Here is a 57,671-nt window from a genome sequence, read left to right as displayed (position 1 = left end):
CTTCGTCCAGCAGGGTGCTCAGTTGCGCGCCCAGGGAGACGACAGTCTTGTAGTCGTTGCTGCCGAAGAAGTCGCGGTTGAAGGTGACGTAGTTCGACAGGCCGTGGGAGATCAGTTCGACCTCTGGCAGCCAGACGTTACGTTCACGGTCTTCACGCAGGCTGGCTTTGTACACCAGGCCAGACTTCTCTACGGTGCGCAGACGAACTTCGTACTGGGCCAGCCAATCCTGCATTGCAGCGTGATCGGAGAGCTGTTCCATGCTGACAGCCGGCAGGTAGATGAAGTGCTCGGTCAGCTCCTGTGGGTACAGGCGCGACAGGCGCTTGAGAGTCTTCATCACCAGGCGGAAGTCGTTGACCAGGCGCTCAAGGGCTTCGCCGGAAATGCCTGGGGCCTCTTCGTTCAGGTGCAGGCTCGCATCTTCCAGGGCCGACTGCGTCATGTACTCTTCCATGGCGTCGTCGTCTTTGATGTATTGCTCTTGCTTGCCTTTCTTGACCTTGTACAGCGGAGGCTGGGCGATATAGATGTAGCCGCGCTCGATCAGCTCCGGCAACTGACGGAAGAAGAACGTCAGCAACAGGGTGCGGATGTGCGAACCGTCGACGTCGGCGTCGGTCATGATGATGATGTTGTGATAACGCAGCTTGTCGATGTTGTACTCATCGCGGCCGATGCCACAGCCCAGCGCAGTGATGAGCGTGCCGACTTCCTGGGAGGAGATCATCTTGTCGAAGCGCGCCTTCTCGACGTTCAGGATCTTGCCCTTGAGCGGCAGGATGGCCTGGGTGCGGCGGTTGCGGCCTTGCTTGGCGGAACCGCCAGCAGAGTCACCTTCCACGAGGTACAGTTCGGACAAGGCAGGGTCTTTTTCCTGGCAGTCGGCCAGCTTGCCCGGCAAACCGGCGATGTCCAGCGCGCCTTTGCGGCGGGTCATCTCACGAGCCTTGCGCGCTGCTTCACGGGCACGGGCGGCGTCGATCATCTTGCCGACCACCAGCTTGGCTTCGTTGGGGTTTTCCAGCAGGAAGTCGGAGAAGTATTTGCCCATTTCCTGTTCGACCGCAGTCTTCACTTCGGAAGAAACCAGCTTGTCCTTGGTCTGGGAACTGAACTTCGGATCCGGCACTTTCACCGAAATGATCGCCGTCAGGCCTTCACGGGCATCGTCACCGGTGGTGGCGACTTTATGCTTCTTCGCCAGACCTTCCTGTTCGATGTAGTTGTTCAGGTTACGGGTCAGCGCCGAACGGAAACCCACCAGGTGAGTACCGCCATCGCGCTGTGGAATGTTGTTGGTGAAGCACAACAGGTTCTCGTTGAAGCTGTCGTTCCACTGCAGGGCGATTTCCACGCCGATGCCATCTTCGCGCTGGACGTTGAAGTGGAACACCTGGTTGACCGCAGTCTTGTTGGTGTTCAGGTATTCAACGAATGCACGCAGGCCCCCTTCGTACTTGAACAGCTCTTCCTTGCCGCTGCGCTCGTCCTTGAGGACGATACCGACACCGGAGTTGAGAAAGGACAGTTCACGAATCCGCTTGGCCAGGATGTCCCAGCTGAAGTGGATGTTCTTGAAGGTTTCGCTGGAAGCCTTGAAGTGAATCTGGGTGCCGGTGGTTTCGCTGTCACCCACGATCGCCATTGGCGCCTGAGGCACACCGTGGACGTAGGTTTGTTCCCAGATCTTGCCACTGCGGCGAACGGTAAGAACAAGCTCTTCGGACAGTGCGTTCACGACCGATACACCTACGCCGTGCAGACCGCCGGAAACCTTGTAGGAGTTGTCATCGAACTTACCGCCGGCGTGCAGCACGGTCATGATGACCTCGGCTGCGGAAACGCCTTCTTCCTTGTGTACGTCTACCGGGATGCCACGACCGTTGTCACGAACAGTGATGGACTCATCCGGGTGGATGATGATGCTGATGTCATCGCAATGACCGGCGAGGGCTTCGTCGATGGAGTTGTCGACCACCTCGAACACCATGTGGTGCAGACCGCTGCCATCGTCGGTGTCACCAATGTACATACCGGGACGTTTGCGTACGGCATCCAGGCCTTTCAGCACTTTAATGCTCGTTGAGTCGTACGTATTTTCTTCGCTCAATGCCTTCACTCCCGATGGTCGTGGGTCTGGGTGATACGGCCCTGTTCCACGTGGAACAGAGCGACTGGCGTTTCCGTCTGCCAGCCTTCCCTCAATAATTCGTGATCTACACAGGTGATAAAAACCTGGCAGCGTAAGTCTTCCAGCAAGCGGCAAAGTGCGCGGCGGTGGGCTTCGTCCAATTCGGACGGCAAGTCATCCACCAGATAAATACACTGACCGCGTCGAGCCTGGCTGACCAAATGGCCCTGGGCAATACGCAAGGCACACACCACCAACTTCTGCTGCCCCCGGGACAAGATGTCCGCGGCATTATGTGCGCCCAATCTAAGGCGCAAGTCAGCGCGTTGCGGTCCAGCCTGGGTATGGCCCATCTGCTGGTCCCGCTGCAGCGAGCCAGCCAGTACGGTGCTCAGTTCCCGGTCCTTGTCCCAGCCTCGGTAATAGCTGAGCGTCAGGCCCTCAAGCTCAACCAGTTCGCTCAAGGTCTGCTCGAAGACCGGTTTCAAGGCTTTGATGTAAGCGCGGCGGTATTCATCTATTTCAGCGCTGGCCTGGCACAGTTCCCTGTCCCAAACCGCTTGCGAAACGGCGTCAAGTGTACCATGCCGCAGCCAGGAATTTCGCTGGCGCAGCGCCTTCTGCAAGCGCTGCCAAGTGGCCATGAACCGCGGTTCCACGTGGAACACGCCCCAGTCGAGAAACTGTCGACGAATCTTCGGCGCGCCTTCCAGCAAACGGAAACTGTCCGGGTTGATCAACTGCAACGGCAGGATCTCCGCCAGTTGCGCGGCGCTGCGGGCATTCTGCCCATCGATGCGGATCTGGAATTCGCCTTGCCGGTCCCGTGATATCCCCAAGGCACTGTGACCGCCTTGCGCCAACTCCACCTGTCCGAACACGGTGCAGGCCAACTGATCGTATTGGATAACCGGTAACAGACGGGTGCTACGAAACGAACGAGCAAGCCCCAGCAGGTGAACAGCTTCCAGAACGCTGGTTTTGCCGCTGCCGTTAGCGCCGTAAAGGATATTGATGCGGGGGGAAGGGGAGAAGGTCACCGGGTGCAGATTGCGCACCGCGGTGACCGAGACGCGACTTAAGGACATCTAGCTGATTACAGACGCATCGGCATGACAACGTAGGCCGAGTCGTCGTTATCGGATTCCTGCACCAGCGCACTGCTGTTGGAGTCCGACAGGATCAGACGCACTTGCTCAGTGGTCATCACGCCCAGTACGTCGAGCAGGTAGCTGACGTTGAAGCCGATTTCCAGAGAGCCGCCGTTGTATTCAACGCCCACTTCTTCTTCCGCCTCTTCCTGCTCCGGGTTGTTCGCCTGGATTTTCAGCTGACCGTTGGCCAATTGCAGACGAATGCCGCGGTACTTCTCATTGGACAGGATCGCGGTACGGCTGAACGCCTCGCGCAGCGCCTGGCGGTCACCCAAGACCAGTTTGTCGCCGCCTTTGGGCAGCACGCGCTCGTAGTCAGGGAACTTGCCATCGACCAGCTTCGAGGTGAAGGTGAACTCACCCGTGGTGGCGCGGATATGGTGCTGGCCCAACACGATACTGACATTGCCGTCCGGCTCGGTCAGCAGGCGCGCGAGCTCCAGGATACCTTTGCGCGGAACGATGACTTGGTGGCGGTCTGGCTGACCGATATCGGCCTGCATCGAGCACATGGCCAGACGGTGACCGTCGGTGGCGACGGCGCGGATGATACCGGCGGACACTTCCAGGAGCATGCCGTTGAGGTAGTAACGCACGTCCTGCTGCGCCATGGCGAAGCTGGTGCGTTCGATCAAACGGCGCAATTTGCTTTGCTCGAGGCTGCAGGTCAGCGAGCCTGGGCCTTCTTCCACCGTCGGGAAGTCGTTGGCCGGCAGCGTCGACAAGGTGAAACGGCTGCGACCGGCCTTGACCACGAGCTTCTGCTCATCGACCTTGATGTCGATCAGCGCATCGTTGGGCAGGCTTTTGCAGATGTCCATCAGCTTGCGCGCCGGCACGGTGATGGAACCTGGATCGGCCGGTTCCTCAAGCTGTACACGACCGACCAGCTCGACTTCCAGGTCGGTACCGGTCAGCGACAATTGCTGGCCTTCGACAACCAGCAGCACGTTGGAAAGTACCGGCAAGGTCTGGCGGCGTTCGACGACGCCTGCGACCAGTTGCAGGGGTTTCAACAGGGCTTCGCGTTGAATGGTGAAATGCATGGTCTAGTCCCTTGCCTTAATAAGCTGCGCTGGTGGTCATCAAGTGGTCAGTGTTCGCAGCAGGTTCTTGTAGTCCTCGCGGATGTCCGCGTCGGATTCCTTAAGTTCGTTGATCTTACGACAGGCGTGCAACACCGTGGTGTGGTCGCGTCCGCCAAACACATCGCCAATTTCCGGCAGACTGTGGTTGGTCAGCTCCTTGGACAAGGCCATCGCCACCTGACGCGGGCGAGCCACCGAACGCGATCGGCGTTTGGACAGCAGGTCGGATATCTTGATTTTGTAGTATTCAGCGACAGTGCGCTGAATGTTATCCACAGAAACCAGCTTGTCCTGGAGCGCTAACAAATCCTTCAAGGACTCGCGAATCAACTCGATGGTGATGTCGCGGCCCATGAAGTGGGAATGAGCGATGACCCGCTTAAGGGCGCCTTCGAGCTCACGGACGTTCGAGCGGATACGCTGGGCAATGAAGAATGCGGCATCGTGAGGCAGTTCGACCTTGGCCTGATCAGCCTTCTTCATCAGGATCGCCACCCGGGTTTCCAGCTCCGGCGGCTCGACGGCAACCGTCAGGCCCCAGCCAAAACGCGACTTGAGACGTTCTTCCAGACCTTCGATTTCTTTCGGGTAGCGGTCACTGGTAAGAATGACCTGCTGCCCGCCTTCAAGCAATGCGTTGAAGGTGTGGAAAAACTCTTCCTGGGAACGCTCCTTGCGGGCGAAGAACTGAATATCGTCGATCAGCAAGGCGTCCACCGAACGGTAGAAGCGCTTGAACTCATTGATCGCGTTCAGCTGCAGCGCCTTGACCATGTCGGCCACGAAACGCTCGGAATGCAGGTACACGACCTTGGCATTCGGGTTCTTCTTTAATAGGTGGTTACCCACCGCGTGCATCAAGTGGGTTTTACCCAAGCCTACGCCACCATAAAGGAAGAGCGGGTTGTAGCCATGCTTGGGGTTGTCCGCGACCTGCCAGGCTGCCGCTCGCGCCAGTTGGTTGGACTTGCCCTCAACGAAGTTCTCGAAGGTAAAGGTGCGGTTCAGGTAACTGGTGTGCTTGAGCGCGCCTTCGACCTGGACGGTGCGCTGTTCGGCGCGTACCGGAGCTTGTTGGGAGCTGGCGCCGGCCATTGGGTCGAAGCTGTCCCGCGAGGGCTCTTCGCTGACCTCGGCCACTTTTTGTGCATTACGCTTGCTCGGTGCCGGCGTGGGGGCCGGTGCGGCATGGTTAACCGGCGCCGCGACAGCCTGGGCCTGGGAGGCCGCAGCGGCCAACGGGGCGTTGGGGGCGGCGCGCGGCGCAGAGCTGCGTTTGCTGCCTATTAATAAGGACAGCGCAGGCGCCATGCCATTGCCATGCTCATCGAGCAGTTCCATGACCCGTCCCAGGTACTTTTCGTTGACCCAGTCAAGAACGAAACGGTTCGGTGCATAGACGCGCAACTCGTCGCCTTCGGCTTCGACCTGTAGCGGACGGATCCAAGTGTTGAATTGTTGGGCAGGCAGCTCATCGCGCAAAAGCTCCACGCACTGCTGCCAAAGTTCCACTGACACGGATATCCCCTAAGTTGAAAGCCGGTGAGGCAAAAACAAGCGGCCATTGTAGCGAGCGGACGCCCACTTATCCACATGCAGGTTGCTCATCCACCATGATTTATCAATGCCTTAACAACGAGCAAGACGACAGGCGGTCGGTGGATAAGCTCTGTGGATAACCGCCCGTGAGGTCGTTGCACAAGTGGGGGTTGAAGTCGGTGGATAACCTCCCTGTGGATAAGTAGCCATTCCACACACAGCTTATCCGACAGCGCAGCACAGGCTGAACACCGCTTTCCCCTGTAGTTGTCATTCTCTGTACATGGCGGACTACAAGGCCTAGGGATGGTTATCCACAGATAGGTGCCAGCCTTGCTTTTATAAGCTTTACAGAAAAGCTTTAAATAATTCCCTTCTTTTTATTTCTATATCTGGAGTCCTGCGATGAAGCCGCTATCCAGGCGCGATATCTATTTGAAGTAAACGCTGGTTGGAAATTGACCTAGAGGCTTGCTTTCTCTAGAATCCCCGGTCTCTTAAAACGGGGGCCATTCCGGCCCGTTGTGGACGAACCCAGGTAACACGACATGAAACGTACTTTCCAACCAAGCACTATCAAACGCGCTCGTACCCACGGTTTCCGTGCTCGCATGGCTACCAAGAACGGTCGTGCCGTCCTGTCGCGTCGTCGCGCCAAAGGTCGTGCGCGTCTGGCAGTTTGATAATCCGGCACTGGAGGTGAGTCAGGACTTCAGTCGGGAAAAGCGTCTGCTTACACCCCGGCATTTCAAGGCAGTCTTTGACTCCCCTACCGGCAAGGTTCCGGGGAAAAATCTCCTGCTCCTTGCGCGCAGCAACGATCTTGATCACCCCCGACTAGGGCTGGTTATCGGGAAAAAGAGCGTCAAGCTCTCCGTTCAGCGCAATCGCCTCAAACGTCTGATGCGCGAATCGTTTCGCCTGAACCAGGATTCTCTGGTCGGTTGGGACATTGTTATCGTCGCGCGCAAAGGTTTGGGTGACGTAGAAAACCCCGAATTGATTCAGCATTTCGGCAAACTCTGGAAGCGCTTGGCTCGTAACAAGCCAGCACCGCCAGCAGTCAACACCGAAACTGTAGGGGTAGACAGTCCCGATGCGTAAACTGGCACTCGTTCCGATCCAGTTTTATCGCTACGCCATTAGTCCCCTGATGGCCAGTCACTGTCGTTTCTACCCCAGTTGTTCTTGCTACGCGTATGAAGCCATAGAAAATCATGGCCTTCTGCGCGGTGGCTGGCTGACCTTTCGTCGTTTAGGTCGCTGTCATCCGTGGAATCCCGGCGGTTATGACCCGGTTCCGCCTATCCCTACCTCCCGTTCTTCTTCGATGGCCGAGTAATCATGGATATCAAACGCACGATCCTGATCGTCGCCCTGGCAATCGTGTCCTACGTAATGGTTCTTAAATGGAACCAGGACTATGGCCAGGCTGCCCTGCCGACTCAGAATGTTGCAGCCAGCAATACCGCACCGAGCTTGCCGGACACCACGACTGGCAATAGCACCGCCAGCAATGACGACATCCCCCGCGCGGCAAACGATACCACTGCTCCTGCCGAAGCCCCTGTGGCTGCAAGCAAGGATCTGATCCAGATCAAGACTGACGTGCTTGAGCTGGCAATCGATCCACAAGGTGGTGACGTCGCTCAGTTGAAGCTGCCGTTGTATCCGCGCCGCCAGGACCATCCGGAAATTCCATTCCAGTTGTTCGATAACGGCAATGAGCGGACCTATCTGGCCCAAAGTGGTCTGATCGGCACCAACGGCCCGGATGCAAACCCGGCCGGCCGGCCGGTTTACTCCTCCGAGAAGAAGACTTATCAACTGGCTGACGGTCAGGACCAGTTGGTCGTGGACCTGAAGTTCAGCAAGGACGGCGTCAATTACATCAAGCGTTTCACTTTGAAACGTGGCCTGTATGACGTGACTGTTTCCTATCTGATCGACAACCAGAGCGCACAGCCCTGGTCTGGTGCGATGTTCGCGCAGCTCAAGCGTGACGCCAGCGATGATCCTTCCTCCAGCACCGCCACCGGTACCGCGACTTACCTGGGCGCTGCCCTGTGGACAAGTTCGGAGCCGTACAAGAAAGTGTCCATGAAAGACATGGACAAGGCGCAGCTCAAGGAAACCGTACAAGGTGGCTGGGTTGCCTGGTTGCAGCACTATTTTGTAACCGCCTGGATCCCGCAGAAAGGCGAGAACAACGTCGTCCAGACGCGTAAAGACAGCAAAGGCAACTACATCGTCGGTTATACCGGCCCGGCATTGACCGCTGCACCAGGTGCAAAAGTCGAGACCAGCGCGATTCTGTATGCCGGTCCAAAAAGCCAAGCGGTGTTGAAAGAGTTGTCCCCAGGTCTGGAACTGACCGTGGACTACGGGTTCCTGTGGTTCATTGCCCAGCCAATCTTCTGGCTGCTGCAACATATCCACAGCATCGTCGGTAACTGGGGCTGGTCGATCATCTTCCTGACCATGCTGATCAAGGGGATCTTCTTCCCATTGTCGGCAGCCAGCTACAAATCCATGGCTCGCATGCGCGCAGTGGCACCGAAACTGGCCGCCCTGAAAGAACAACATGGCGATGACCGGCAGAAAATGTCCCAGGCCATGATGGAGCTGTACAAGAAAGAGAAGATCAACCCGTTGGGTGGTTGCTTGCCGATTCTTGTCCAAATGCCTGTGTTCCTGGCGCTGTACTGGGTGCTGCTGGAAAGCGTCGAGATGCGCCAGGCACCGTTCATGCTGTGGATTACCGACCTGTCGATCAAGGATCCGTTCTTCATCCTGCCGATCATCATGGGCGCGACCATGTTCATTCAGCAGCAGCTGAACCCAACGCCTCCGGACCCTATGCAGGCGAAGGTCATGAAGATGATGCCGATCATCTTCACCTTCTTCTTCCTGTGGTTCCCTGCGGGCCTGGTGCTGTACTGGGTTGTGAACAACGTGTTGTCGATTACCCAGCAGTGGTACATCACGCGTAAGATCGAAGCGGCTACGAAAAAAGCCGAGGCGTAACTTGCTCTGTGGATAACCACACAAAACGCCCCCTAGTGGGGCGTTTTGCTATCTGCCACTTTTGTCTGGATACCGGTTTATGAGCGCACCTCGTGAAACCATCGCCGCCGTTGCCACTGCCCAAGGTCGCGGCGGAGTCGGCATCGTCCGTATTTCGGGACCGTTGGCCAGCGTCGCGGCAAAGGCCATCAGCGGTCGAGAACTCAAACCGCGGTTTGCTCACTACGGCCCTTTTTTCAGTGATGACCAGCAGGTGCTCGATGAAGGCCTGGCTTTGTATTTTCCTGGTCCCAACTCGTTCACCGGCGAAGATGTGCTGGAACTGCAAGGCCATGGTGGTCCGATCGTCCTGGACATGTTGCTCAAGCGTTGCCTCGAACTGGGGTGTCGTCTTGCGCGACCAGGCGAGTTCAGCGAACGCGCATTCCTCAATGACAAGCTCGACCTGGCCCAGGCCGAAGCCATTGCTGATCTGATCGAAGCCAGTTCCGCACAGGCCGCGCGCAATGCCTTGCGATCCCTGCAGGGCGCTTTTTCCCAGCGTGTGCATAACCTCACCGAGCAACTGATCGGCCTGCGGATCTACGTCGAGGCCGCGATCGACTTTCCCGAGGAAGAGATCGACTTTCTCGCCGATGGTCACGTGCTCAGCATGCTCGACAAGGTCCGCGATGAGTTATCCACAGTACTGCGCGAAGCCGGGCAGGGTGCTTTGTTGCGCGATGGGATGACGGTGGTGATCGCCGGAAGGCCAAATGCCGGCAAATCCAGCCTCCTCAACGCCTTGGCAGGCCGTGAGGCCGCGATTGTTACCGAGATCGCCGGCACCACCCGGGATATTCTGCGCGAACATATCCACATCGATGGTATGCCCCTGCATGTGGTCGACACGGCCGGCCTGCGGGATACCGACGACCATGTGGAAAAAATCGGCGTGGAGCGTGCGCTCAAAGCCATCGGCGAGGCTGACCGCGTGTTGTTGGTGGTCGATGCCACGGCCCCGGAAGCGGATGATCCTTTCGCTTTGTGGCCAGAGTTTCTGGAAACCCGGCCTGACCCTTCGAAAGTCACGCTGATTCGAAACAAGGCCGACCTGACCGGGGAACCCGTGACCCTGGAGGTCAGCGCTGATGGCCACGTCACCATTAGCCTCAGTGCGAAATCCGCGGATATGGGACTGGAGTTGCTGCGCGAACATTTAAAGGCCTGCATGGGTTACGAGCAGACTTCGGAAAGCAGCTTCAGCGCCCGTCGTCGGCACCTTGAGGCGCTGCGCCATGCCAGCGCGGCGCTTGAGCACGGTCGCGCGCAACTGACCCTTGCCGGAGCCGGTGAGCTACTGGCCGAAGATTTACGTCAGGCCCAGCAAGCTCTCGGGGAAATTACCGGGGCCTTCAGCTCTGATGACCTGCTTGGTCGAATCTTCTCCAGCTTCTGCATCGGTAAATAACCCATTCCTTAAGAACCCGGCTGCTATCGACCCTACAACGAGTCCATGCAGCCGGTTTTTTCCCTTTTCTGGAACGATTGCCCTGCATGGCGGCTTGCCTGTGGGCGGTGTCTGGATCAAAAGCCAGTTTTCCTGTGGATTAAGCCCTGTGAATAACTGGCCCTGAGCTCGGTTGATAAACCCCCTTCAAAACTGAAGATAACCCCCTCTGTGGATAACCACCCCATTCATCCACAGGCTTACACCGGTTATCCAAGCCCCTCAGCCGCACCTGACCACAGGGTTTTGAATCTCTGTACATATTGAATATAAAGGCCTTCAGAGCTTTATCCACAGAAGTGAGGCTCAGTAAGAATAAACATAAAAACAAAGGTTTTATAAATTTCTTTCTTTTTAATTTCTTTTACCTCGACTTCTCCACAGCTGGTTAAATTTTGTGCAAAGGGTTCTTTAGGAAAGGGGAAGTCCCTATACTTGCCGACCTGGCTCGAAAAACGCCCAAAGCCAGGCTCAAACCTATTTTCCGAATTACCTGAATTAAGCAGGCACGAGGTGCGTGGTGGATTTCCCTTCCCGTTTTGAAGTGATCGTCATCGGCGGCGGTCATGCCGGTACCGAGGCAGCACTTGCATCAGCACGCATGGGGGCTAAAACCCTGTTGCTGACGCATAACGTGGAAACCCTCGGCGCCATGAGCTGTAACCCCGCCATTGGTGGGATTGGCAAAAGCCATCTGGTCAAGGAAATCGATGCCCTCGGTGGCGCGATGGCCATGGCCACGGATAAAGGTGGCATTCAGTTTCGTGTATTGAACAGCCGTAAAGGCCCGGCCGTGCGGGCTACTCGTGCCCAGGCCGACCGTGTCCTGTACAAGGCCGCTGTCCGCGAAATCCTGGAAAACCAGCCGAACCTGTGGATATTTCAACAGGCAGCCGATGACCTGATCGTCGAGCAGGACCAGGCGCGTGGTGTTGTGACCCAGATGGGCCTGCGCTTCTTCGCTGATTCCGTGGTGCTGACCACCGGGACCTTCCTCGGTGGACTTATCCACATCGGCATGCAGAACTATTCCGGCGGTCGCGCAGGTGATCCACCCTCAATCGCACTGGCCCAGCGCCTGCGTGAGTTGCCGTTGCGTGTCGGTCGCCTGAAAACCGGTACGCCACCGCGCATCGATGGCCGCTCTGTGGATTTCTCGGTGATGACCGAGCAGCCGGGCGATACGCCGATTCCGGTCATGTCGTTCATGGGCTCCAAAGCGCAGCACCCGAAACAGGTGAGCTGCTGGATCACCCATACCAATGCCCGCACTCACGAAATCATTGCCGCCAACCTGGATCGCTCGCCCATGTATTCCGGCGTGATCGAAGGTATCGGCCCGCGTTATTGCCCATCGATCGAAGACAAGATCCATCGGTTTGCCGACAAGGAAAGCCATCAGGTCTTCATCGAACCCGAAGGCCTGACGACGCACGAGCTGTACCCGAACGGGATTTCCACTTCCCTGCCGTTCGACGTGCAACTGCAGATCGTCCAATCGATTCGCGGCATGGAAAACGCCCACATCGTTCGTCCGGGCTATGCCATCGAATACGATTACTTCGACCCGCGGGACCTGAAGTACAGCCTGGAAACCAAAGTCATCGGCGGCCTGTTCTTTGCCGGACAAATCAACGGCACCACCGGTTACGAAGAGGCCGGTGCCCAAGGCCTGCTGGCTGGTGCCAACGCAGCGCTGCGCGCCCAGGGCAAAGACGCCTGGTGCCCGCGCCGCGATGAGGCGTATATCGGTGTGCTTGTGGATGATTTGATTACGCTGGGTACCCAGGAACCGTATCGGATGTTCACCTCCCGTGCCGAATATCGTCTGATCCTGCGTGAAGACAACGCTGACCTGCGCCTGACCGAGAAAGGTCGCGAGCTGGGGCTGGTCGATGACGTTCGCTGGGCCGCGTTCTGCAAGAAACGCGAGAGTATCGAGCTGGAAGAACAGCGCCTGAAAAGCACTTGGGTTCGTCCTGGTACCGAGCAGGGCGATGCCATCGCGACCAAATTCGGCACACCGCTGACCCACGAATACAACTTGCTCAACTTGTTGAGCCGCCCGGAAATCGATTATGCCGGGCTGGTGGAAGTGACCGGTCAGGGTGCGGAAGATCCGCAGGTGGCCGAGCAGGTCGAGATCAAGACCAAATACGCCGGTTACATCGACCGTCAGCAAGACGAGATCGCCCGTCTGCGCGCCAGTGAAGACACCAAACTGCCTGTGGATATCGATTACACCGGCATTTCCGGGTTGTCGAAGGAAATCCAGAGCAAGCTCGGTGCAACTCGTCCCGAGACCCTGGGCCAGGCTTCGCGCATTCCCGGTGTGACCCCGGCGGCCATTTCCCTGTTGATGATTCATTTGAAAAAACGCGGCGCGGGCCGTCAGTTGGAGCAAAGCGCTTGAGTTCGATGGTCACCTCGCAACACGCCGAAGAGTTATCCACAGGTGCCCGTCAGCTCGGCGTCAGCCTGACCGAAGCCCAGCACGCGCAGTTGCTGGGCTATCTGGCCCTGTTGATCAAATGGAACAAGGCCTACAACCTGACTGCGGTGCGCGATCCGGATGAAATGGTCTCGCGGCATCTGCTCGACAGCCTCAGCGTCATGTCCTTCATCGAAGACGGCCGCTGGCTCGATGTCGGCAGTGGCGGGGGCATGCCGGGTATCCCGCTGGCGATCCTGTTTCCTGGCTCGCAAGTGACCTGCCTGGACAGCAACGGCAAGAAAACCCGCTTCCTGACCCAGGTCAAACTCGAACTCAAACTGGATAACCTGCAAGTTATCCACAGCCGCGTCGAAGCGTTCCAGCCTGTCCAGCCTTTCAACGGGATCATCTCCCGGGCGTTCAGCAGCATGGAAAACTTCAGCAACTGGACTCGCCACCTGGGCGATGCCGATACGCGCTGGCTGGCAATGAAGGGCGTTCATCCGGCCGATGAGCTGGTAGCATTGCCGGCAGACTTCCACCTCGATAGCGAACACGCCCTGGCCGTACCCGGTTGCCAAGGCCAACGCCATCTGCTGATACTGCGCCGCACGGCATGATTGGGAATACAAGCAACAATGGCTAAGGTATTCGCGATAGCGAACCAGAAGGGTGGTGTGGGTAAAACCACCACCTGCATCAACCTCGCAGCATCCCTGGTCGCGACCAAGCGCCGGGTGTTGCTGATCGATCTCGATCCACAGGGCAACGCCACCATGGGTAGCGGTGTGGATAAACATGGCCTGGAAAACTCCATTTACGATGTCCTGATCGGCGAATGCGATCTGGGCCAGGCCATGCATTTCTCCGAACACGGCGGTTATCAACTGCTGCCGGCCAACCGTGACCTGACGGCGGCCGAAGTGGTTCTGCTGGAAATGCAGATGAAGGAAAGCCGCCTGCGCAGCGCCTTGGCGCCGATTCGGGAAAATTACGATTACATCCTGATCGACTGCCCACCGTCGCTTTCGATGCTGACTCTCAACGCCCTGGTGGCCGCTGATGGGGTGATTATCCCCATGCAGTGCGAGTACTTCGCCCTCGAAGGGTTGAGCGACCTTGTGGATAACATCAAGCGCATTGCCGAACTGCTGAACCCGGAGCTGAAAGTCGAGGGCCTGCTGCGGACCATGTATGACCCGCGCCTGAGCCTGATGAACGACGTATCGGCCCAGCTCAAGGAACACTTCGGCGAGCAGCTCTACGATACGGTCATTCCGCGTAACATCCGTTTGGCCGAAGCGCCGAGCTACGGCATGCCGGCCCTGGCCTACGACAAACAATCCCGAGGCGCGCTGGCCTACCTTGCCCTGGCGGGCGAGATGGTTCGCCGCCAGCGCCGAAACCCACGCACCGCTGCTGCCCAGCCAACTTAAGGAAACCCCATGGCCGTCAAGAAACGAGGTCTCGGACGTGGACTGGATGCACTGCTCAGTGGCCCCACTGTCAGTTCGCTGGAAGAGCAGGCCGTACAAGTCGATCAGCGCGAGCTGCAACACTTGCCCCTGGACCTGATCCAGCGCGGCAAGTATCAGCCGCGTCGGGACATGGATCCGCAGGCACTGGAAGAGCTGGCCCAGTCGATCAAGAGCCAGGGCGTGATGCAGCCGATCGTGGTTCGGCCGATCGCCAACGGGCGCTTCGAGATCATCGCCGGCGAACGCCGCTGGCGTGCCAGCCAGCAGGCGGGTCAGGAAACCATTCCGGCGATGGTCCGCGATGTACCGGATGAAACCGCCATCGCCATGGCGCTGATCGAGAATATCCAGCGCGAAGACCTCAACCCGATCGAAGAGGCTGTGGCCCTGCAGCGTTTGCAGCAGGAGTTCCAGTTGACTCAACAGCAGGTCGCCGAAGCGGTGGGCAAGTCCCGCGTGACCGTGGCCAACCTGTTGCGCCTGATTGCGTTGCCGGAAGTCATCAAGACCATGCTGTCCCATGGTGATCTGGAAATGGGGCATGCCCGGGCGTTGCTCGGTTTGCCGGAAAATCAACAGGTTGAAGGGGCGCGACATGTTGTCGCACGAGGCCTGACTGTGCGCCAAACCGAGGCACTGGTTCGTCAGTGGCTCAGTGGTAAACCGGCACCTGTCGAAGCACCGAAAACCGATCCGGATATCGCACGCCTGGAACAGCGCCTGGCCGAGCGCCTAGGCTCTGCGGTGCAGATTCGCCACGGCAAGAAGGGCAAAGGGCAATTGGTGATCGGTTATAACTCCCTCGATGAGCTGCAAGGTGTCCTTGCGCACATTCGCTGAAACAATTGCTCTTGTAGCGCGCAGTCGGAAATCACTACCTGGCAGTTGAATAGGGGCAGAACCGCCCCTATACTCTGCGCGCATTTTGTCGGCACAAATTATGCCAAGTTATTGAATTATGGCGGCCGATCATTGGAGAGCAAAAGCGATGGAAACACGCACGCCAAACCGCTTGCCGTTCCATCGTCTGGCTGTTTTCCCGGTGTTGATGACCCAATTCGTCGTTGTACTGATCGCTGCTTTGGCGCTCTGGCAATGGAAGGGAGTCGTCGCCGGATACTCAGGGCTTTGCGGAGGCCTGATAGCCTTGCTTCCCAATATTTATTTCGCTCACAGGGCATTTCGGTTTTCCGGCGCCCGAGCAGCCCAAGCCATCGTCCGGTCTTTTTATGCCGGTGAGGCGGGGAAACTGATTTTGACGGCAGTGCTGTTTGCATTGACGTTCGCAGGTGTGAAGCCACTGGCGCCGCTGGCTGTATTCAGCGTCTTCGTGCTGACCCAACTGGTTAGCTGGTTCGCTCCCCTGCTAATGAGAACAAGACTTTCGAGACCTTAGGGCGTTTGAGGCAACCATGGCAGAGACAACCGCTTCGGGCTATATCCAGCACCACTTGCAGAACCTGACCTTCGGGCAGCTACCCAATGGCGGCTGGGGCTTTGCTCACACCGCAGCAGAAGCCAAGGAAATGGGCTTCTGGGCCTTCCACGTCGATACGCTCGGCTGGTCGGTCGCACTGGGTCTGATCTTCGTGCTTCTTTTCCGCATGGCGGCGAAGAAGGCGACTTCCGGTCAGCCTGGTGCACTGCAGAACTTCGTTGAAGTATTGGTCGAATTCGTCGATGGCAGCGTGAAAGACAGCTTCCATGGCCGTAGCCCGGTGATCGCACCGCTGGCACTGACCATCTTCGTCTGGGTGTTCCTGATGAACGCCATCGACCTGGTACCGGTCGACTGGATTCCTCAGCTGGCCATCCTGATCTCCGGCGATTCGCACATCCCGTTCCGCGCCGTGTCGACTACCGACCCGAACGCGACCCTGGGCATGGCGTTCTCGGTTTTCGCACTGATCATTTTCTATAGCATCAAGGTCAAGGGCATCGGCGGCTTCATCGGCGAACTGACCCTGCACCCGTTCGGCAGCAAGAACATTCTCGTTCAGGCCCTGCTGATCCCGGTGAACTTCCTTCTGGAGTTCGTGACCCTGATCGCCAAACCGATCTCCCTGGCCCTGCGTCTGTTCGGCAACATGTATGCCGGCGAGCTGGTGTTCATCCTGATCGCCGTGATGTTCGGCAGCGGTCTGCTCTGGCTCAGCGGCCTGGGTGTAGTTCTGCAGTGGGCGTGGGCTGTGTTCCACATCCTGATCATCACCCTGCAGGCGTTCATCTTCATGATGCTGACCATCGTCTACCTGTCGATGGCGCACGAAGAAAACCATTAAGGCCAGTCTCGACTAGTCTGATGTCCTTCCCGGTCACACGGGAAGGGGCCCGAACGGGCTTGATGAAACGATTTGTTTTACCGCTTTAATCTAAAAAACCTAAACCATACGACGTAAAAGTCGGGAGGAAAGATGGAAACTGTAGTTGGTCTAACCGCTATCGCTGTTGCACTGTTGATCGGCCTGGGCGCACTGGGTACCGCAATTGGTTTCGGCCTGCTGGGCGGCAAGTTCCTGGAAGGCGCCGCGCGTCAGCCAGAAATGGTTCCAATGCTGCAAGTTAAAATGTTCATCGTGGCTGGTCTGCTCGACGCCGTGACCATGATCGGTGTTGGTATCGCTCTGTTCTTCACCTTTGCGAACCCGTTCGTTGGTCAAATCGCTGGCTAATTACTCGGATGTCTCGAGTAGATTGGTGTGATGGACAACGTAACTGCGAGGTGTTGGCGTGAACATTAATGCGACCCTGATTGGCCAGTCCGTTGCGTTCCTGATTTTTGTACTGTTCTGCATGAAGTTCGTATGGCCTCCGGTCATTGCGGCATTGCACGAACGTCAAAAGAAGATCGCGGATGGTCTGGACGCTGCCAGCCGTGCAGCTCGCGACCTGGAGTTGGCCCATGAGAAAGTGGGTCAGCAACTGCGCGAAGCGAAAGCTCAGGCAGCTGAAATCATCGAGCAAGCCAAGAAACGCGGTACCCAGATTGTCGACGAAGCCCGTGAACAGGCTCGCGTCGAAGCTGACCGTGTGAAGGCTCAGGCTCAAGCCGAGATCGAACAGGAACTGAACAGTGTCAAAGACGCCCTGCGTGCCCAAGTGGGTGCCCTGGCTGTTGGCGGTGCTTCGAAGATCCTGGGTGCCACAATCGATCAAAACGCGCACGCAGAGCTGGTAAACAAACTGGCTGCTGAAATTTAAGCGAGGGCGATCATGGCAGAACTGACCACGTTGGCCCGACCTTACGCTAAGGCGGCCTTCGAGCACGCTCAGGCCCACCAGCAACTGGCCAATTGGTCAGCCATGCTCGGCCTGGCAGCAGCGGTGTCGCAAGACGACACCATGCAGCGCGTGCTCAAGGCCCCGCGACTGACGAGCGCAGAAAAGGCCGCCACGTTCATTGACGTGTGCGGCGACAAGTTCGATGCCAAGGCACAGAATTTCATTCACGTCGTTGCCGAAAACGACCGTCTCCCGCTTCTGCCGGAGATCGCCGCATTGTTCGACCTGTACAAGGCTGAGCAAGAGAAGTCGGTAGACGTGGAAGTGACCAGTGCTTTTGCATTGAACCAAGAACAGCAAGACAAACTCGCCAAGGTTCTCAGTGCACGACTCAACCGGGAAGTGCGTCTGGACGTTACGGAAGACCCTGCCTTGATTGGTGGTGTCGTTATCCGCGCCGGTGACCTGGTTATCGATGGCTCGATTCGCGGCAAAATCGCGAAACTTGCCGAAGCATTGAAATCTTGAGTTTGAAGGGGCAGCAGAGCAATGCAGCAACTCAATCCTTCCGAAATAAGTGAAATTATCAAGGGCCGCATCGACAAGCTCGATGTGACCTCCCAAGCCCGTAACGAAGGCACTGTCGTCAGCGTATCTGACGGCATCGTGCGGATTCACGGTCTGGCCGACGTCATGTACGGCGAGATGATCGAGTTTCCGGGCGGCGTCTACGGTATGGCCCTCAACCTGGAGCAAGACTCTGTAGGTGCCGTGGTATTGGGCGCGTACACGTCTCTGGCTGAAGGCATGAGCGCCAAGTGCACCGGCCGCATCCTCGAAGTTCCGGTTGGTAAGGAACTGCTGGGTCGCGTAGTCGACGCACTGGGTAACCCAGTTGACGGCAAAGGTCCGCTGAACAACACCGAGACCGATGCGGTCGAGAAAGTTGCTCCAGGCGTGATCTGGCGTAAGTCGGTAGACCAGCCTGTACAGACTGGCTACAAGGCTGTCGATGCCATGATCCCTGTCGGCCGTGGCCAGCGTGAGCTGATCATCGGTGACCGTCAGATCGGTAAAACCGCTCTGGCGATTGACGCGATCATCAACCAGAAGAACAGCGGCATTTTCTGCGTCTACGTGGCAATTGGTCAGAAGCAATCGACCATCGCCAACGTGGTTCGCAAGCTGGAAGAAAACGGCGCCCTGGCCAACACGATCATCGTGGCTGCCAGTGCTTCGGAATCTCCTGCGCTGCAGTTCCTGGCACCGTACTCCGGTTGCACCATGGGCGAATACTTCCGCGACCGCGGTGAAGACGCGCTGATCGTTTATGACGATCTGTCCAAGCAGGCAGTGGCTTACCGCCAGATTTCCCTGCTGCTGCGCCGTCCACCAGGCCGTGAAGCTTACCCAGGCGACGTGTTCTATCTCCACTCCCGTCTGCTGGAGCGCGCATCCCGCGTTTCGGAAGAGTACGTAGAGAAGTTCACCAACGGCGCAGTGACCGGCAAAACCGGTTCCCTGACCGCACTGCCGATCATCGAAACCCAGGCTGGCGACGTTTCCGCGTTCGTTCCGACTAACGTGATTTCCATCACCGACGGTCAGATCTTCCTGGAATCGGCCATGTTCAACTCCGGGATCCGTCCTGCTGTGAACGCCGGTGTTTCGGTATCCCGTGTGGGTGGTGCCGCTCAGACCAAGATCATCAAGAAGCTCTCCGGTGGTATCCGTACCGCTCTGGCTCAGTACCGTGAACTGGCGGCATTCGCCCAATTCGCGTCTGACCTGGACGAAGCGACCCGTAAGCAACTTGAGCATGGTCAGCGCGTTACCGAGCTGATGAAGCAGAAGCAATACGCTCCGATGTCGATCGCTGACATGGCGTTGTCGCTGTATGCCGCTGAACGTGGGTTCCTGACTGACGTCGAAATCGCCAAGGTCGGCAGCTTTGAACAAGCGCTGATTGCTTACTTCAACCGCGATCACGCCGATTTGATGGCGAAGATCAACGTGAAGGGTGACTTCAATGACGAAATCGACGCTGGCATGAAAGCCGGTATCGAGAAGTTCAAGGCCACCCAAACCTGGTAAGCCGCAGCGGGAGTCGCAAGGCTCCCGCTTGCTAACCTGATAGGTGTTACATGGCAGGCGCAAAAGAGATTCGCAGTAAGATTGCGAGCATCAAAAGCACGCAAAAGATTACCAGCGCCATGGAAAAAGTGGCGGTCAGCAAAATGCGCAAGGCACAAATGCGCATGGCTGCTAGCCGTCCCTATGCGGAGCGCATCCGCCAGGTAATTGGTCATCTGGCCAACGCCAACCCGGAATATCGCCACCCGTTCATGATCGACCGCGCCATCAAGCGCGTCGGTTACGTTGTGGTGAGCAGTGACCGTGGTCTGTGCGGTGGCTTGAACACCAACCTGTTCAAGGCCCTGGTCAAGGACATGGCTGTAAACCGTGAACAAGGCGTCGAGATCGATCTGTGCGTGATTGGTAGCAAAGGTGCGGCTTTTTTCCGCAACTTCGGCGGTAACGTCGTCGCTGCTATCAGCCACCTGGGTGAAGAGCCGTCGATCAATGATCTGATCGGCAGCGTCAAGGTGATGCTGGATGCTTACCTGGAAGGCCGTATTGACCGCCTGTCCGTGGTATCCAACAAATTCATCAACACCATGACGCAACAGCCTACCGTGGAGCAGTTGATTCCACTGGTGGCGACCCCGGAACAGGAACTCAAGCACCACTGGGACTACCTCTACGAACCGGATGCCAAAGAGCTGCTTGACGGCTTGATGGTCCGCTACGTGGAATCGCAGGTTTACCAGGCGGTGGTCGAGAACAACGCAGCTGAACAAGCGGCGCGGATGATCGCGATGAAGAACGCTACCGACAACGCCGGTGATCTGATCAGTGATTTGCAACTGATCTACAACAAGGCGCGTCAGGCTGCGATCACCCAAGAGATCTCGGAAATCGTCGGCGGCGCTGCCGCGGTTTAACGGTTCAAATATTCAGAGGATCCAGCTATGAGTAGCGGACGTATCGTTCAAATCATCGGCGCCGTTATCGACGTGGAATTTCCACGCGACAGCGTACCGAGCATCTACAACGCGCTGAAAGTACAAGGCGCGGAAACCACTCTGGAAGTTCAGCAGCAGCTGGGCGACGGCGTGGTACGTACCATTGCGATGGGCTCCACCGAAGGCTTGAAGCGCGGTCTGGATGTTGTCGACTCTGGCGCAGCCATCTCCGTACCGGTCGGTAAAGCGACCCTGGGCCGGATCATGGACGTACTGGGCAACCCGATCGACGAAGCAGGTCCGATCGCCACCGAAGAGCGCTGGGGCATTCACCGTCCTGCGCCATCCTTCGCTGAACAGGCAGGCGGCAACGACCTGCTGGAAACCGGCATCAAGGTTATCGACCTGGTTTGCCCGTTCGCCAAGGGCGGTAAAGTCGGTCTGTTCGGTGGTGCCGGTGTGGGCAAGACCGTAAACATGATGGAACTGATCCGTAACATCGCCATCGAGCACAGCGGTTATTCCGTGTTCGCCGGTGTGGGTGAGCGTACTCGTGAGGGTAACGACTTCTACCACGAGATGAAGGACTCCAACGTTCTGGACAAAGTGGCACTGGTTTACGGTCAGATGAACGAGCCGCCGGGAAACCGTCTGCGCGTAGCCCTGACCGGCCTGACCATGGCCGAGAAGTTCCGTGACGAAGGTAACGACGTACTGTTGTTCGTCGACAACATCTACCGTTACACCCTGGCCGGTACTGAAGTATCCGCACTGCTGGGCCGTATGCCTTCGGCAGTAGGTTACCAGCCGACCCTGGCTGAAGAGATGGGCGTGCTGCAAGAGCGCATCACTTCGACCAAGGAAGGTTCGATCACCTCGATCCAGGCGGTATACGTACCGGCGGACGACTTGACCGACCCGTCGCCAGCGACCACCTTCGCCCACTTGGACGCGACCGTCGTTCTGTCCCGTGACATCGCTTCCCTGGGTATCTACCCAGCGGTAGACCCACTGGACTCGACTTCGCGTCAGCTGGACCCGAACGTGATCGGCCAGGAGCACTACGACACCGCTCGCGGCGTTCAGTACGTGCTGCAGCGTTACAAAGAGCTGAAGGACATCATTGCGATCCTGGGTATGGACGAGCTGTCGGAAACCGACAAGCAGTTGGTATCCCGCGCTCGTAAGATCCAGCGCTTCTTGTCGCAGCCGTTCTTCGTGGCTGAAGTCTTCACCGGTGCCTCGGGTAAATACGTTTCCCTGAAAGACACCATTGCTGGCTTCAAAGGCATCCTCAACGGTGACTACGACCACCTGCCAGAACAAGCGTTCTACATGGTCGGCGGCATCGAAGAAGCGATCGAGAAAGCCAAGAAACTGTAATCCCGGCGCCCGGCAACGGGCGCTAATTTAGGTTGAGGCAATCAGATGGCTATGACAGTCCATTGCGATATCGTCAGTGCGGAAGGGGAAATTTTCTCCGGTCTGGTCGAGATGGTGGTTGCGCATGGTGAGCTGGGCGATCTTGGTATCGCTCTGGGTCACGCACCGCTGATCACTAATCTGAAACCAGGTCCGATCCGCTTGATCAAGCAGGGCGGGGAATCCGAGGTGTATTACATCTCCGGTGGTTTCCTCGAGGTTCAGCCGAACATGGTCAAGGTCCTTGCCGACACCGTGCAACGTGCTGCCGACCTGGACGAAGCCTCCGCTCAGGAAGCCGTCAAGGCTGCTGAGAAGGCCTTGCATGAGCGCGGCGCCGAGTTCGATTACGGCTCTGCTGCTGCACGTCTGGCCGAGGCCGCAGCCCAGCTGCGCACCGTCCAGCAGATCCGCAAGAAGTTCGGCGGCTAAGCCGTCTGCTTTCTGTGTGATTGATTAAAAAGGGTAGCCTCGGCTACCCTTTTTTCTTTTTCCGACACTCATCATCTGGTCGCAGCCGCTGACCACCCAGGATTGGTAGCCAGTCATGTCTCTCGAAATCGTTATCCTCGCGGCGGGTCAAGGCACTCGCATGCGTTCGGCGCTGCCCAAGGTATTGCACCCGGTGGCCGGCAACTCCATGCTCGGTCATGTTATCCACAGCGCCCGGCAACTTGATCCACAGCGCATTCACGTGGTGATCGGCCACGGGGCGGATGCTGTGCGTGAGCGTTTGGCGGCGGATGACCTTAATTTTGTCCTGCAGGATAAACAACTGGGGACCGGCCACGCGGTGGCCCAGGCGGTGCCATTTATTACTGCCGATACGGTACTGATTCTCTACGGCGACGTGCCGCTGATCGAAGTCGATACCTTGCAGCGCCTGCTCAAGCATGCTGCTCCACAGCAATTGGGCCTGCTGACCGTCGAGCTGGATGACCCCACTGGTTACGGCCGCATTGTGCGCAACGCCGACGGCCAGGTGACAGCGATTGTCGAGCAAAAGGACGCCAACGAAGCCCAGCGCGCGATCACCGAAGGCAACACCGGCATTCTTGCCGTACCGGCTGAACGCCTGGGCGACTGGATGAGTCGTTTGTCGAACAACAATGCCCAGGGCGAGTACTACCTGACCGATGTGATTGCCATGGCTGTCAACGACGGGCTGGTGGTCGCCACTGAGCAGCCGCTGGATGCCATGGAAGTGCAGGGCGCCAACGATCGCCGGCAACTGGCCGAACTGGAGCGTCACTATCAATTGCGCGCCGCCCGCCGCCTGATGGCTCAGGGCGTGACCCTGCGCGACCCGGCCCGTTTCGATGTGCGCGGTGAAGTCAGCGTCGGCCGCGATGTGGTCATCGACATCAACGTTATCCTTGAAGGCAAGGTCATCATCGAAGACGACGTGGTTATCGGCCCGAACTGTGTGATCAAGGACAGCACCCTGCGAAAAGGCGTGGTGATCAAAGCCAACAGTCACCTCGATGGCGCCGTCATGGGCGAAGGCAGCGACGCGGGCCCATTTGCTCGCCTGCGTCCGGGTACTGTGCTGGAAGCCCGCGCCCATGTGGGTAACTTCGTCGAGCTCAAGAATGCCCACATGGGCGAAGGCGCCAAGGCCGGTCACCTGACCTATCTGGGTGACGCTGAAATCGGTGCACGCACCAACATTGGCGCCGGTACCATCACCTGCAATTACGACGGCGCCAATAAGTATCAGACGACTATTGGTGAGGACGTGTTCATCGGCTCCAATAATTCGCTGGTTGCACCGGTGACCATCGGTGATGGATCAAACACCGCAGCAGGTTCAACCATCAATCAGGATGTGGATAAGTCTCAACTGGCTGTGGCCCGTGCGCGGCAGCGCAACATCGATGGCTGGAAGCGTCCGGTAAAAATCAAGAAAACCTGAGTTATCCACAATCCGGTCGCGGCCATCGCGAGCAGGCTCGCTCCCACACTGAATTCTCGGCTGACACGGGCCCCGTGGACGCTGCAATCAATGTGGGAGCGAGCCTGTTCGCGATGGCGTTCATGTTCACCCAGTTTCTGAATTTTTCTGCTCTTGTCTTGACGACATGCTTCCAATAGGTTTTGATTACTTACGTTATCTTTCGAATCGAAACTTATCCTTATGTCCAAGCGCAACACACCACAGCGCCGCCACAACATCCTTGCCTTGCTTCAAGAGCAGGGCGAAGTCAGTGTTGATGAGTTGGCCAAGCGCTTCGAAACCTCGGAAGTTACGATTCGCAAGGATCTCGCCGCGTTGGAAACCAATGGTTTGCTGCTGCGTCGTTACGGTGGTGCGGTCCCCATGCCGCAGGAACTGGTGGCCGATAACGGGCAAGCCGTCTCCAAATACAAACAAGCCATTGCCCGGGCCGCGGTGAAGCGGGTCCGCGAACATGCGCGGATTATCATCGACAGCGGCAGCACCACCGCGGCAATGATTCCTCAGCTCGGACTGCAGCCGGGGTTGGTGGTGATGACCAATTCCCTGCATGTCGCCAGTGCCCTGAGCGAGCTGGAGCATGAACCGGTGCTGTTGATGACCGGCGGTACCTGGGATCCTCATTCCGAGTCGTTCCAGGGCCAAGTCGCGGAGCAGGTCCTGCGCTCCTACGATTTCGACCAGTTGTTTATCGGCGCCGACGGCATCGATCTGGTCCGAGGCACCACCACCTTTAACGAACTGCTGGGCCTGAGCCGTGTAATGGCTGAGGTAGCCCGCGAAGTGATCGTGATGGTGGAGGCCGACAAGATCGGCCGAAAAATCCCCAACCTGGAACTGCCGTGGAGCAGCGTCCATACCCTCATTACCGATGATCGCCTGCCCGTGGAGGCCCGCGATCAGATTCAGGCCCGTGGGATCAATGTGATCTGCGCGTCTGTCAGCCAGGAGAAATAGCATGTGTGGAATTGTCGGCGCCGTTGCTGAACGCAACATCACTGCAATCTTGCTCGAAGGCCTCAAGCGCCTTGAATACCGTGGTTATGACAGCGCCGGTGTGGCGGTGTTTACCAACGACGAGAAGCTTGAGCGCATGCGACGCCCAGGTAAGGTCAGTGAGCTGGAGCAAGCGTTGGACGCCGAGCCGCTGGTGGGGCGCCTGGGCATCGCGCACACCCGCTGGGCCACTCACGGCGCGCCGTGCGAGCGTAACGCCCACCCGCATTTCTCCGACAACCTGGCGGTTGTGCACAACGGCATTATCGAGAATCACGAAGCGCTACGTGAGCAACTCAAGGCACTCGGCTATGTGTTCACCTCCGACACTGACACCGAAGTCATTGCCCACCTGCTCAATCACAAGCTCAAGGAACTGATGGACTTGACTGCGGCGCTCAAGGCCACCGTCAAGGAATTGCATGGCGCCTATGGCTTGGCGGTGATCAGTGCCGAGCAGCCGGATCGACTGGTTGCTGCCCGCAGCGGCAGCCCGTTGGTGATCGGTCTGGGCCTTGGGGAAAACTTCCTGGCTTCCGATCAGCTGGCGCTGCGTCAGGTCACTGACCGCTTCATGTACCTGGAAGAGGGCGATATCGCCGAAATTCGCCGCGACAGCGTGCAGATCTGGGACATCGACGGCAAAGCCGTTGAGCGCGAGACCGTTCAATACCGTGACGGCGCCGAAGCCGCCGACAAGGGCGAGTTCCGGCACTTCATGCTCAAGGAGATCCACGAACAACCGGCTGTGGTGCAACGCACCCTGGAAGGCCGCATGAGCCAGAGTCAGGTGCTGGTCCAGGCGTTCGGGCCACAGGCCGCCGAGCTGTTCGCCAAGGTTCGCAACGTGCAGATCGTTGCCTGTGGCACCAGCTACCACGCTGGTATGGTTGCTCGTTACTGGTTGGAAGAGTTGGCCGGTATTCCGTGCCAGGTCGAAGTCGCCAGCGAATTCCGTTACCGCAAAGTGGTGGTGCAACCCGACACCCTGTTCGTCACCATTTCCCAGTCCGGTGAAACCGCCGACACCTTGGCCGCCCTGCGTAACGCCAAGGAGATGGGTTTCCTTGCCAGCCTGGCGATTTGCAACGTGGGCATCAGCTCGTTGGTGCGCGAATCCGACCTGACCCTGCTGACCCAGGCTGGCCGTGAAATCGGTGTGGCGTCGACCAAGGCGTTCACCACGCAGCTGGTGGGCCTGCTGTTGCTGACCCTGTCCTTGGGACAGGTGCGCGGGACCTTGGGCGAGGGTGTTGAGGCAACATTGGTGGAAGAACTGCGCCGCCTGCCGACCCGTCTGGGCGAAGCCCTGGCGATGGACAGCACCGTGGAAAAAATCGCCGAGTTGTTCGCCGAGAAGAACCACACCCTGTTCCTGGGACGTGGCGCGCAATTCCCGGTGGCGATGGAAGGCGCCCTGAAGCTCAAGGAAATTTCCTATATCCACGCTGAAGCCTATCCGGCCGGTGAACTCAAGCACGGCCCGCTGGCCCTGGTGGACAACGATATGCCCGTGGTCACCGTGGCGCCGAACAACGAGCTGCTGGAAAAGCTCAAGTCCAACCTGCAGGAAGTGCGCGCCCGTGGCGGCCAGCTGGTTGTCTTTGCTGATGAGAAGGCCGGCATGACCAATGGTGAAGGTACTCACGTGGTGCACATGCCGCACATCCACGACATCCTGTCGCCGATCCTCTACACGATCCCGCTGCAGTTGTTGTCGTACTATGTTGCCGTACTCAAGGGCACTGACGTCGACCAACCACGAAACCTGGCCAAGTCTGTGACAGTGGAGTAAGCCCGGGCAGCCGGGGTCGCGGAGGTGGTTTCGTCTCCTCTGCACCCTGGCGTCACCGGTTGCTGCCCTCCACCCCCCGGCTCCTGAGCGGCACCGCTGATCGCCGCTCGTCTGATCGTCACCCCCGCCTTGCTCCTCATGAGCGTAAACATGAGGCCACGTCTTCCCGCTCTCACCGATTCAACAAATATCCGCGTTGACAAAAATTATTTTAGGTGACGATAATCGGTCAAGTCGTACGACAACGTATGACATAAAATAATAAAATCGACGCAGGCCCTGCTATGCCATTCGCTCCTACGGCTCATCAGCATCGCTCTCTGCCCTTTCTGCATAACCGTAGAAGGGCGCATCTCTTCTCGCTTATGCATCCCAGCCAAGCGGGCCATGGCTTTCCAGACAGCCATACTTGTTCGACTCAACCAGATTCCTTGCATCGTTCGCTTCCTGCTGCGCCCCAGTACGGCATTGCCACTGCGCGCGGGTTGGCAATACGCCCGATTCATCCTCGCGACACCCATACCCAACTCCCTACCAACACCTTCTACGGCAGCATCTCTGGAGAACAATAATGAGAAAAACACTATGCGCCTCTCTCGTCGCTTCCTTCTTGAGCCTCACCGCCGGAGCGGCCGTTGCCGCTGATGCGAGCGACTGGCCGACACGTCCGGTGCAGGTGGTGGTCATTGCCAACGCCGGCGGCGATACCGACTTCAACGCACGGATGATGGCCAAGTACTTCACCAAGCTGACCGGCAAGTCCATGGTCGTCACCAACATGGCCGGCGGGGGCGGCACCATCGCTGCCGACGCGGTCAAGAGCGCGGCGCCAGATGGCAACACCATTCTGTTCACCCACACCGGTCAGATGATCGTTAACGAAGTGGCAGGGTTGTCCGAAGATCGCTTCGATGCGTTCGATGTCTCCTGCATCGCGGGCGTCGATAAAGGCGCTGTGTTCGTCTCTGCCAAAAGCTCGGGCATCGACACCCTCGATCAGTTGATTTCACAGGCCAAGGCCAAGCCAGGCACCATCACCTACGGCACCGAGATGGGTAACTTCTCGCACCTGCAAGGCTTGATGTTCGAGAAGCTCGCCGGCGTCAAACTGAAGATGGTCGACAGCGGCACCGTTTCGGAAAAAGTGGTGGCCTTGCTGGGCAAGCGCATTGACCTGGGTGCTATCAGCTATGGTTCGGTTCAGGACTACATTGCCAGCGGCAAGATGACCGCTCTGGGGCAGCCTAACGCAGAGCGCAACCCGCTGCTGGGTGACGTCAAGACGTTCAAGGAGCAAGGCGTGGACCTGGTCCTGGACAAGCCTTACATCGTCGCTTTCCCGAAAGGCACAGACCCGGCCATCGTCAAGAAAATGGCTGACACCATGAAGAAAATCACCGAAGAACCTGAATACGCTGAAGAGCTCAAGAAGTCCTTCAAGCAGCCTGTCAGCTTCCAGGGCACCGAAGAAGCCATTGCTACGCTGACCAAGACCCGTGACGACTTCATGCAGTTCAAGGACGAAATGCGTAAAGCCAAGTAAATCCTGGGAAACAGGATGGGGCGCTTACCGAATTGGCCAGCGCCCCTTTGCTCGGCCCTTCAAGTGAAAGAGGATCCTGTATGGATACCTACAAAAGAAATGAATTGTTCGCCGGCCTGGCGATGCTCGGTGCTGGTGTGGCGTACATGTTGTTGACCGCGAATCTGCCGCGTCGCGGTTTTGTCGACGCCGCTTTTGTGCCCTGGATTCTTTCCGGCGCGCTGTGCCTGTTGGGCGTGTTGCAGTTGCTGGCCTGGAGAAAACTGCCCCAGCAACGTGCCGAGCCTGTCGAGCCGGCCGAAGCCGCTGAATCGATCGATTACCCGACGGTTATCAAATCCATCGCCCTGGTGACGCTCTTCACCGCGCTGCTGGAAGTTGTCGGTTTCGTGATCATGACCACGCTTTACCTCTACGCCCAATTCATCGTGTTGACCCCCGCGGATCAGAAGGTCAAGCACGGGCTGTATGCCGTGATCGCGGTCGTTTCAGCAGCGTTGATTTTTGTGATCTTCCGTGAGGGCTTCGATTTGATGCTGCCCACCGGTCTATTGGATTTCTAGGGGACGGTGATGATTGAGCTCCTGCAACAAGGCTTCGGTGCCGTATTCTCGCCCTACGTATTTGTCCTGATCACCCTCGGCGTTGCAGTGGGGATCGTCTTTGGTGCGGTGCCCGGCCTTTCGGCCACCATGGCCATCGCCCTGTGCTTGCCGCTGACCTATTCGATGGGCCCGGCCACGGGTCTGTCACTGCTGGTTGCTCTGTTTGTCGGCGCCACCTCGGGGGGGCTGATTTCAGCGATATTGCTCAACATACCGGGCACGCCGGCCTCCATCGCCACGACGTTCGATGGTTCGCCGATGATGAAAAAGGGCCTGGGCGTCAAAGCCCTGGGCATTGGCGTGGTGTTCTCGTTCCTGGGCACGATTTTCAGCATTGCGGCGTTGATGTTTATCGCCCCGATCCTGGCGGACGTGGCCCTGAGTTTCGGTCCCCATGAATATTTCTCCATTGCCGTTTTTTCGCTGACTCTGATTGCCACACTGTCTACCGGTTCGCTGGTCAAAGGGCTGTTCGCCGGCGCCTTGGGCTTTGCCTTTTCAACCGTCGGGATCGCCCCGGTCGACGCCATTCGGCGTTTCACGTTCGACCTGCCGAGTCTTAACGGTGGCTTCGCCATGCTGACCGTCATGATCGGCATGTTTGCGGTCTCCGAAGTGCTGAAATTCGCCGAGAGCGCCCGCTCAAGCCACCGTGCCAAGCCACAGAACATCAGCATGAAGGGCGTGAAAGGGTTTGGTTTTTCCATCAAGGAGTTCATAAGCCAATTGCCGAACGCGACCCGCTCGGCGTTCATCGGCCTGGGCATCGGGATCCTGCCGGGCATCGGCGCTGGTACCTCGAACATTGTTTCCTACATCGCGGCAAAAAAGCGCTCAAAGCACCCGGAAGAATTCGGTAAAGGCTCCATCGAGGGCGTGGTTGCCAGCGAAACCGCGAACAACGCCGGTATTGGCGGTGCGATGATCCCGCTGCTGACCCTGGGTATTCCCGGAGACACCACCACGGCGGTGATGCTTGGCGGCTTCATGATTCACGGCATCCAGCCTGGCCCGCTGTTGTTCATCAGTCAGGGATCGCTGGTCTACACCATCTTTGCCGCGCTGATTCTGGCTTCGTTGCTGATGTTGGTGCTGGAGTTCTACGGACTGCGCATCTTCATCAAGTTGCTGGCGGTGCCCAAGCACATTCTGTTACCGATCATCCTGGTGCTCTGCGTAGTCGGTGCGTTCGGCCTCAACAGCCGCATCTTCGACGTCTGGGCGGTGCTGCTGTTCGGCCTGATGGGCTATGGCTTCGTCAAAGGTGGACTGCCGATTGCGCCGTTCATCATTGGCTTCATCCTCGGCCCTATGGCTGAAACCAACCTGCGGCGCGGTCTGATGCTCTCGGATGGCAACTTCAGTGGTTTCCTCACCACGCCGATCTCAGCGGTCTTCCTGGCCCTCGCAGCGGCGTCTGTCTCCTGGCACCTGGTGACGGTGATCCGTCACAAGAAAAGTGCCGCCATTGAGCTGATGCGCAGCTAGTTCATCTCAATCGGTCGCTTCCACTGCTGCAACGCACGATGTGCGCTGCAGCAGCCGAATTCAAACGCCGGAGACAGTCATGCAAAACCCCAATTCTCTCTCTTCGGCCGATCTCGACCCGATGGCCTGGGAGACGTTGATCCAAAGCGTCGAGCAAGTGGTCGGCGCGGCGGGGCTGGTGCGTGATCCTGAACTTATGCACAGCTACCTGACTGACTGGCGTAACGCTTACCAAGGCCGGGCCGCACTGGTGGTGCGCCCGGCCACAACCGAAGAAGTGGCGGCGGTGGTGCGGCTTTGCCATGACGCCGGGGTTGCCTTGGTGCCGCAGGGCGGAAATACCGGGTTGTGTGGCGGCTCGATCCCGGATTCGTCTGGTCGTCAGGTGGTGCTGTCGTTGACCCGGATGAAGCGCATCCGCGAAATCGACCTGGCCAATGAAACCATAACGGTCGAGGCCGGGGTGATTCTGCAGCAGTTGCAAGAAGCCGCCAGCCAGGCCGGTCGCTTGTTCCCGCTGTCACTGGGGGCCGAAGGCAGTTGCACGGTGGGCGGCAATCTGGCCACCAATGCCGGCGGCACGGCCGTGCTGCGTTACGGCAACATGCGCGAGCTGACCCTGGGACTTGAGGTGGTATTGCCGGATGGACGTGTCTGGCACGGCTTGCGAGGTTTGCGCAAAGACAACACCGGCTACGACCTCAAGCATCTATTCATTGGCTCGGAAGGTACGCTTGGGATTATCACGGCGGCGGTACTCAAGTTGTTTCCGGCCACCCATAGCACGGCCACCGCTTGGGTCGCACTGCCCACGCCGCAGGCCGCGGTGGACCTGATCGGGCATGTTCGCAGCCTGTGCGCCGACCGTCTGACGGGCTTTGAGATGATGTCGCGCCAGAGCCTGGAGTTCGTCCTGGATCATGTGGCCGGTTGCAGTGACCCCTTGCAAGGGCCGCACCCGTGGTACGCCCTGATCGAATTGCGCGACACGGTGCCCGACGCACCTTTGGACCTGTTGCTTGAAAGTGGCCTGGGCCATGCATTTGAGACCGGGTGGGTGATCGATGCCGTGATCGCCAGCAACCAGACTCAGGCTGCGGCATTGTGGGCTCTGCGCGAAGGTATTTCCGAGGCGCAGAATCATGAAGGTCCAAGCCTCAAGCATGACATCAGCGTGCCCGTCAGCCAGATTCCGGCGTTCATCGAGCGTACCGATAGCGCCTTGCAACAGGCGTTTCCCGGCGTTCGCATTGTTTCTTACGGTCACATGGGTGATGGCAACCTGCACTACAACATCAGCAAGCCGCTGGGGCATGCCGATGCCCCGTTCAAGGCCCAGGAACAAGCGATCATGCAGGTCATCTACCAGATGACGAGTGCTTTCAATGGCAGCATCAGTGCCGAACATGGCCTGGGGCAAGCCAAGCCGGACGCGGCGGCCCATTTCAAGGATCCGCTGGAGATCGAGTTGATGCGTGCCATCAAGCACACGCTGGATCCGACCGGGTTGATGAACCCCGGCAAGGTGTTTGCCACCGGGCTGGAGTGATCGATCCTGCCTCTGCTAGCCTGCCTCAACCATGGCAGGCCGTCGGCCTTTAGGGCCACTCTGCCGCTTTCAGACACTGGACATGGAACGGCTGAATGACACAGGCAAACACCAAAGATCGCGTGCGCATCAAGAAAGTCGAAGTGCTCTCGGACAACTGGTACGTGCTGCGCAAAACCACCTACGACTACCTCGGCCGCGATGGCCAGTGGCGCGAACTGGCCCGCGAGACCTACGATCGGGGTAACGGCGCGACCATCCTGCTGTACAGCAAGGCCAAGCAAACCGTGGTGCTGACCCGACAGTTCCGCTTCCCGGCCTTCGTCAATGACCACGATGGTCTGTTGATCGAAACCTGTGCCGGCCTGCTGGATAACGACGACCCGCTCACCTGCATCCGCAAGGAAACCCAAGAGGAAACCGGCTATATCGTCCAGGATATACGCAAGGTGTTCGAGGCATTCATGAGCCCGGGGTCGGTGACAGAACGCCTGCATTTTTTCGTCGGCGAATACTTTGACGAAGATAAACAGCATGAGGGTGGCGGGCTGGAAGCCGAGGGCGAGGAGATCGAAGTGTTGGAGATGTCTCTCGACAAGGCGCTGGGCATGATCGAAACCGGGGATATCTGCGACGGCAAGACCATCATGCTGTTGCAGTACGCCAAGCTGCATCGGTTGCTGGATTAGCCTGCTTCATTGATCAATTCAGCCCAGGACGATGTAAGGCGCAGCGTTGGTCATTGGCTGCGCGATTTCATTCAACTGGACTGGGCGTCACTGTCTTCCTGGACGAGGTTCAGGTAATCCGAGGGTTCTGTCTGCTCCGGCAGTTCGGTCACGACACTGAAGTCACTGATTTCGATGGCGCCCACCCCGTGCCCCAGCAGATGGAAAGAGAAAGCCTTGCGGGGTTGCGGGTTATCGAAACGGATGTTCATCACCAGCGGCTGTTCGGGCGTCACCGCCACTTCCGTCGGCAGGTCGATCGCTACATCCTGCTCGAACTCTTTGGCCTTGAGGGAAATATAGGCCGCATTGTCCGGACCCAGGGCGCGGATGGTCAGGCTGACGCGGGTCTGTGAGCCCTTGGGCATCTCCAGGTATTGGGCACCGATCAGGTTGTCGGTCCAGTCGTTGGTGATTTGGGCCGGAAGCGGGATTTGATCGGCGCTGCCAAACTGATAATGCTGGTTGAGCGGTGTATGGAGCAGGGTGCGGTCCAGGGCCGTGGCCCGCGCGCTGATCAACCTGGCCCGTTGACCGCTGTATTGCCCGCCGTAAGTGGCGCGCTCCGTGATGAAACCTTCGCTGGTGTAATAGCGGCAGCGCTGCAGGAAATCGCATTCGGTGAAAGTGCTCTTGCCATCGTGGTAGCGCAGCTTGCCATTGGTGAACGACATGATTTCCCGGCCCGTTGCGTAGTCCCGGAACAACGAGCGACCGGACAATGACTTGGGCACTTTGAAACCGAAGTAATCGAGGACCGAGGCGCTCAGGTCCACATGACCGTAGACCCCCGACTTGACCCGGGGCAATGGCTCCGGCGCCAATGTCAGGTTGAAACCCCAGGATGACGCCAGGCGTACATCGTCGATGCCGTGGGATTCGTCCGAGGTGATGATCACCAGGGTGTCTTTCAGCACGCCTTGGCGTTCCAGCCCCGACATGAAGCTGTCCAGTGCGTCATCCAGGTAACCGACGGCCGCCTGCTTGGTGGTGTCGTAGCGTTGCAGGTAGTCATCCGGCGCTGAGTAGGGCTGGTGCGTGCCCACCGTCAGCAGCGTAAGCATCCAGGGCTTCTTTGCCTTTTGCAGTTGCCCGACGTAATCCAGCGCGCCCTCGAAGAATGTCTTGTCGTCCTTGCCCCAAGGGAATTCCAGGTAGGCAGGTTTGGTGAACCAGTCCATGCCCAGAGTGGTGTCGAAGCCGATGTGCGGCATGATCCGGTCCTTGGCCATGAACCGCAGGCCCGCACCTTGCAGGAAGTGCGTGGAGAACCCGTTGCGGCGCAACTGGGCCGGCAGGCAGGCCTGGTTGCGCCGGCTCAGGTTCAACATCTCGACGCCTTTGGGCGTGCCGTCGTCGAATTTGTCGTAGTCGCCACACAGCATCGAATACAGACCACGAATGGTCTGATGGTTGTGCAGGACGTAGTCGGGTGTATTCATGCCGCGCTTGGCCCAGGCACTGAGGTGCGGCATCAGGTCCTCCTGATAGCTGCTTTTCAGGGCCTGACGGTTGACGCCCACGTAGGCGCCGGGAACGCCTTCCAGGGTGATGATCAGGACGTTGCGGGCCTGGCCCGGTGCAGGCAGGATTTTCTGGCCTTCAAGATCGAGCCGGGTAAGCCCCTCCATGGGCGGGGTTTGAACCACTGCATCATCTTCAAGCCATAGCTGGGTACGATCCTGCCCGGCGGCAACGGCTGCCGTGACGAGTTGGTGGGGAAGATTGAACAGGTTCCATTGGTCTGCCTCACTGGGTCGCCAGGTTTGCACCACACTGTGGCTCAGCAAAAGCACTACCGGCAGCGCCCAGGCGTGGCGCGGCAAGCGAGGCGCCATATACAACCGGCGGGGCCATTGGACGATCAGCCAGACCATCAACGCGACCAGTTGCACCCCTGCCAGCCAGGGATGGGCGAAGCCGCCGCTGGTGGAGTTTTCGACGAATTGCGGGTCGGTCAGGTAATGCAGGTCCGATGGGGTGGGCATGCGCCCGACAGCACTGACCAGTTCGATGCTGGCCAGCGTCAGCATGCTCCAGATCAGCAAAATGGGTAATGCCACCCACCAGGGACGACGGTAAAGCAGCACGACCAGCAACCCGCCCATGCCCAGGTCAGACAGATAGCCCAGCGGATCGGACCATCCCAGCGAGAGGCGCAGGCCCATGGGGATGATTAATACACATCCGGCCAGGGCGATGAGAGGGGCAAGGGGGTGCGTGAAGCCGCGGTAAAAAACATTCACAAAAAGGGGCCTTCCGATGGACGCCAGTCAGGCACGCATCTTGTGGACACGGGCTTGCGAGCAAGCCCGTGTTCACAAGACCTACGCCATGGTTCGAGTCATTAAGTTGTCATGAAAGTATGCTCGATGGTACCAAGCATAGTCGCAATTGACCGGGTCGATGTGCCGATGCCCGATCGCGTTGCGCTGTGGTTCGCTGGCGTAGCCCCCTACAATGGCGGTGCGGCGCTGATTTGAGGTGCGCGGCCAACTTGTATCAAGGTTTCTCATTGGGGGATGAATGGACAGGTTTCAGGAAATGCAGGTTTTTGTCGCCGTGGCCCAGGACTCCGGTTTCTCGGCGGCTGCGCGACGCCTGGGCCTGTCGGCGGCCAGCGTCACACGCGCCGTGGCGGCGTTGGAGCAGCGTATCGGTACGCCCTTGCTGGTGCGCACCACCCGCAACGTATACCTGAGCGAAGCGGGCCAGCGCTTTCTCGAGGACTGCCGCCGAATTCTGGCGGATTTGCAGGAAGCCGAGGATTCAGCGGTCGGCAGTCACGCCCAGCCCCGCGGGCAATTGACGATTACCGCCCCGGTGCTGTTTGGTCAGTTGTTTGTCACGCCGGTGCTGGTCGATTACCTGCAGCAATTCCCCGAGGTCGGCATCAATGCCTTATTGCTGGACCGTATCGTCAGCATGGTCGAGGAGGGCATCGACATTGCCATACGCATTGGCGAGTTGCCCGACAGCAGTCAGCACGCCGTGCGTGTGGGTGAAGTACGACGGGTGGTTTGCGGTTCCCCCGATCTCTTCGCTCGCCATGGCCGACCCGCACACCCGCAGGATCTGGAGCACATGCCGGTAGTCGCCTCATCGGCCACCGGTCAGATCAGAAACTGGACGTTCATCGACGCAGGGCAACCGCTCTCTGTGCGACCCGCGCCGAGACTGGTGGTCACGGCCAACCAGGCCGCAATCACGGCGGCCTGTCAGGGGTTGGGGTTGACTCGGGTCTTGTCTTATCAGGTGGCGGGCAACGTTGCCAACGGGGAACTGGAGATCGTTCTGGCTGACTTCGAACTGCCGCCCCTGCCGATCCATGTGGTGTACCAAGGTGGACGCAAAGCGCCGGCGCGAGTACGCAGTTTTGTTGACTTTACCGTCCGTGCATTGCGTGAGCACCCGGCCTTGAAAGGCTGAGACATTGTTTCGCTGTTTGAAACAATGGATTGCATATTCGGGTGATTCTCTAGTCTTCAGTCGAAGCGGAAGATGACCCCATCGACGCCGTTCTGCTGATGGCGTCACTTGCAACGGAGTCGACCATGAATCCCATCAAGCTTTATCACTTTCCGCTTTCCGGCCACGCGCATCGCGTTCAGTTGATGCTTTCCTTGCTCGGGTTGCCCGTCGAGGTGGTTTTTGTTGACCTGGCCAAAGGCGAACAAAAACAGGCAGATTTCCTGGCCATTAATGCCTTTGGCCAAGTGCCGGTCATTGACGATGACGGTATGGTGCTGGCCGATTCCAACGCCATCCTGGTGTACCTGGCAAGCAAGTATGGCAAGGGTCGCTGGTTGCCAACGGATCCGGTCGGCGCCGCCCGCGTACAGCGCTGGTTGTCGGTGGCGGCCGGGCCGCTCCATGCAGGGCCGGCCGCGGCGCGATTGATTACGGTGTTCGGCGCGCCTTACAACGCAGAGGAGGTGATCGCCCGTTCCCACAGCCTGCTCAAAGTCATTGATCAGCACTTGAGCAGCAGCGCGTATCTGACAGGTGACGTTGCGACGATTGCCGATGTTGCCGGCTACAGCTACATCGCCCATGCGCCGGAGGGCAATGTGTCGCTGGAAGACTACCCCCACGTACGTGCATGGCTGGGGCGGATCGAGGCCTTGCCCGGGTTCGTCGGTATGCCGCGTACGGTTGCCGGGTTGCAACAGCACGCCTGAAAATGCACTGAGTCACCTTGAGGCGAGGGGATTTATCCACTCGCCTCATCGGTGAGTGTTACGCGTAGGAAAGCGCCTTTTGCTCCAGCAACGCCTCATACAGTTGCAGCCATTTGCGGCCCATCTCCTCGGAGGTGAACAACTGCCGGTAACGCTCTTCGGCCCTGATGCCCATTTCCCTGGCCTGTGCCGGGTTGTCCCACAGGGTACGCATCGCTTCCCGGAAAGCTTCGGGGTTGCTGGGGGGCACCACCAGGCCGGTTTCATTGTGGATATTGATGTAGCTGGTGCCGGTGCCGATCTCGCTGGAGATCATCGGTTTACCATACATCGCGCCTTCGAGCAGGGAGATGCCAAACGCTTCAGAGCGCAGGTGTGAGGGGAACACGATGGCGTAGCTCAGCTCCAGCAATGCCACCTTGTCTTCATCGCCCAGGCGTCCGAGGAAGTGCAGGTTGCGCAGGCCCAGCGCCTGTGCCTGGGCATGCAGTTCTTTCTCCAGCGGGCCTGCACCGACGATGACCACCGGATAATCCACGCCTTTGAGGGCGTCGAGCAGAATGTGCAGGCCCTTGTAATAACGCATCACCCCCACGAACAGAAAGAAGCGCTCGCCCAATTTCGCCTTCCACTGTGCGATGCGTTCAGCGTCACGCTGTGGATAACTGGCTTTGTTCAAGCCATAGGTAATGACCTGGGTCTTATCGCGGTACTCCTTGAGCACGTCGCTGGTATGCACATAGTTAGGTGATGCCGCGACGATGCGATCCGCGCCGTTCAAGAAGCGTCGCATCAGGGGGCGATACAGTTTCAGCAGGTGCCGCTGACGCACGATGTCCGAATGGTAGGTGACTACATAGGGTTTTTTCAGTGCGCTGCAAAAATGCACCAGGTCCATGAATGGCCAGGGGAAGTGGTAGTTGATTACGTCTGCTTCGGCAGCCAGCTCGCGGAATTTCTTGAAAACACTGTAGGAAAACCCGGTGGAGGCCAGTTGGAAGTCCATCCGGGCCTGATGAACCTTATGCTGTCGGATGCTGATCGGACCCGGCGCCGGATCGTTGCTCAGCGTCAGCACGGTGTTATCGATGCCCAATCGGTCACTGCTGTCGCACAGCTGGAAAATAACCTGTTCGATACCGCCCATGGAGTCAGGCAGATAGGTTTTGTAAAAGTGCAGGACTCGCATTCAACCTCCCAGAACCTGGCGATACGCCTGGGCGGTCACCTTTGCACACCGTTGCCAGGAAAAAAGCGCTGCTTGTTGCAACCCGGCTTCACGACACGCCTGCCAATGCAGGCGATCTTCGATCAACCGGCCCATGGCTTCGCGCATGCCTTGGGGATCGTCGGGGTCGCAATAATTGCCGGCCGCCCCGGCCACTTCCGGCATCGCCGAGCAGCGGGTGGTAATCACCGGGGTGCCGCTGGCCATGGCTTCGAGCACCGGCAGGCCAAAGCCTTCATAGCGCGACGGAAAAATCAGTGCACGTGCCCCTGCCAATAGCTGGGCAACCTGTTCGTCGGGCAAGTAGCCCGCGAGACAAACATGACCTCCGGCCAGGGCATTTTTCAACTCGTCGCTGAGTTGTGCGCGCTGCCATCCGCTCATTCCTACGATGAACAAAGGGAACGTCTGACGGACGGATTCGGGTAGCCTGGCGTGGGCGCGCAGGGCCAGCGACAGGTTCTTGCGTGGCTCCAGGGTGCCGACACACAGAAAATATCGGCCCGCTTCCAGCCCATGGGCTTTGAGAACCCCATCGATGGCTTCGGGTTCGCGTGGATGGAAGCGTGCAGCAGCCCCCAGCGGGGCGACTCTCAAGCGTTCCGCGCAAAGGCCGAAGTGTTCTCGGGCTTCATCGGCGATGAACTGCGAGTCCGTCAGAATCAGCTGCGACTGCTCAACCGCACGGCTGAGCCGACGCTCGATTTCCCTCAGTCGTGCCGGTGGTTGCGTCTCGGGGTAGCGCAGGTGCGTCAGGTCATGCAGCGTCATCACCGTCGGCCCTTCGAAGGCCAGGGGCCACAAGCTCGGTTCGTGATACAGGTCGATGGCGCGAGAACGGCCCTGATCGAAGCGTTTCTGCTCCAGCCAGCGCCGCGCCCGATAGGCCCCCGGTACCTGGCGCAGTAAAGGTGTAAGCAGCGAGTAACCAGGCGTGGCCGCTTGCGGCAACTGCGAGCTCCAGCCCCAGCCGTGGAACAATGACAGCTGTACATCCGGCTCCTGGGCCAGGGCAGTGGCCAGTTCCGCCACGTATTGACCGATGCCTGTGCGTGGCGCCTGGAGAATCCGGGCGTTCAGAGCTATTCGCATGCTGTTTCCCTGTCGAGGATCACTTCATCGATGTGTCGCTCGATTCGCTCCACCAATTGCGCACTGGCCTGGCGCCAGCTCAGCCATTGCCATTGATCGAGGGGACGACTGGCCGGGAAAACCCCGCTGTTTTCCATGCCGGTCACCAGGTCTGCCAGGCTCTGCGGATCTTCGAGATTGAAATAGGCCATGAATTCACCGCCGATTTCCCGAAATACCTCAATGTCGCTGCCCATCGCCGGCAAGCCGCGCTGCATGGCCTCCACCAGCGGCAGACCAAAGCCTTCAACGTAGGAGGGGAACACCAGCGCAGTGGCATGTTGGTAAGCGTGTTCCAGGCTATGGTCCGAAAGATTGTTGAACATAAACAGGCGGCTGTTGAGTTGCGGGTGACGCCTTATGCGCTCGATCAAGTCCTCACATTTCCAGCCTATTTTTCCGACGATGCATAACCTTGCCTTTGAGCCGGCAGCCCAGGCGCGTTCGAACGCATCGAGCAGGTAAGCGTGGTTCTTGCGTGGTTCGATGGTGCTGACCATCAGGAACACCGGCTCGGGCTGCGTGAATACTCGCAGCAGTTTGCTGTCGATGGCGCTGGTGGCATCCACCAAATCCAGTTCGCTGCCCAAGTGGAAATAGTCGAACCAACGTTCACGTACCTGTTGCTCGCCAATACGCCGTACCATTTCCTCGCGAAGCTGGTCTCGGATGGTGGTGGAGATCGCGATGTAGCCATCGGCGGTGCGGGCGATCCAGTCGAACCAATGGTTGAACACCTTGACCAGCCCGGCGTCGCAGAACTGTGGATGGGTCAGGGGAATCAGGTCGTAGACCACCGAGATGATCCCGACGCCCTCACGCTTGAGCTTTTCGGCCAAGGGGAAGAAGCCTGAGTGCCAGGAGGAGTCGAGCAACACCAGTTGGTCACCGGCTCTATGCTCCAGCGGTACGCTACGTGTCGGGACTTGCTGGCGTTTGAGGAGGCGATCGAGTACTCGGATCGGAATGCTCAGGCACCCCAGAGCGAACAACCGGCAGCCGACGTACAACAGGCGACGAGCCCAAACTGACTGGTTGAATGGGCGTCGCCGCTCGAGGGTCCGCTGTCTGAGCCATAACAGGTTGGCGAACTGTTCCAGCCCTGCTCGCAAGCCGACCAGATCCAGCCCCTTTGTGGGCAGAGGAGCCAGACTTTTAACTTCGTACAACTTACCTTGCAGCATCACCACGGGAATGCATTCGCACTCCTGATTTATGGTCGGCAGCTCGCGGATAACGTTGCGCACCACCCGCTGGATTCCGGAATTGTCATTCGGATGATCGTACACATAGGTGCAGTCCACCAGCAGGCGGGTCATGGCAACTCCTTTTGCGTCAGTTCCTCGGCCGCTGGTAATGCGGTGCGCTGGATGCTGGTACGGGCCTGGAGCCACGAACAGCCAACGAAATCTTCCTGGCGATTGTTGATGACGTGGAACACCAGCCCGTAGTCGCGCCATTCGAAGTTGCGGTCCAAGTGCGAGTCCAGTCGGGACAGGCTCAGCGCGACGGAGTAATTGCCCTTGCCCAGGCGCATGTCAAAACTGAAACGGAAGGTGACGTGCTCGCCGGCCTTGAGGTCGGTCACGGCTTTATCCTGGCGATGGGTGTTGATGCCGTACATGGGCTGGCCGAGGCGGTCCTTGATCAGGAAACCCAGCACCAGCCGCTCGATGTCCTGGCGGATTTCGACCCGCACCTGCAACACCATCGGTTGGCCGATTTCGGCCACTTCCACCGGCTGGCCCTGACTGTTCAACAGCTGTACATCAACAATGCCGGCCTCGCCGGTGCCGGAGATGGTACGTACCTGGCCGTTGGCGAGCATTTCCTGGCGGACGATCTGGCCCTCGCGCTGGGCCAGCATTGCGTTGTAATAATCCATCACCTCTTCCGGCTTGCCGCGCATGGCCATGCGCCCGTGCTCCAGCAGGATGGCGGTGTCGCAGATCGACTGAATCGCCGAGCGGTCGTGGGACACGATCAGCAGCGTCGTACCGGCCTTGCGAAAACTGCGGATGCGCTCAAAGCTTTTATGCTGGAAGTAGGCGTCACCCACCGACAGGGCTTCATCGACGATCAGGATATCCGGGCGGCGGGCCGTGGCGACGCTGAAGGCCAGGCGCATTTGCATGCCACTGGAATAGGTGCGTACCGGCTGGTCGATGGCCGCGCCGATTTCGGCAAAACCTTCGATCTGCGGCATCAATGATTCGATTTCCTCCACCTGCATGCCCAGCAACTGCCCGGCCATGAAAGCGTTCTGGCGGCCGGTGAAGTCCGGGTGGAACCCCATGCCCAGCTCCAGCAACGCCGCGACGCGGCCACGCAATTGAATGTGGCCACAGGTGGGTTGGGTGGTGCCGGTGATCATTTTGAGCAACGTGCTTTTGCCCGCGCCGTTGACTCCGACGATGCCGACGGCTTCACCGGGCTGGATCTCGAAATCGACGCCCTGCAAGACCCAGTGCAATTGATGACGTGGGCGGGAAAAGGGAATCAGCCATTCGAACAACCGGCTCCAGCGGTTCGGATACTGCTTGTAGGCCTTGCCCAGGCCACTGACGCGTAAATGCCCCATCAGAGTTCATCCACCATTTCACCGCCGCGGCGTCGAAACATCCGCAAACCGGTGAAGCACATCAGTAGGCCGATGACCAACAGCGGTGTCAGCGAACTCCAGACCGGCCACTGGTTGTAGAGAAACAGATTCTGGTAACTCTGCATCAGCGCTGTCATGGGGTTGAGGGCCAGCAGTTGCTGGATCGACGGTGGAAGGATGGTCATCGGGTACACAATGGGCGTCAGCCAGAACCAGAATTGCAGGCAAATGCCGAACAGTTGCCCGACATCGCGAAAGAACACATTGAGAATTCCCAGCAACATGCCCAGCCCGGCGGCGAACATCACCTGCAGGGCCAGCAATGGCACCAGCGCCAGCAACGTCATCCCCGGCCAGCGGCCGGTGATCAACAGGAAACCGAGAAAAAGGCCGAGGATGATCGCGAAGTTGATCCCGGCGTTGAACAGCACAATCACCGGCAGGCAGATCCTGGGAAAGCTGATCTTCTTCAGCAGATTGGCGTTTTCCAGAAACATGCCCTGACTGCGGGTCGTGATCTCGGCGAAGAACCCCCAGGTCAGCAGCCCGGCGCAGAGGTAGACGCTGTAGGCCATGCCATCGTCCACCCCCGGCAGGCGGGCGCGCATGATGTGGGAAAAAATCACGGTGTAGACGAGGATCATCGACAGCGGGTTGAGCACGGTCCACAACGCGCCGAACAAAGAGTTGCGATAGCGCGCCTGGAATTCGCGCTTGACGCTGCCGAGGACAAAACCGCGGTAGCTCCACAGTGCACGGTGCAAGGTCAGCAACATCAGACGGCCCTGCCGTAGTGATCCTCGAAGCGCACGATGTCATCTTCTCCCAGGTATTCACCGCTCTGGACTTCGATGATCACCAGGTCGATGACGCCGGGGTTCTCCAGCCGATGGCGGTGCCCGGCGGGGATGAACGTCGATTCGTTCTTGGCCACCAGATGAGCTTCAGAGCCATTGTTGGTGACCTTGGCCATGCCTTCGACGACCACCCAATGTTCGTTGCGGTGATGATGCATTTGCAGGGACAGCGCTGCGCCTGGCTTGACCACGATGCGCTTGATCTTGAAGCGCGGGCCCTGTTCCAGCACGGTGTAGCTGCCCCATGGACGGCTGACCGTGCGATGCAGGCGATAGGATTCGTGTTCCTTGTCCTTGAGCTGGCGCGCGACGCGGCGTACATCCTGGGCTCGGTCGGAATGGGCGACGAGGATGGCGTCGGCGGTATCGATGATGATCAGGTTTTCCACACCGAGCGCGGCCACCAACCGTCCCTCACTCTGGACATAGTTGTTCTGGCTGTCGATGAACAACGCCTCACCGCTGACGCGGTTGTTCTGTGCATCGGCGGGCACCAGATCGGCGACGGCACTCCAGGAGCCGATGTCGCTCCAGTCGAATGCGGCAGGGACCACCACCACATTACTGGAGCGCTCCATCAAGGCGTAGTCGATGGAGATGTCCGGCATTTCGGAAAAATGCGCGGCGGACAGTTCCTGTTGCACGCAACCTGATGTCTCCACGGCCGTGCTCGCGGCTATGCAGGCGCGAGCCTGTTCCAGCAACGCCGGGGCGTGGTTCTGCAATTCCGCCAACAGGGTTTTGACTGAAAAACAGAACATGCCCGAGTTCCACAGGAAACGGCCGCTTTCCAGATAGTGTGTTGCGGTTTGCAGGTCGGGTTTTTCGACGAAGCGTACGACCTTGGCAGCGCCCTGGGTATCCAGGGGGTTGCCCCGTTCTATATAGCCGAAGCCGGTTTCCGGTGTCGTGGGCAGTACGCCGAAGGTCACCAGGTAACCGCTTTTGGCCAGTTGCGTGGCATGCTCCACGCTAGCCTTGAAGGCCGCCTCGTTCTGGATCAGGTGGTCTGCGGGCATCACCATCAGGATGGCATCGTCACCGTGCAGTGCTTGTACCGCGAGCGTCGCCGTGGCGATGGCCGGCGCGGTGTTGCGGCCTGTCGGTTCAAGTACGAAATGGCCGCGGTGGCGCGCCAGATGTGCGCTTTGGTAGTGGTCGCGGCTCTGAAAGTAATACTCGCGATTGGTCACGGTAACGATGTCGCCGCGGCCGTCGAACAGCCCGGCGGCGCGGCGGTAGGTCTTGCTCAGCAGCGACTGGCCGTCAGGCAGGATCATGAAGGGTTTGGGATGGCCCTCGCGGGACATCGGCCACAACCTCGTTCCGGCACCGCCGGAGAGAATCATGGGAATCAGCATGGCCTACTCCTTGGCGACGCGTTTCATGTCCGCATCCATCATCATGCGGATCAGGGTGTCGAGGTCGGTCCGGGGTTTCCAGCCAAGAACCCGTTGGGCCTTGGCCGGGTTGCCGAGCAACACGTCCACCTCAGCCGGGCGGAAAAACGCCGGGTCGATCTTCACGAAGTCACGGTAGTCCAGGCCCACATGCTCGAAGGCGATCCTGCACATCTCGCGCACAGTGGTGGTCACGCCTGTGGCAACCACGTAATCGTCGGGTTTGTCCTGTTGCAACATCAGCCACATGGCTTCGACATAATCGCCGGCAAAGCCCCAGTCGCGCTTGGTGTCGATATTGCCCAGGCGTAACTCCTGCTGTTTGCCTTGCTTGATGCGCGCAGCGGCGTCGGTGACCTTGCGCGTCACGAATTCGATGCCGCGCAGGGGCGATTCATGATTGAAAAGAATGCCGCTGCTGGCGTGCAGACCGAAGCTTTCGCGGTAGTTGACGGTGATCCAGTGGCCGTACAGTTTCGCCACGCCATAGGGGCTGCGTGGGTAGAACGGGGTGTGCTCATCCTGCTGCTCGGCCTGGATAAGGCCAAACATTTCGCTGGTGGACGCCTGGTAGAAACGGGTTTGAGGGCTGAACTGGCGAATGCCTTCGAGCAGGTGGGTCACCCCGAGGCCATCGACGATTCCCGTGGTCACCGGCTGGTTCCAGGAGGCGGCGACGAAACTCTGCGCGGCCAGGTTATACACCTCATCCGGCGCAGACTTGATCACGGCGCGTTGTACCGAGCAGGCATCGGCCATGTCGCCGTCCAGGTAAACAATGTCGTTCTCGATCCCGGTCTCGCGTAGCCGCCAGCGCGAATCGCTGCTTCGCCGGGCCACCAGGCCATGGACTTTGTAACCCTTGTCGAGCAGCAACTTGGCCAGATACGCGCCGTCCTGGCCGGTGATCCCTGTGATCAATGCACTTTTCATTCTTGTTGTACCCGTATCTCCCAGTCGGACAGGATCGCCCGCAAGGATTGTTGTGTTGTTGTTTCAGGCGTCCATCCCGTGGCCTGGCGTAGCTTGGCAGGGCTACCGCAGACGCGACGCTGTTCTGCGCGGCGAAGACGCGCAGGGTCCTGGATCAATTGCACATCGACCTGGGCGATGTCGCCCAATTGTTCGATCAGGCTGCGAATGCTTTGCTCGTGACCCGAGCAGATGTTGTAGGTCTGCCCAGGCGCGCCGTGTTCCAGCAACGCCAGGTAGGCTGAAATCACATCGCCTACGTCAAGAAAGTCGCGGGTGACATCGATATCGCCCACTTGCAGCTGGGCCGATTGCAGGCCCAGCTTGATGCGGCTGATCTGCCGGGCCGCGCTGGCGATGACGAAACTGTCTTTCTGACCGGTGCCGATGTGGTTGAAAGGACGGGCTACCAGCACCGGCCAGCCTTCGCTCATGCCCCATTGCAGGCTCAGCAGTTCGGCTGACAGCTTGCTGACGGCATAGGGGTTGCGCGGGGCGGGGGCGTGCAGTTCGGTAATGGGGAGCTGGGTTTCATTGACCTGGCCATACACATCACCAGAGCTGACATACAGAAATGTTCCGGTGAACCCCCGGGCCTTGAGGGCCTGGAGAAGATTCAAGGTGCCTAGCAGGTTGATTTGCAGGGTGCGGGCCGGATCGCGAAAGGCTTCGGGAACGAATGTCTGGCCTGCCAGGTGGATCACGGCATCGGGGATCTCGGACCAGAGACCTTCCAGGGATCTACCGTCTGTCAGGTCATAACGGCTTGGGACGGACATCACCTGCCAACTGGAATTGGGGGCATCCAGGCGAGATTTGATGTGGCGTCCTACGAAACCGCCGAGGCCTGTTACGAACAGACGTTTTTTCAAGCACCAGCCCTCTCGATGCAAACTTCGTCTGGTGCGGATCTGAGTAGGATATTTCCGTAAGTTCGGAGAAACCTATTCGAAAGTCAGCCCAGAGGAAGCGTTTGTTGTAGTTGTTTGGTTGCCAATCTGTGCCAATTTCGAAGCAATTTCAACTATGTAAATCGTGACCGGTCAGTTCTCATATTTATAGCCGGTTTATTCTCATTCGCCTGTTCACGAACCCTTGGTTGATGTGGTTAGAATGCCCCTTGTCACGACCCCTGCGATGTCGATTTCAAGTCGAACCACGGGGCAAGGGCCACTAAAAACAAGAACGAGACGGGTACGCAGACAATCGACGAGCAACGGCCTCCTGGCCGGGCCGGTTCGTGAGTCGACCGTCATGAGGTGGAGTCGCCGGGATGGCCGCTCCATGATGGGATGCCATGAATTTCATTCTTTACTCGGACGTAAACGATCACTCCATCAGCCAGAGCCTCGGCCGCCCTGAGTACAGTTATTACTTTGTGCTCAAGGCTTATCGCCCCGTGCTGGAAAGCCTGGGCCGGGTGCATGTGGTGTCATCGGTCGCCGAGGTCGATCCGCTCTATCAAACGTTGCAGCAGGCGGGGCAGGACTGTCTGTTTCTCTCGTTTTCACCTCCCCACAAGACGCCCGTCGATCTGTTGTGCCCCATGGTCTGCGTGGTGGCCTGGGAATTCGATTCGATTCCGGCCGAGCACTGGGATGACGACCTGCGCCATGACTGGAGCCGCACGCTGGCGCGCCATGGCCGGGTGATTACCCTGTCCAGCCACACGGCCGAGGCGATCCGTCGTACGTTGGGCGAGGATTTCCCGGTGCTGGTTTTGCCCACGCCACTGTGGGAACGCTTCGCTGCGGTTCGTGAGCAATATCCCATCACACCGGTCAATCCGGGCACGGTCTTGCAGATCAAGGGCTGCATCATCGACAGCCGTCCCCTTGGGCTGTCGGCAGATGGCTTGATTGCTCCGCTGATCGAAGAGGCACCGGTGCAAGCGCTCGTCGAACCACCGGCCCTGACGTGGCGGCGCCGCGTTTTCATCTCCCGACATTACCTGCGCGAAGTGCTGCGCGCCTTAACCGGCAAGGCTGATCAAGGGCCGTTGTGGCTGATCAAGCACAATCTGTTGTGCTGGTATCGCGAAGCGGTTCGCGACTTGGTGCCAGTGCCGGTGCGGGTTTCGGTGAGCCGGGTTGTAAGAGGGCCGGCGGCGCCGGTGCCAGATGTTGTCGAACCGATCCCAGAACCGGCGCCACCGGAACACCCCCAGGCGGCTCTACCGGACACCAGTCTGATGGTGGAAACCCAAGTCAGCGGGGTGGTGTATGTCAGCGTGTTCAACCCCGATGACGGTCGCAAGAACTGGCATCACTTGATCACGGCATTTTGTTGGGCGCTGCGGGACGTCGAGGACGCCACGCTGGTGCTGAAAATGACCCAGAACGACCTGTCGACCTACTACGTCGAGTTGCTCACGCTGCTGTCCCAGCTATCGCCGTTCAGCTGTCGGGTAGTGGTGATGCATGGCTATCTGGAGGACGAGCAATTCGCCCGGTTGTACGGTGCGGCGAGTTTTTACGTCAATGCTTCGCGCTGCGAAGGCTTGTGCCTGCCGCTGATGGAGTTCATGTCTTGCGCGCGCCCGGCCATCGCGCCGGACCACACGGCGATGCGTGACTACATCGATAGCGAGGTGGCCTTTATCGTCAAATCCAGCCATGAACCCACCATCTGGCCGGAAGATTCGCGCATTTTGTACCGCACCCTGCGCCATCGGCCCGACTGGGGATCGCTGAAACTTGCTTACCAACAGAGCTACGCCATGGCCCGGCATCAGCCGCAGGCCTACCAGGCCATGGCGGTGGCGGCGAATGAGCGCATGCGTCGCTATTGCGGTTTTACCCCGGTGCAGCAGCGCCTGGTGGATTTCCTGGCCCCGCAAGGCCGTGCCGAGAATGCGCCGCTGCTGGCCCAGGTGGGCTCCACATCATGCTGATCATCGTTTATTCGGAAACCAATCAGAGCAACATTCTGGCGAACCTCGGCAAACCCGAATACAGCTATTACTTCGTGCTCAAGGAGTTTCGCCCGGTACTGGAGCGGCTGGGGCGTGTCATTGAAGTGACCCGGCCGGAAGAAGAAGTCGATCAGCTATATGCCGATTGCCTGGGGCGCGGCGAGGATTGTGTCTTCCTGTCCTTTTCCCCGCCTCATCGCACAGATGCCCACTACGCCTGCCCGACGATTCCCGTCTTCGCCTGGGAGTTCAGCACCATTCCAACCGAAAGCTGGCAGGGTGAGCCGCGGCACGACTGGCGGGTGGTCCTTGGTGCAACCGGCATGGCGATTACCCATTCCAGTTTCACTGTCAACGCCGTGCGGGAGGTAATGGGAGCGGACTTCCCCATCGTAGCCATTGCCGCTCCGGTATGGGACCGGTTTTACGCGCGCGGTGCGGTGCTGGCCCAGCGGCCTACGGTCGATCACATGCGCCTGCAGTTGCGCGGGCTGTTGATCGACAGCCGTACCGTCGACCTGCGGCCCTACGGTCCGCCAGCGCACCAGGCCGGTACGGCGCTGGTTTTTGATGCTCCTGCCCAGGATTGCGAGCTGCTTCTGGACGGAGTGGTGTATACGTCGGTCTTCAACCCTTACGATGGACGCAAGAACTGGAAGGACATGATCAGCGCATTTTGCGCGACGTTCCGCGACGTTCCTGACGCAACGCTGGTACTCAAGCTGACCCACCACGACGTCACCGCCGCTCTCAACGACATGCTGCACCATGTCTACAAGAACCAGTCATACCGCTGCCGCATCGTGCTGATCCACGGTTACCTGGCGGACGCGGACTATGAGCGGTTGGTGGAGGCCACTCGCTATGTGGTCAACTGCTCTTACGGCGAAGGCCAGTGCTTGCCCCTGATGGAGTTCATGTCCTGCGGTCGGCCGGCAATTGCACCCTTGAACACGGCGATGGCTGATTACATCGACCGCGACAATGCCTTCGTCGTCGAGTGCTCCGAGGAACTGACTGCCTGGCCCCATGACCCGCGTGCAGCGTTTCGAACCCTGCGCTATGTCACCGATTGGGACTCGCTGTGCTCGGCCTATCGCGCCAGCTACGACGCGGCCAAAAACGACCCCGAGCGTTATCGCCGCATGTCGGCCCATGCCGTGCGCAGTCTGGAAACGTTCTGCAGCCAGGCCAACGCCGAGCAGCGTCTGCGGGTGTTTTTTGAACAGGTATTGGAGCGTCGCCGGAACGCGCAGCAGCCATGATCGGGCGGTTGCTGGCGTGGCTCAGGCCGCCCGTCGTACCTGCCGCGCCGCCATCGACTGGCGCCGTGTCGCCCCGTGACGTGGGCCTCTACGATGCAATGCTCGACGGCTGGTTTCTCAACGACAGCGGCGAGCTGCTCAAAGGCTTTGCTATCACCGCCCAGGACACCTTGTTGGACGTTGGTTGCGGGGAGGGCGTGGCGACCTTGTTTGCAGTACGCCAAGGCGCTTCAGTGATTTTTACCGACAGCGAGCACGACAAGGTGCGCAGCCTGGCCCGTCAGGTCGAGGCCCAGACCCGCGCGCCGTTTCTGGGTCTGGTCAGCAATAGCCTGCCGCTGCCGCTGGCCGATGGCTGCGCTGACAAAATCGTGTGCATGGAAGTGCTCGAGCATGTCGACCAACCCGAGCCGTTCTTGGCCGAACTGGTGCGCATGGGCCGGCCAGGGGCGCAGTACCTGCTCAGCGTGCCGGCCCCGGTGGGCGAGCATTTACAGCAGGGCATCGCACCGCCGGGTTACTTCCAGTCTCCCAACCATGTGCAGATTTTCAGTGCCGAACGATTCGCTGCATTGGTGGAGGACGCGGGGCTGGTCATCGAGCATCGCCAGGCCAGCGGCTTTTTCTGGGTCATGGGCATGATTTTTTTCTGGGCCAGTGAACGCGCGGCCGGACGAGCCCTCGAGGGGGCGGTGCGTGACCGGATCCAGGCACCTTACCCGCCGCTGATGGAGAGCTGGGCGACTCTCTGGCAGGGCGTGCTGACACGACCCGATGGCCTGGCGATCAAGCAGGTCCTCGATCAATTCATGCCCAAGAGCCAGGTCATCATTGCCCGCAAACCTGATCCTGCCACCCGGAGCTCAGCATGAGCAGCAAGCGAATCATGGACATCGAGTTGTTGCGCGCCGTTGCGGTGATGGGTGTGCTGTTCCATCACGTACAAGGCATGCCGTTTCCCGGCGGATGGCCGCGTCTGTCGGCTCTTTCCGGTAGCTTCCAACTATGTTGGGGCGTGGATCTGTTCTTCGCGATATCGGGCTTTGTCATTGGCCGCAGTCTGATCCCGCAACTGCGCGGTTGTGACAATTCTCGGCAGTTCTGGGCCACCGCCCGGGAATTCTGGATTCGCCGGGCGTTTCGCCTGCTGCCGTCGGCGTGGCTCTGGTTGCTGCTGATGCTGCTGGCTGCGTTGTTTTTTAATCGTTCCGGTGCGTTTGGCAGTGTGCAAGCCAACGTACAGGCGACCCTGGCCGGTTTCCTGCAATTCGCCAATTTGCGTTTTGCCGATGCATTCATGCGGTATGAATATGGTGCGAGCTTTGTTTACTGGACGCTCTCGCTGGAAGAGCAGTTCTATTTGATTCTGCCGCTGCTGGTGTTCGTCTCGCGCCGGTATCTGGTCTGGGTGTTGCTGGCGGTGGTGCTGGTACAGTTTTTCACCTGGCGTGCGGTATGGCTCTCGGTGATCCGCACCGACGCCCTGGCCCTCGGCGTGCTGCTGTCGATCTGGAGCTTGCGGCACGGGTACGGGCGGTTCGAGCCCAGGTGGCTGCGCTGGCCCGGAGCGGGGATGTTGCTGATCGTCGTTTTGGGGGGCGTGATGGCGTGGATTGCCACTGAACACTTCAATCTGTCGTTCTACCGTCTTGGGGTCATCGCGCTGCTCAGTGCCGTGCTGGTATGGGTGGCCTCCTATGACCGGGACTATCTGCTGCCGCGCAGTCCTTTGAAAACCGCGTTGACCTGGGTTGGCAGCCGCTCCTACGGGATCTATCTGATCCACATCCCGGTGTTTTTCCTGCTGCGCGAGCTGTGGTTTCGTTTCGCCCCGTTGGGGTCGCCGGACGTGGCGAGTGATCCTTGGCTGGCCCTTGCCTGTGCCTTGACGCTGATCGGGCTGTTGAGCGAACTCAACTACCGGATGGTTGAAATGCCCATGCGCCAGCGCGGAGCTCAACTGGTTGAACGCCTGCGTGCCGCCCGTCCCGTCCTTCCCGTCTCTGGAGCCCCTTCATGCTGAGCCTTTTGAAGAAACTCACCACGGGTACGCCCGCGCCCGCAACACCAGCGGCCGACAAGGTCGATCCCTATATGCTCGGGCTGCACGATGCGATGCTCAGCGGCTGGTTCAATCAGCAAACCGGAGAGCTGTTCAGCGGTTTCCCGGTTGCGCCTGAGGACACATTGCTGGACGTTGGCTGCGGCGACGGTGGCAACGTGCATTTTTGTGGCATGCGCGGGGCGAAGATCATCATCGCCGACATCGACGCGGCCAAGGTCGAGGCCACCCGCCAGCGCTTGAGCGACACTCCGGCGCGTGACGTCGAATGCCATGTGACCGACTGCAACCCGCTGCCCATTGCCGATGGGACGGTCACCCGCGTGGTGTCCACGGAAGTCATTGAGCATGTCGACGACCCGGCGCAGTTTCTCGCCGAGCTGGTCCGGGTCGGCCGGCCCGGCGCGCTGTACCTGTTGAGCGTGCCGCACCCCAGCTCCGAAGATCTGCAAAAAGACATCGCCGCGCCGGAGTATTTCCAGAAGCCCAACCACATTCGGATCATCAGTGAAGAGCAGTTCAAGGCGATGGTCAGCGAGGCCGGCCTGGAGGTGCTGAGCCACAGCCAGTACGGTTTCTACTGGTCGATGTGGATGCTGTTGTTCTGGGAAGCGAAAGTCGATTTCAGCAATGCCGACCACCCGTTGCTCAACCATTGGGCAGACACCTGGCAAGCGGTGCTCAATTCGCCACGCGGCGCGCAGATCAAGCAGGCACTGGACGCGGTGGTGGCCAAGAGTCAGGTGATTATTGCGCGCAAGCCTGAATGACAGGGTGCCGAGGATGAATTCATTTGTGGCAGGTGCGGGAGGGGTTAATCTGCCAGCCTTTTTTGGGGTGGTGAAATTCCATGGCGTTTCTTTTCCGGCTATCGCTGACCCTTGCCGCATTGCTTTTAAGCGGCTGTGAACAGTCCCCGCCACCGGCTCTCGATCAACAACTCTATGTCTGGCAGCGCCAGTGGACGCCGGCCCACGTGCTGGCGCTCCAACAAAGCCATAAGGATTTTTCCAGCCTGCGCATTCTTGCCTTGCAGGCCTTTCCCCAGGCCGGCTGGAGCCGCGCGCGGATCGATGCGCAACTGCTCAAGGCTGACGGTCGACCGCTGATCGCAGTGATACGCCTGGACGGTCAGCTCAAATTTCTGGATCAGGACGATGTGATCGCGCAGATCCAGCAGCTGCTGAGCGACTGGCAAGCGCAAGGCCTGGCCCCAGTAGGGATCGAGATCGACCACGACGCCGGTAGTGCGCGACTGCCTGCCTATGGCGCATTTTTGAACCGCTTGCGGCAAGCCCTGCCCGCCACGCTGGGGCTGAGCATCACGGCATTACCTGCCTGGCTCGACAGCCCTGCGTTGCCAGGGCTGCTGCGGACGGTGGACAGCAGCGTGTTGCAGGTCCATGCGGTCAGTGATCCCCGGCAGGGGCTGTTCGACCCGAAACAGGCTTTGCGCTGGGCCGAACGCTGGAGCGGTGTTACCACGCGACCGTTCTATCTGGCCCTGCCAGCCTACGGCATGGCGCTGTTGACTCAGGACAGTGGTGTGCCGGTGGTTGAAAGCGAAGTGCCGATCGATCAAGGCGGCGAGCGTCGTGAGCTGCTGGCCGACCCGCAGCAAGTGGCCGGGCTGGTGACAGAACTGCGGGCCGACCCGCCGACACATCTGGCCGGGCTGATCTGGTTTCGCCTGCCGCTGGCGGATGACCGACGTGCCTGGAGCTTGACCACCCTCGGTGCCGTTGCGCGGGGGGAACGCCTGGACAGTCGGTTGGCCTTGCGTATGCGTGAACAGGGTGGGCTTTACGATATTGCGTTGGTTAACCAGGGCAATCTCGACAGTCCCTGGCCGCAACGCCTGACCTTGGTCGTTGGTGCCTGCGACGGTGCCGATGCGCTGGCGGGGTACACGTTGCAACAAACTCCCGGACTGCTTACCTTCACCCGCATTCAGGAAGGCCGCCTGGCCGCAGGCGCCCAGCGTGCCGTTGGCTGGGCGCGCTGTACGAAAATTGACCAAGGAGGTTTCAATGTTCACCCGTAAGTGGCCCAGTCGTCTGCTCTGCCTGAGCCTCAGCCTGCCGTTGGGCCAGGTGCTGGCCTGCGGACCGGATTTCCCGATGCGCCTGCTGGATAACCGCAGCCAATCGCTGGCGGATTTGCCCGAAGGCAGCTTTCGCTTCGAGATCAGTCGTCTCGGCCACGCCATAGCCGGGCTCAAGTCGGCCACCGATGCGACGGCCAACCCGGATCAGCGTTATGGTGATGTGCCTGCCTACGTCGAACAACGCAACAAGGCCGAACGGCTTGGCCTGACCCCGCCGCAGCAAGCGGTGGTGGAGCGGGTGCGGGCGCTGACCGATGTTCAGCAGGTCACCACCGAAGCGGCGAATCTGCCTGCCGAACTGCGGCTGTACGCGATCGGCGCGGCAGCCTTCAACGCCGGCGAGCATGCGCTGGCGGTCGATTCGTTCCGTCAGTTGCTCGCGTTGCCATCGCACGAGCGCCGGTTGCGCAGCACATGGGCCGCGTATTCCCTGGGACGAGCCTTGTTCGCCATGAGCAGCGAGGCGGGCAACGGTGAACCGGCCGTATTGCTGGAGCAGGCTCAAGAGGCGTTCCGTCAGGCTCGTCAGTTGAGCATCAGTGGCTTCAGTGACCCGTTGGAGTTGGGTGTCGCCAGCCTCGGCGAAGAAGCCCGGGTTGCCTACACCCGTGACGATTGGAACAGTGCCATTGAACTCTACGCCAGCCAGAACCGGCTGGGCTCCGAGGTCGGCTACAGTTCGTTGAAACAATTGGTCGGTGACCTGAGCGAGCTGCCGGACGAGCAGTTGATGCGCCAGCTCAAAGGCAAAGCAGTGCAGCAACTGCTCACCGCTTCGTTGCTCAGCCGTATCGGTTGGTCATTCGGTGAGCAACCGGCCGGCGAGAAGCGGCTGGTCAAGTTGCTGCAAGCCAGCACCCGTGACAGTCTCGATAATGCCGATCGTCTGGCGGCGGTGAATTATCAGCAAGGCGATTATGTCGCCGCCAAGGCGTTCCTGGAAAAGGCTGGGGATAGCGGGCTGGCCTGGTGGCTGCGGGCCAAACTGGCGGTGCGCGAGGGTGACAAAGGCGCCGCGGCGGCGGCCTATGCCAAAGCCGCCCAGGCGTTTCCCAAAGACGAGTCGTGGGGCGAGCGACGCACGCCGGATTGGAATTACGAGTCCGTGCAACCCAAGTGTCGGGTCGAAGGCGAAAGCGCGATCCTGGCCTTGCAACGGGGCGATTACCTTCAAGCCTTCGATCAGCTCTACCGCAGCCAGAGCATTTATTGGTATGACGCCGCTACGGTCGCTGAGCGGGTGCTGACCGTCGACGAACTCAAGCAGTACGTCGATGCTCAAGTCCCGGCGGTGCCGCCGTTGAGCCAGCAGGATCGCGACAATTACGTGCAACTGCCGGTGGCCGCGAACCTGCGCAATCTGCTGGGGCGCCGCTTGCTGCGAGAAGGACGCTACGACGAGGCGCCGGACTACTTCGACAACGTCGAGCTACAGAACCAGGCCCGAGCGTATGGGCAGTTGCGCCAGGAGGCCGAGTCCAGGTGGTGGCCCACTCGACGGGCCGAGGCGTATTTCAATGCATCCTGGTTCGCGCGTACCCATGGTATGGAACTGCTCGGTTACGAGATGGCGCCGGACTACGCCACCTTTGGCGGCAACTACAGCCTTGAACCCGCCGACCTGAAGGTTGGACCGCTGATCAGCGAAGGCGAGTGGCAACGCCAGCAGGCCAGCGCCGCGCAACCGGACGCGCGTTATCACTATCGTTTTGTCGCCACGGCGTTGGCGAGCCAGGCGGCCGATAACCTGCCCCATACCAGCCATGCGTTTGCGGCGGTGCTGTGCGCCGCGGTGGGGTACAACTCCAGCCTGGCGGAGCAACGTGCGTTGTATCAACGTTATGTGCAGCACGGCCCTTACGTGGAGTGGGCCTGGGATTTTGGCCGCCACTGCCCTTATCCTGATTTTCGTAACGCGGACAAACGCTACGTGACCCAGGCGCTGGAGCCGATTCGTTCGGTGTTGCGGCCCTATAAGGTTTGGCTGCAAATAGCCGGTGGCCTGCTGGTGGTGGCGCTGGGGCTGGGATTGATCAGCCGTCGCCAGCGCAAGGCCCGGATTTCGGCTCGTTAAGCTTTGTAGACATCCAGATACGCGGGGAGCAAGCCTTGCTCCCCGCGTGTTGTGGATAAGTTCACGCATTACATCTGTGTCGCCATCCCTTCCACATTCATCGCCGCCTGGCGCAAGGCTTCCGAGCGGGTAGGGTGCGGATGGCAAGTCAGCGCGATGTCCTGGGCTGAGGCGCTGAACTCCATGGCGACGCAGTATTCCCCGATCATCTCGCTGACGCTCGGCCCCACCAGGTGTACGCCGAGGATTTCATCGGTCCGTTCATCGGCCAGTACTTTGGCGAAACCTTCGGTCTCGTGGTTGATCTTCGCCCGGCTGTTGGCCGTGAACGGAAACTTCCCGACCTTGTAGGCGCGGCCTTCAGCCTTGAGCTGTTCTTCGGTCTTGCCGACGCTGGCCAGTTCTGGACGGGTGTAGATAACGTTGGGGATCAGGTCATAGTTGACCTCGCCGGCCTTGCCGACGATCTGTTCGATGCAGGCCATGGCCTCGTCTTCCGCCTTGTGGGCCAGCATCGGGCCGGATGTCACGTCGCCGATCACCCACACGCCGGGCGCTTCGGTGCGGTGGCCCTTGTTGGCGAGCAGGCCGCGTTTGTCGGTGCTGAGGCCGACGTTCTCAAGCCCCAGCCCCTGGGTATACGGCCGACGGCCAATGGCGACCAGCACATAATCTGCATCCAAGAGCTGCGTCTCGCCGCCCGCTGCAGGCTCAACCTGCAATTGCACGCCGCTGGCCGAAGACGTGGCGCCGGTGACTTTGGAACTCAGTTTGAACTGGATGCCTTGTTTGCCCAGGGCCCGTTGCAAGGTCTTGCCGGCCTCGCCATCCACGCCAGGACAGACGCGATCGAGGTATTCCACCACCGTGACCTCAGCGCCCAGGCGCCGCCAGACCGAACCCAATTCGAGGCCGATGACGCCTGCGCCGATCACCACCAGATGACGCGGCACTTCACTCAAGGACAATGCACCGCTGGAGTCGAGGATGCGCTGGTTATCGATCGCCACACCCGGCAGGGGAGTGGGCTCGGAACCGGTGGCGATGACGATGTCCTTGGCGCTCAGTGTGGTCTTGCCGCCGTCTTCACCAGTGACCGTCACTGTGCCGGGCCCGTCGATGTGGCCCCAGCCTTTGATCCATTCGACCTTGTTCTTGCGAAACAGGAACTCGATACCCTTGGTCAGGCCTGCCACGCTCTCGTCCTTCTGCTTCATCATTTGAGCGAGGTTGAGGGTGGGGCGGACTTCGATGCCCAGATTGGCGAATGGCGTTCCCATGGCCGCTTCGTACAGCTCCGAGGCGTGGAGCAATGCTTTGGAGGGCATGCAACCGACGTTCAGGCAGGTGCCGCCCAAGGTGGCTCGGCCCTCGACACAGGCGGCCTTCAAGCCCAACTGTCCGGCGCGAATCGCCGCGTTATACCCACCGGGGCCACCGCCCAGAATGATCACGTCGTAGTTGCTCATGGCGCTTCTCCCGCTCTGCTTGAGAAAAATTATGATCGTAATATGTGCGTTCTCGAATATCTCGGTCAAGGGCCAGGGTCGAGAATTTGCGAGAAGGTGCTCAAACATAAATTTCACAAGAGTCGTTATAAGGTAACGATATGTAACAGAGTCGCGTCGGGGTGGTATGCAAATCGATCTTGATGTCGAGGGGGCAGAGGTAGCCCAGTTGCCGCGGTTCCAGCAGGCGCTCTTTCAGGGGCGTCGCTTGAGGCGGATCGCCTTCGGGTTGGGTGGCGTAGCGAGCCTGGGTCTGGTGGTGGCGTTTTTCATCGGGTTGTTCTCGCCGCAGTCGATGTGGCCGCCGCTGCTGGTCAGTCAAAGTGCCGGAGTATGGGTGCTGGTGGCGGGTCTGCAATCGGCCTGGTGGATCACCCAGTGGCGGGGCATGGCGCTGATGCCGGTTATGGATATCCCGGTTTCTGAAACCCCGCCAGTGGATGACCATGGCTGGTATGAGCGCCTGCTGGATCGAATCAGTGTCCGTTGGATCGCCCTGCTCAAGCACATCGGCGGCCCCACATTGTGGCTGCTCGGTTGGGCACTCCTGGTGCTGTTCAGTCTGGAGCAAACCTGGAACCTGGAATTACCTGCGACCGAGCTCGGCGTGTCGGCCAGTGTGGGAGCGATGCTCTCTTTGCTGCTGGCGTTCGGGTTGTTGGTGTTGGAGCGTCAGTGGGTCCAGCAATCCCCTCA

Annotated in this window: 50 protein-coding genes (2 of these 50 cut by a window edge); 36 read left to right on the top strand and 14 right to left on the bottom strand. The window is 59.2% G+C overall.

What is annotated here, in order from left to right; genetic code table 11:
• The 4 genes in view from gyrB to dnaA are tightly spaced (at most 39 nt apart) and all read right to left on the bottom strand, a layout consistent with a single transcriptional unit that may run on beyond the window.
• A protein-coding gene (gene gyrB, locus MKS85_RS17050; protein ID WP_047230120.1) for a DNA topoisomerase (ATP-hydrolyzing) subunit B crosses the window boundary here: on the bottom strand, window positions 1–2,113 show its 5' portion. It extends 305 nt beyond the left edge of the window; 2,113 of the gene's 2,418 nt are visible here — the first part of the coding sequence; its start codon is at window positions 2,111–2,113; the stop codon falls past the left edge of the window.
• A 5-nt stretch (window positions 2,114–2,118) separates the two neighbouring features.
• Window positions 2,119–3,222, bottom strand: a complete 1,104-nt coding sequence (gene recF, locus MKS85_RS17045) for a DNA replication/repair protein RecF (protein ID WP_047230105.1) — start codon at window positions 3,220–3,222, stop codon at window positions 2,119–2,121.
• An 8-nt stretch (window positions 3,223–3,230) separates the two neighbouring features.
• Window positions 3,231–4,334 carry a DNA polymerase III subunit beta gene (dnaN, locus tag MKS85_RS17040; protein ID WP_007903001.1) on the bottom strand — a complete coding sequence of 368 codons (1,104 nt, stop codon included), beginning with the start codon at window positions 4,332–4,334 and terminating at the stop codon, window positions 3,231–3,233.
• A gap of 39 nt (window positions 4,335–4,373) precedes the next feature.
• Window positions 4,374–5,894 carry a chromosomal replication initiator protein DnaA gene (gene dnaA, locus MKS85_RS17035; protein ID WP_047230104.1) on the bottom strand — a complete coding sequence of 507 codons (1,521 nt, stop codon included), beginning with the start codon at window positions 5,892–5,894 and terminating at the stop codon, window positions 4,374–4,376.
• 569 nt (window positions 5,895–6,463) lie between these two features.
• On the opposite strand from dnaA, the gene rpmH reads away from it, so the two are divergent.
• The 26 genes from rpmH (at window position 6,464) to nudK (ending at window position 32,635) form a co-directional block, all read left to right on the top strand.
• On the top strand, window positions 6,464–6,598 hold the full coding sequence (gene rpmH / locus MKS85_RS17030; RefSeq protein ID WP_003213577.1) for a 50S ribosomal protein L34: 135 nt from the start codon (window positions 6,464–6,466) through the stop codon (window positions 6,596–6,598).
• 16 nt (window positions 6,599–6,614) lie between these two features.
• Window positions 6,615–7,019: a ribonuclease P protein component gene (rnpA, locus tag MKS85_RS17025; protein WP_047230119.1), complete on the top strand. Its 405-nt coding sequence runs from the start codon at window positions 6,615–6,617 to the stop codon at window positions 7,017–7,019.
• Window positions 7,012–7,257 carry a membrane protein insertion efficiency factor YidD gene (gene yidD, locus MKS85_RS17020; protein ID WP_010465488.1) on the top strand — a complete coding sequence of 82 codons (246 nt, stop codon included), beginning with the start codon at window positions 7,012–7,014 and terminating at the stop codon, window positions 7,255–7,257. Before rnpA ends, yidD begins: the two co-directional genes overlap by 8 nt.
• A 2-nt stretch (window positions 7,258–7,259) precedes the next feature.
• Complete coding sequence (gene yidC, locus MKS85_RS17015) at window positions 7,260–8,942, top strand: membrane protein insertase YidC (RefSeq protein ID WP_047230103.1); 1,683 nt, start codon at window positions 7,260–7,262, stop codon at window positions 8,940–8,942.
• Window positions 8,943–9,021: 79 nt separating this feature from the next.
• The gene (gene mnmE, locus MKS85_RS17010) at window positions 9,022–10,392 is read left to right on the top strand and encodes a tRNA uridine-5-carboxymethylaminomethyl(34) synthesis GTPase MnmE (RefSeq protein WP_107323176.1); all 1,371 of its coding nucleotides are present in this window, start codon (window positions 9,022–9,024) and stop codon (window positions 10,390–10,392) included.
• 559 nt (window positions 10,393–10,951) lie between these two features.
• On the top strand, window positions 10,952–12,844 hold the full coding sequence (gene mnmG / locus MKS85_RS17005) for a tRNA uridine-5-carboxymethylaminomethyl(34) synthesis enzyme MnmG (RefSeq protein ID WP_188251914.1): 1,893 nt from the start codon (window positions 10,952–10,954) through the stop codon (window positions 12,842–12,844).
• Between the two features lie 5 nt (window positions 12,845–12,849).
• Window positions 12,850–13,485: a 16S rRNA (guanine(527)-N(7))-methyltransferase RsmG gene (gene rsmG, locus MKS85_RS17000; protein WP_188251917.1), complete on the top strand. Its 636-nt coding sequence runs from the start codon at window positions 12,850–12,852 to the stop codon at window positions 13,483–13,485.
• 18 nt (window positions 13,486–13,503) lie between these two features.
• Entirely contained in the window at window positions 13,504–14,301 is a 798-nt protein-coding gene (locus tag MKS85_RS16995) for a ParA family protein (RefSeq protein ID WP_003187199.1), read from the top strand.
• Window positions 14,302–14,310: 9 nt separating this feature from the next.
• The gene (locus MKS85_RS16990; protein WP_003207098.1) at window positions 14,311–15,183 is read left to right on the top strand and encodes a ParB/RepB/Spo0J family partition protein; all 873 of its coding nucleotides are present in this window, start codon (window positions 14,311–14,313) and stop codon (window positions 15,181–15,183) included.
• A gap of 148 nt (window positions 15,184–15,331) precedes the next feature.
• Window positions 15,332–15,739, top strand: coding sequence for a F0F1 ATP synthase subunit I (locus tag MKS85_RS16985; protein WP_047230099.1), 408 nt, complete (start codon window positions 15,332–15,334; stop codon window positions 15,737–15,739).
• A gap of 16 nt (window positions 15,740–15,755) precedes the next feature.
• Window positions 15,756–16,625, top strand: a complete 870-nt coding sequence (atpB, locus tag MKS85_RS16980) for a F0F1 ATP synthase subunit A (protein ID WP_047230098.1) — start codon at window positions 15,756–15,758, stop codon at window positions 16,623–16,625.
• A 132-nt stretch (window positions 16,626–16,757) separates the two neighbouring features.
• Window positions 16,758–17,015 (top strand): F0F1 ATP synthase subunit C, encoded by a 258-nt coding sequence (gene atpE / locus MKS85_RS16975; RefSeq protein WP_003097235.1) that lies wholly within the window; start codon window positions 16,758–16,760, stop codon window positions 17,013–17,015.
• Between the two features lie 58 nt (window positions 17,016–17,073).
• Window positions 17,074–17,544, top strand: coding sequence for a F0F1 ATP synthase subunit B (locus MKS85_RS16970; protein ID WP_047230097.1), 471 nt, complete (start codon window positions 17,074–17,076; stop codon window positions 17,542–17,544).
• A 12-nt stretch (window positions 17,545–17,556) separates the two neighbouring features.
• Complete coding sequence (locus tag MKS85_RS16965; protein WP_047230096.1) at window positions 17,557–18,093, top strand: F0F1 ATP synthase subunit delta; 537 nt, start codon at window positions 17,557–17,559, stop codon at window positions 18,091–18,093.
• Between the two features lie 21 nt (window positions 18,094–18,114).
• The gene (gene atpA, locus MKS85_RS16960) at window positions 18,115–19,659 is read left to right on the top strand and encodes a F0F1 ATP synthase subunit alpha (RefSeq protein WP_025216279.1); all 1,545 of its coding nucleotides are present in this window, start codon (window positions 18,115–18,117) and stop codon (window positions 19,657–19,659) included.
• A gap of 50 nt (window positions 19,660–19,709) precedes the next feature.
• Window positions 19,710–20,570 carry a F0F1 ATP synthase subunit gamma gene (gene atpG / locus MKS85_RS16955; protein ID WP_003207090.1) on the top strand — a complete coding sequence of 287 codons (861 nt, stop codon included), beginning with the start codon at window positions 19,710–19,712 and terminating at the stop codon, window positions 20,568–20,570.
• 27 nt (window positions 20,571–20,597) lie between these two features.
• The gene (gene atpD, locus MKS85_RS16950) at window positions 20,598–21,974 is read left to right on the top strand and encodes a F0F1 ATP synthase subunit beta (RefSeq protein ID WP_047230095.1); all 1,377 of its coding nucleotides are present in this window, start codon (window positions 20,598–20,600) and stop codon (window positions 21,972–21,974) included.
• Between the two features lie 45 nt (window positions 21,975–22,019).
• Window positions 22,020–22,445: a F0F1 ATP synthase subunit epsilon gene (locus tag MKS85_RS16945; protein WP_047230094.1), complete on the top strand. Its 426-nt coding sequence runs from the start codon at window positions 22,020–22,022 to the stop codon at window positions 22,443–22,445.
• A 115-nt stretch (window positions 22,446–22,560) separates the two neighbouring features.
• Entirely contained in the window at window positions 22,561–23,928 is a 1,368-nt protein-coding gene (gene glmU, locus MKS85_RS16940) for a bifunctional UDP-N-acetylglucosamine diphosphorylase/glucosamine-1-phosphate N-acetyltransferase GlmU (protein ID WP_188251913.1), read from the top strand.
• A gap of 222 nt (window positions 23,929–24,150) precedes the next feature.
• Window positions 24,151–24,927 (top strand): DeoR/GlpR family DNA-binding transcription regulator, encoded by a 777-nt coding sequence (locus MKS85_RS16935; protein WP_047230092.1) that lies wholly within the window; start codon window positions 24,151–24,153, stop codon window positions 24,925–24,927.
• Between the two features lies 1 nt (window position 24,928).
• Window positions 24,929–26,761, top strand: a complete 1,833-nt coding sequence (gene glmS, locus MKS85_RS16930; RefSeq protein WP_188251912.1) for a glutamine--fructose-6-phosphate transaminase (isomerizing) — start codon at window positions 24,929–24,931, stop codon at window positions 26,759–26,761.
• A 571-nt stretch (window positions 26,762–27,332) separates the two neighbouring features.
• A complete protein-coding gene (locus tag MKS85_RS16925; protein WP_076383165.1) occupies window positions 27,333–28,304 on the top strand; it encodes a tripartite tricarboxylate transporter substrate binding protein in 972 nt (323 codons plus the stop codon).
• A gap of 80 nt (window positions 28,305–28,384) precedes the next feature.
• Window positions 28,385–28,867, top strand: a complete 483-nt coding sequence (locus MKS85_RS16920) for a tripartite tricarboxylate transporter TctB family protein (protein ID WP_107323169.1) — start codon at window positions 28,385–28,387, stop codon at window positions 28,865–28,867.
• A 9-nt stretch (window positions 28,868–28,876) separates the two neighbouring features.
• Window positions 28,877–30,397, top strand: a complete 1,521-nt coding sequence (locus MKS85_RS16915; RefSeq protein ID WP_047226654.1) for a tripartite tricarboxylate transporter permease — start codon at window positions 28,877–28,879, stop codon at window positions 30,395–30,397.
• A gap of 121 nt (window positions 30,398–30,518) precedes the next feature.
• Window positions 30,519–31,946, top strand: coding sequence for an FAD-binding oxidoreductase (locus tag MKS85_RS16910; RefSeq protein WP_139048713.1), 1,428 nt, complete (start codon window positions 30,519–30,521; stop codon window positions 31,944–31,946).
• Between the two features lie 95 nt (window positions 31,947–32,041).
• Window positions 32,042–32,635 (top strand): GDP-mannose pyrophosphatase NudK, encoded by a 594-nt coding sequence (gene nudK, locus MKS85_RS16905; RefSeq protein WP_188251911.1) that lies wholly within the window; start codon window positions 32,042–32,044, stop codon window positions 32,633–32,635.
• Window positions 32,636–32,706: 71 nt separating this feature from the next.
• Here nudK and MKS85_RS16900 read toward each other — a convergent pair whose 3' ends face one another.
• Window positions 32,707–34,920: an LTA synthase family protein gene (locus MKS85_RS16900; protein ID WP_188251910.1), complete on the bottom strand. Its 2,214-nt coding sequence runs from the start codon at window positions 34,918–34,920 to the stop codon at window positions 32,707–32,709.
• A 280-nt stretch (window positions 34,921–35,200) separates the two neighbouring features.
• On the opposite strand from MKS85_RS16900, the gene MKS85_RS16895 reads away from it, so the two are divergent.
• Together MKS85_RS16895 and MKS85_RS16890 are read left to right on the top strand one after the other, a co-directional pair.
• Window positions 35,201–36,103 carry a LysR family transcriptional regulator gene (locus MKS85_RS16895; RefSeq protein WP_047226657.1) on the top strand — a complete coding sequence of 301 codons (903 nt, stop codon included), beginning with the start codon at window positions 35,201–35,203 and terminating at the stop codon, window positions 36,101–36,103.
• Window positions 36,104–36,228: 125 nt separating this feature from the next.
• Window positions 36,229–36,855, top strand: a complete 627-nt coding sequence (locus MKS85_RS16890) for a glutathione S-transferase family protein (RefSeq protein ID WP_139048698.1) — start codon at window positions 36,229–36,231, stop codon at window positions 36,853–36,855.
• Between the two features lie 58 nt (window positions 36,856–36,913).
• Here MKS85_RS16890 and MKS85_RS16885 read toward each other — a convergent pair whose 3' ends face one another.
• The 8 genes from MKS85_RS16885 to MKS85_RS16850 are packed head-to-tail and all read right to left on the bottom strand — an operon-like array spanning window position 36,914 to window position 45,917.
• Window positions 36,914–38,044, bottom strand: coding sequence for a glycosyltransferase family 4 protein (locus MKS85_RS16885; RefSeq protein WP_076383172.1), 1,131 nt, complete (start codon window positions 38,042–38,044; stop codon window positions 36,914–36,916).
• On the bottom strand, window positions 38,045–39,175 hold the full coding sequence (locus tag MKS85_RS16880) for a glycosyltransferase family 1 protein (RefSeq protein WP_188251909.1): 1,131 nt from the start codon (window positions 39,173–39,175) through the stop codon (window positions 38,045–38,047).
• Complete coding sequence (locus MKS85_RS16875) at window positions 39,166–40,533, bottom strand: glycosyltransferase family 1 protein (RefSeq protein WP_139048695.1); 1,368 nt, start codon at window positions 40,531–40,533, stop codon at window positions 39,166–39,168. The genes MKS85_RS16880 and MKS85_RS16875 overlap by 10 nt, the downstream gene beginning before the upstream one ends.
• Window positions 40,530–41,795 (bottom strand): ABC transporter ATP-binding protein, encoded by a 1,266-nt coding sequence (locus MKS85_RS16870; protein ID WP_188251908.1) that lies wholly within the window; start codon window positions 41,793–41,795, stop codon window positions 40,530–40,532. The genes MKS85_RS16875 and MKS85_RS16870 overlap by 4 nt, the downstream gene beginning before the upstream one ends.
• Entirely contained in the window at window positions 41,795–42,592 is a 798-nt protein-coding gene (locus MKS85_RS16865) for an ABC transporter permease (protein WP_188251907.1), read from the bottom strand. Before MKS85_RS16865 ends, MKS85_RS16870 begins: the two co-directional genes overlap by 1 nt.
• Window positions 42,592–44,034 (bottom strand): mannose-1-phosphate guanylyltransferase/mannose-6-phosphate isomerase, encoded by a 1,443-nt coding sequence (locus tag MKS85_RS16860; RefSeq protein WP_188251906.1) that lies wholly within the window; start codon window positions 44,032–44,034, stop codon window positions 42,592–42,594. The genes MKS85_RS16865 and MKS85_RS16860 overlap by 1 nt, the downstream gene beginning before the upstream one ends.
• Window positions 44,035–44,037: 3 nt before the next feature.
• Window positions 44,038–45,006, bottom strand: coding sequence for a GDP-mannose 4,6-dehydratase (gmd, locus tag MKS85_RS16855; protein ID WP_047226665.1), 969 nt, complete (start codon window positions 45,004–45,006; stop codon window positions 44,038–44,040).
• Window positions 45,003–45,917 (bottom strand): GDP-mannose 4,6-dehydratase, encoded by a 915-nt coding sequence (locus MKS85_RS16850; protein ID WP_310663036.1) that lies wholly within the window; start codon window positions 45,915–45,917, stop codon window positions 45,003–45,005. Before MKS85_RS16850 ends, gmd begins: the two co-directional genes overlap by 4 nt.
• A 425-nt stretch (window positions 45,918–46,342) precedes the next feature.
• Between MKS85_RS16850 and MKS85_RS16845 the strand changes: the two genes are divergently transcribed.
• The 7 genes from MKS85_RS16845 (at window position 46,343) to MKS85_RS16815 (ending at window position 55,467) form a co-directional block, all read left to right on the top strand.
• Window positions 46,343–47,938 carry a glycosyltransferase gene (locus tag MKS85_RS16845; RefSeq protein ID WP_188251904.1) on the top strand — a complete coding sequence of 532 codons (1,596 nt, stop codon included), beginning with the start codon at window positions 46,343–46,345 and terminating at the stop codon, window positions 47,936–47,938.
• Window positions 47,932–49,224 (top strand): glycosyltransferase, encoded by a 1,293-nt coding sequence (locus MKS85_RS16840; protein WP_188251903.1) that lies wholly within the window; start codon window positions 47,932–47,934, stop codon window positions 49,222–49,224. The genes MKS85_RS16845 and MKS85_RS16840 overlap by 7 nt, the downstream gene beginning before the upstream one ends.
• Window positions 49,221–50,096 (top strand): bifunctional 2-polyprenyl-6-hydroxyphenol methylase/3-demethylubiquinol 3-O-methyltransferase UbiG, encoded by an 876-nt coding sequence (locus MKS85_RS16835; protein WP_139048690.1) that lies wholly within the window; start codon window positions 49,221–49,223, stop codon window positions 50,094–50,096. Before MKS85_RS16840 ends, MKS85_RS16835 begins: the two co-directional genes overlap by 4 nt.
• Window positions 50,093–51,247: an acyltransferase gene (locus MKS85_RS16830; protein WP_310663035.1), complete on the top strand. Its 1,155-nt coding sequence runs from the start codon at window positions 50,093–50,095 to the stop codon at window positions 51,245–51,247. The genes MKS85_RS16835 and MKS85_RS16830 overlap by 4 nt, the downstream gene beginning before the upstream one ends.
• Window positions 51,241–52,056: a class I SAM-dependent methyltransferase gene (locus MKS85_RS16825; protein WP_092457819.1), complete on the top strand. Its 816-nt coding sequence runs from the start codon at window positions 51,241–51,243 to the stop codon at window positions 52,054–52,056. Before MKS85_RS16830 ends, MKS85_RS16825 begins: the two co-directional genes overlap by 7 nt.
• Window positions 52,057–52,136: 80 nt before the next feature.
• Entirely contained in the window at window positions 52,137–53,330 is a 1,194-nt protein-coding gene (locus tag MKS85_RS16820) for a DUF3142 domain-containing protein (RefSeq protein ID WP_188251901.1), read from the top strand.
• A complete protein-coding gene (locus tag MKS85_RS16815; RefSeq protein WP_310663034.1) occupies window positions 53,317–55,467 on the top strand; it encodes a hypothetical protein in 2,151 nt (716 codons plus the stop codon). Before MKS85_RS16820 ends, MKS85_RS16815 begins: the two co-directional genes overlap by 14 nt.
• 68 nt (window positions 55,468–55,535) lie before the next feature.
• On the opposite strand, the gene lpdA is transcribed toward MKS85_RS16815, so the two are convergent.
• The gene (gene lpdA / locus MKS85_RS16810) at window positions 55,536–56,936 is read right to left on the bottom strand and encodes a dihydrolipoyl dehydrogenase (protein WP_188251899.1); all 1,401 of its coding nucleotides are present in this window, start codon (window positions 56,934–56,936) and stop codon (window positions 55,536–55,538) included.
• 166 nt (window positions 56,937–57,102) lie between these two features.
• On the opposite strand from lpdA, the gene hflK reads away from it, so the two are divergent.
• A protein-coding gene (hflK, locus tag MKS85_RS16805; protein WP_188251898.1) for a protease modulator HflK crosses the window boundary here: on the top strand, window positions 57,103–57,671 show its 5' end (the start). 1,393 nt of this gene lie beyond the right edge of the window; 569 of the gene's 1,962 nt are visible here — the first part of the coding sequence; the start codon lies at window positions 57,103–57,105; its stop codon lies off the right edge, out of view.

Source organism: Pseudomonas sp. JL2 (genome assembly GCF_031570495.1).
Classification (GTDB): Bacteria; Pseudomonadota; Gammaproteobacteria; order Pseudomonadales; family Pseudomonadaceae; genus Aquipseudomonas; species Aquipseudomonas rhizophila.
The sequence above is the reverse complement of the archived record's forward strand: the minus strand, read 5'-3'. Positions and strand labels throughout refer to the sequence as shown.

What these genes read in the sequence shown, in the direction of transcription:
- recF (WP_047230105.1), bottom strand. Translation starts at nt 3,222, where the DNA reads ATGTCCTTAAGTCGCGTCTCGGTCACCGCGGTGCGCAATCTGCACCCG.
- dnaN (WP_007903001.1), bottom strand. Translation starts at nt 4,334, where the DNA reads ATGCATTTCACCATTCAACGCGAAGCCCTGTTGAAACCCCTGCAACTG.
- rpmH (WP_003213577.1), top strand. Translation starts at nt 6,464, where the DNA reads ATGAAACGTACTTTCCAACCAAGCACTATCAAACGCGCTCGTACCCAC.
- yidD (WP_010465488.1), top strand. Translation starts at nt 7,012, where the DNA reads ATGCGTAAACTGGCACTCGTTCCGATCCAGTTTTATCGCTACGCCATT.
- yidC (WP_047230103.1), top strand. Translation starts at nt 7,260, where the DNA reads ATGGATATCAAACGCACGATCCTGATCGTCGCCCTGGCAATCGTGTCC.
- mnmE (WP_107323176.1), top strand. Translation starts at nt 9,022, where the DNA reads ATGAGCGCACCTCGTGAAACCATCGCCGCCGTTGCCACTGCCCAAGGT.
- rsmG (WP_188251917.1), top strand. Translation starts at nt 12,850, where the DNA reads ATGGTCACCTCGCAACACGCCGAAGAGTTATCCACAGGTGCCCGTCAG.
- MKS85_RS16995 (WP_003187199.1), top strand. Translation starts at nt 13,504, where the DNA reads ATGGCTAAGGTATTCGCGATAGCGAACCAGAAGGGTGGTGTGGGTAAA.
- MKS85_RS16990 (WP_003207098.1), top strand. Translation starts at nt 14,311, where the DNA reads ATGGCCGTCAAGAAACGAGGTCTCGGACGTGGACTGGATGCACTGCTC.
- MKS85_RS16985 (WP_047230099.1), top strand. Translation starts at nt 15,332, where the DNA reads ATGGAAACACGCACGCCAAACCGCTTGCCGTTCCATCGTCTGGCTGTT.
- atpB (WP_047230098.1), top strand. Translation starts at nt 15,756, where the DNA reads ATGGCAGAGACAACCGCTTCGGGCTATATCCAGCACCACTTGCAGAAC.
- atpE (WP_003097235.1), top strand. Translation starts at nt 16,758, where the DNA reads ATGGAAACTGTAGTTGGTCTAACCGCTATCGCTGTTGCACTGTTGATC.
- MKS85_RS16965 (WP_047230096.1), top strand. Translation starts at nt 17,557, where the DNA reads ATGGCAGAACTGACCACGTTGGCCCGACCTTACGCTAAGGCGGCCTTC.
- atpA (WP_025216279.1), top strand. Translation starts at nt 18,115, where the DNA reads ATGCAGCAACTCAATCCTTCCGAAATAAGTGAAATTATCAAGGGCCGC.
- atpG (WP_003207090.1), top strand. Translation starts at nt 19,710, where the DNA reads ATGGCAGGCGCAAAAGAGATTCGCAGTAAGATTGCGAGCATCAAAAGC.
- atpD (WP_047230095.1), top strand. Translation starts at nt 20,598, where the DNA reads ATGAGTAGCGGACGTATCGTTCAAATCATCGGCGCCGTTATCGACGTG.
- MKS85_RS16945 (WP_047230094.1), top strand. Translation starts at nt 22,020, where the DNA reads ATGGCTATGACAGTCCATTGCGATATCGTCAGTGCGGAAGGGGAAATT.
- glmU (WP_188251913.1), top strand. Translation starts at nt 22,561, where the DNA reads ATGTCTCTCGAAATCGTTATCCTCGCGGCGGGTCAAGGCACTCGCATG.
- MKS85_RS16935 (WP_047230092.1), top strand. Translation starts at nt 24,151, where the DNA reads ATGTCCAAGCGCAACACACCACAGCGCCGCCACAACATCCTTGCCTTG.
- glmS (WP_188251912.1), top strand. Translation starts at nt 24,929, where the DNA reads ATGTGTGGAATTGTCGGCGCCGTTGCTGAACGCAACATCACTGCAATC.
- MKS85_RS16925 (WP_076383165.1), top strand. Translation starts at nt 27,333, where the DNA reads ATGAGAAAAACACTATGCGCCTCTCTCGTCGCTTCCTTCTTGAGCCTC.
- MKS85_RS16920 (WP_107323169.1), top strand. Translation starts at nt 28,385, where the DNA reads ATGGATACCTACAAAAGAAATGAATTGTTCGCCGGCCTGGCGATGCTC.
- MKS85_RS16915 (WP_047226654.1), top strand. Translation starts at nt 28,877, where the DNA reads ATGATTGAGCTCCTGCAACAAGGCTTCGGTGCCGTATTCTCGCCCTAC.
- MKS85_RS16910 (WP_139048713.1), top strand. Translation starts at nt 30,519, where the DNA reads ATGGCCTGGGAGACGTTGATCCAAAGCGTCGAGCAAGTGGTCGGCGCG.
- nudK (WP_188251911.1), top strand. Translation starts at nt 32,042, where the DNA reads ATGACACAGGCAAACACCAAAGATCGCGTGCGCATCAAGAAAGTCGAA.
- MKS85_RS16895 (WP_047226657.1), top strand. Translation starts at nt 35,201, where the DNA reads ATGGACAGGTTTCAGGAAATGCAGGTTTTTGTCGCCGTGGCCCAGGAC.
- MKS85_RS16890 (WP_139048698.1), top strand. Translation starts at nt 36,229, where the DNA reads ATGAATCCCATCAAGCTTTATCACTTTCCGCTTTCCGGCCACGCGCAT.
- MKS85_RS16885 (WP_076383172.1), bottom strand. Translation starts at nt 38,044, where the DNA reads ATGCGAGTCCTGCACTTTTACAAAACCTATCTGCCTGACTCCATGGGC.
- MKS85_RS16880 (WP_188251909.1), bottom strand. Translation starts at nt 39,175, where the DNA reads ATGCGAATAGCTCTGAACGCCCGGATTCTCCAGGCGCCACGCACAGGC.
- MKS85_RS16875 (WP_139048695.1), bottom strand. Translation starts at nt 40,533, where the DNA reads ATGACCCGCCTGCTGGTGGACTGCACCTATGTGTACGATCATCCGAAT.
- MKS85_RS16870 (WP_188251908.1), bottom strand. Translation starts at nt 41,795, where the DNA reads ATGGGGCATTTACGCGTCAGTGGCCTGGGCAAGGCCTACAAGCAGTAT.
- MKS85_RS16865 (WP_188251907.1), bottom strand. Translation starts at nt 42,592, where the DNA reads ATGTTGCTGACCTTGCACCGTGCACTGTGGAGCTACCGCGGTTTTGTC.
- MKS85_RS16860 (WP_188251906.1), bottom strand. Translation starts at nt 44,034, where the DNA reads ATGCTGATTCCCATGATTCTCTCCGGCGGTGCCGGAACGAGGTTGTGG.
- gmd (WP_047226665.1), bottom strand. Translation starts at nt 45,006, where the DNA reads ATGAAAAGTGCATTGATCACAGGGATCACCGGCCAGGACGGCGCGTAT.
- MKS85_RS16845 (WP_188251904.1), top strand. Translation starts at nt 46,343, where the DNA reads ATGAATTTCATTCTTTACTCGGACGTAAACGATCACTCCATCAGCCAG.
- MKS85_RS16840 (WP_188251903.1), top strand. Translation starts at nt 47,932, where the DNA reads ATGCTGATCATCGTTTATTCGGAAACCAATCAGAGCAACATTCTGGCG.
- MKS85_RS16835 (WP_139048690.1), top strand. Translation starts at nt 49,221, where the DNA reads ATGATCGGGCGGTTGCTGGCGTGGCTCAGGCCGCCCGTCGTACCTGCC.
- MKS85_RS16830 (WP_310663035.1), top strand. Translation starts at nt 50,093, where the DNA reads ATGAGCAGCAAGCGAATCATGGACATCGAGTTGTTGCGCGCCGTTGCG.
- MKS85_RS16825 (WP_092457819.1), top strand. Translation starts at nt 51,241, where the DNA reads ATGCTGAGCCTTTTGAAGAAACTCACCACGGGTACGCCCGCGCCCGCA.
- MKS85_RS16820 (WP_188251901.1), top strand. Translation starts at nt 52,137, where the DNA reads ATGGCGTTTCTTTTCCGGCTATCGCTGACCCTTGCCGCATTGCTTTTA.
- MKS85_RS16815 (WP_310663034.1), top strand. Translation starts at nt 53,317, where the DNA reads ATGTTCACCCGTAAGTGGCCCAGTCGTCTGCTCTGCCTGAGCCTCAGC.
- lpdA (WP_188251899.1), bottom strand. Translation starts at nt 56,936, where the DNA reads ATGAGCAACTACGACGTGATCATTCTGGGCGGTGGCCCCGGTGGGTAT.